Below are 55,687 nucleotides of genomic sequence, written 5' to 3' on the forward strand. Positions count from 1 at the left end.
CTGAGCGCCTATCTGCCGGGTCAGGCCTACAGTTCAGCCAGCAACCAGCTCTATTGGAAGGCAGGCTCGCTGCAGACCAAGACCACGGGGACGCTCGACAGCAGCGTCAATGGCCAGCCGACGCTCTGTACCAGCTGCTGCAAGGATCACTTCGATGGCAGTGGCTCCAGCTTCACCAACTTCTATGCTCCGCTCAACACCAGCCGGGTACGCTACAGCAGCAGCCTCAGCACGGCGAACAGCGGCAAGTACGTGGATGCCTGCCGTTTTGTCCGGCTGGATGGCTATTATCGCCCCCTGCCTGACTGGAACCTGGTCAAGGTAGTGGTAACCACGGCCGATTTCCTGGCCAAACCAGCGAACCAGGCCAGTTATCAGAAATACATCAAGTATGTGGTCAAGACCTACATCGACTGGCAGAAGTCGACCCTGAACTGGACCCAGGGGGCCTCCGCCACCTTGCCGACCATCACCGATTTTTCAGCCTGGTTGGCTACCAACGCGGAAGCCGGGGGCGATACCACGACCGGGATCACCGTCAATACGGGTACGGCGCAGCTCATCGCCCGCGGCATCTATGTGGATGTGCTCGACCCTGTCTATCTGGTGGGGATTGATACCAGTGCAGTGGACTATCTGACCAAGGTACCGTTTCAGGACATCAACCTGACCATGCTGGCGGAGTGGGCCATGGCCCCGCAGAACTTGCTGACGGGCAATGCCACCGACTATGCCGCTGTCACCAACGAGACGGTCAAGACGGTGGTGGATCTCAACAACTACTATTTCGGCAGTTACAGCCGCGGCTACATGACGGCGAAGAAATCGACCAAGGACAGCAACCAGGTGCTGCAGAGCGTCACCGTGCGTGTCACTGCCTATCAGGGGAATTCCGGCATCACGGCTTCGCTCATCTCGCCACGGGACCAGTCGCTGGCGCAGACGGCGGATATGCTGGTCAAGGTGGATACAGGATCGCAGACGGTACCGACCGTCAGTGTCAGTGGCTGGATCCAGTGTCTGACCCGAGGGACGGGTGGCAAGAATCCCCCACCGGTAGCGTGTAGCAAGAATACGTTCAACAGGCTGAGCATCACGACTCCCAACTCCGGGGCGACCTGCCGCATCGACTATCCGCAGGCCAACAACCAGCCCGCAGCTTATCTGTGTACGGCCCCAGCGAACTCGACGCTGGCTATCAACCTCGCCTATTCCAACCAGGGCAGCACCACCTATATGTTGCAGCCAGCCTCCTTCAGCGTGCAGATGACGCAACAGTCCAACAATCAGGTGTTGAGCGGCCCCTGTTCACTGCTGGTGGACAATGGAGTGACCAACGCGACTAGCCTGACTTGCACCCCTTGAGCCTTGGGCGCTGGCACAGCCAGCGCCTTTTCTTTATCATTCCCCATCATTTTCGAATTCAAGATGCATCGCCATGGCAAAAGCCCTCTCTCTGATGCTTGCCCAGTTGAATCTGACGGTAGGCGCCATCGAAGATAACTGTGACAAGGTACTGGCGGCAGCCGCCGAGGCCGATCGGCAAGGTGCCGATCTGCTGGTCTGCTCCGAACTGGCCCTGACCGGCTATCCGCCGGAAGATCTGCTGCTGCGCGCCGATCTGATGATCCGGGTGGAGGCTGCCCTGGCCCGCATCGCGGCATGGCAGGGGGCTTGCGCCATTCTGGTGGGTCACCCCTGGCGCGACGAGGAGGCACTCTACAACGCCGCCTCCCTCTACGAGCAAGGCAAGCTGGTCGCACGCTACTTCAAGCAGGATCTGCCCAACTACGGGGTATTCGACGAGAAGCGCTACTTCACTGCGGCAACCGAGACCTGCGTGGTCCCCTTCCGTGGTCATCAGCTGGGGTTGCTCATCTGTGAAGACCTCTGGCAGCCGGGTCCGGCGCTGGCAGCCAAGGCGGCGGGAGCCGAGCTGCTGCTCACCATCAATGCTTCGCCCTATGATCAGGAAAAACCATGGATCCGCCGCGAGCTGATGGCCGAGCGCTGCGATCAGACCGGTCTGCCGTTGGTCTACCTCAATCAGGTATGTGGTCAGGACGAGCTGATCTTCGACGGTTGCTCCAAGGTGTTCAACAGCCAGGGCGAGCTGACCCACAAGCTGGCCCCCTTTGCCGAAGAGCTGGCGCTGGTGCGCTTTGCCGATGGGCAGCCGGTGAAAGAGCGGGAACCCGCAGCGCCACTGGAGCCTTTGGCTGAGATCTATCAGGCGCTGGTGTTGGCGGTGCGCGACTATGTCACCAAGAACGGCTTCCACGGCGCCGTGCTGGGCCTCTCCGGCGGCATCGACTCGGCACTGACCCTGGCCATCGCGGCCGATGCCATCGGCGCCGACAAGGTGCAGGCGGTGATGATGCCGTTCCGCTACACCGCCCAGATGAGTGTGGAAGATGCCAAGGAGCAGGCCGAGCGGATGGGGGTAGAGTTCAATATCATCTCCATCGAGCCGATGTTCGAGGGCTTTATGGCCCAGCTGGCACCGCTGTTTGAAGGGACAGCCCGCGACACCACCGAAGAGAACCTGCAGGCGCGCTGCCGCGGTGTGCTGTTGATGGCGCTCTCCAACAAGCGTCGTCGCATCGTGCTGACCACCGGCAACAAGAGTGAGATGGCGGTCGGGTATGCCACTCTGTACGGCGACATGGCCGGCGGCTTCGACGTGCTGAAAGATGTCCCCAAGACACTGGTCTTCAAATTGTGCGAATACCGCAATTCCGTCGATTATGTGATCCCGCAGCGGGTCATCGACCGCCCGCCTTCGGCAGAATTGGCACCGGACCAGGTGGATCAAGACAGTCTGCCCCCCTACGACATCCTGGATGCCATCCTCAAGCGCTACGTGGAAGAAGATGCCTCCGTGGCTGACATGGTGGCGGAGGGCTTCGAAGAGGCGGTGGTGCGCAAGGTGATCCGGCTGGTGGATCTCAACGAATACAAGCGCCGTCAGGCGGCGGTCGGGCCCCGCATCACGGCCCGCAACTTTGGTAAGGATCGCCGTTACCCCATCACGTCCGGGTTTGGCAAACAGAACTGGTAAGGAGTCACCATGAAGAAGATTGAAGCCATCATCAAACCGTTCAAGCTGGACGATGTGCGCGAGGCCCTGGCCGAGATCGGCATCAACGGCATGACAGTGTCCGAGGTCAAGGGCTTCGGCCGTCAGAAAGGCCACACCGAGCTCTATCGCGGCGCCGAGTACATGGTCGACTTCCTGCCCAAGGTGAAGGTGGAACTGGTGGTGCAGGACGAGGATCTCGATGCCTGCCTGGAAGCGATCCAGAACACCGCCCGCACCGGCAAGATTGGTGACGGCAAGATCTTCGTCTGCGAGGTGGAGCGCGTCATTCGTATCCGTACCGGCGAAGAGAACGAAGACGCCATCTGATGAGATGGCCGTGCCTCGTGATGAGCCAACGAATGGAGACTCGATCCCGCTGATGTCTTGGATGCGTCTCGTTGCGGTGGCCGGCCTGCTGGCCGGTCTGACCGCCTGCAGTACCCGGCCGCCGGCCCAGCCGGAAAACCTGTGCCAGATCTTCCGCGAGAAACCGGAGTGGCACAAGGCGGCGCTCAAGATGAACGAGAAGTGGGGAACCCCGATCCAGGTGGTGATGGCCATGATGTATCAGGAGTCCTCCTTCGTGCACGACGCCCAGCCGCCGATGCAGTATTTCCTCTTCATCCCGACCGGGCGGGCCAGCTCCGCCTACGGCTATGCCCAGGTCAAAGATGAAACCTGGGCCGACTACCAGCGGGAAACCGGCAACGGCTGGAGCGATCGCGACGACTTTGCCGACGCCATCGACTTCATGGGCTGGTACACTCACAAGGCCCAGCGGCTGAACGGCACCTCCAAGTGGGATGCGTATGGCCAGTATCTCAACTATCACGAAGGGTGGGGTGGCTATCGGCGTGGCAGCTACCGCAGCAAGGGATGGCTGATGAAGACATCCCGCAAGGTGGAGGCCCGCGCCCAGCGCTACGGCGCCCAGTATCGACAATGCAAGGATCAGCTCTCCAGCGGGGGCTGGTTCTGGTAACCAAATCAGGAGTCAGAAATGCCGTTATTGGACAGTTTTACCGTTGACCACACCCGCATGGCTGCGCCGGCGGTGCGTGTGGCCAAGACCATGCAGACCCCGAACAAGGACACCATCACAGTGTTCGATCTGCGTTTCTGCGTGCCGAACCAGGAGATCCTCTCCGAGCGCGGCATCCACACCCTCGAGCACCTGTTTGCCGGCTTCATGCGTGATCACCTGAACGGTAACGGCGTGGAGATCATCGACATCTCCCCCATGGGCTGCCGGACCGGCTTCTACATGAGCCTGATCGGTGCGCCGGACGAAGCCCGGGTTGGTGCCGCCTGGCAGGCCGCCATGAGCGACGTGCTGACCGTGCAGGAGCAGGGCAAGATCCCCGAGCTGAACGAATACCAGTGCGGCACCTACAGCATGCACTCGCTGGAAGAGGCCCATGCCATCGCCCGCCACGTGCTGGAGCGCGGCATCGGCGTCAACCGCAATGACGAGCTGGCCCTGCCGGAAGAGAAGCTGCAAAGCCTCTGATTCCTGGGGTAGTAAACATGAAAAAGGCCGGTCATTGACCGGCCTTTTTGCGTGCTGGCAGAATCAGGATGGCAGCGGCATCACCCGGTTGCGGCCCAGCTCCTTGGCCTTATAGAGCAGCTTGTCGGTGCGTTCGACCAGGCTGTCGCCCGTCTCCTGACCGCTATATTCACCCACCCCGAACGAGGCGGTGATGTGGTCGATGCGCCGGCCCGATTTGCGATCCAGAATCGACATCTTCTCGATGGCCCGGCGCAGGCTCTCCGCCATCTGGCGGCTCAGCGCCAGACTGCGCATGGGAACCAGCAGGGCAAACTCCTCGCCGCCGAGGCGGTAGGCGGTGACGCCCTCCTTGCAGGTTTCCCGCAGCCGCTTGCTGAAGGCGCGCAGCACCTGATCCCCCAGCAGATGGCCATATTCGTCGTTGAAGTTCTTGAAGCGGTCTATGTCCGACAGGATCAGGGAGAAAGGCTGCTTGCTGCGGATCAGGCTCTCTATCTCCAGATCGAAGGCGCGCCGGTTGAGCAGGCTGGTGAGGGCATCCTCGTTGGCCAGCTTGCGAGTCTCGTTGAGCGCCTCGCGCAGCTCCTTGATCTCCTTCTCGGCGCTGCTGAGCTGGTTGCGAAAGTGCATGGTGGACATGCGCACATCCCGCGACTCGCGCACCAGATCCCGCAGGATCCCCATGGTGTCCTCCAGGCTTAGCCCCTCGTCGTCGATGAGGCTCAGCCGGTCGAAGCTCTTGTCGAGCATGTCCTGAAACATGCCAGTGTCGGAGAGGGCATCCTGCATGGTGTGACCAAGCTCGTTGGCCATAGCGGCCAGGTTGAGCTTCATGGTTTCCATCTGCTGCTCATCTTGCGCGGCGAGGTGCTGGTGATAGAGGCGTTCACAGGTGGTGAGAGAGCAGGTTCCCTGCAGCTTGATGGCCTGATCGATGGCCTGATTGAGCTCGGGCATGCTGGCCGCCACGTAGTTATACCAAAGGGTGTAATTATCCGGCGTGGTGGGGATTTGATACTTTATCATCAGGGGAACCGCCTGCTTGAGATAGGCGGCGGATTGGGCGAACGAGTCCTTGCTCATGAGTTCCATGTCTCATCATGCCTGCAAACTGTGCATAGTATGACAGAGAGATTGGCCAAAAGGCAGTCGATGGATGCCATTCGCCCCCCCCTCCGATATAATGGCACCGTTACCACCTACCCTAAGGCCTGCTTATGTCTCAAAAAGATCCTTTCCTCGAACGCGAGGCCGAAAAATACGAGAACCCCATCGCCAGTCGCGAGATGATCCTCGACCTCATCAAGGGCCATGAAAAGCCCATGTCCCGTGAAGAGCTGGCAAAGGTCCTCAAGCTGACCGAAGAAGAGCCGCTGGAAGCCCTGCGCCGTCGTCTGCGCGCCATGGAGCGTGATGGTCAGCTGGTATTCACTCGCAACCAGTGTTACGCCCTGCCGGATCGTCTGAATCTGGTGAAAGGCTATGTGCTCGGCCACAAAGATGGCTTCGGTTTTCTGCGCCCCGAGGGTGGTGGCCCGGATCTGTTCCTGAACAACCGCGAGATGCAGCGCCTGATGCACGGCGATTACGCCCTGGTGCAGCCTACCGAGATCGACCGCAAGGGGCGCCAGGAGGCACGTCTGGTACGTCTGCTCAAATCCCGTGAAGCGGACATCGTCGGCCGCTACTTCGTCGAGAACGGCGTCGGCTTCGTGGTGCCGGATGACAGCCGCATCGGCCAAGACATCATCATCCCGGAAGGGGAGAACAAGGGGGCTCGCCAGAGCCAGGTCGTGGTCGTGCGCATCAATCAGCGTGCCACCGCCCGTTTCAATGCGGTCGGTACCGTGCTGGAAGTGCTGGGTGAAAACATGGCGCCCGGCATGGAGATCGAGATCGCCCTGCGTACCCACGGCATTCCGCACACTTGGCCGGAAGAGGTGACCAAGGAGGTTGCTGGTCTCGGCGAACAGGTGCCGGAGAAGGCCAAAGAGGGTCGTATCGACCTGCGCGCCCTGCCGCTGGTCACCATCGACGGGGAAGATGCCCGTGACTTCGATGACGCCGTCTTCTGTGAAGCCAAGCGCGGTGGCGGCTGGCGCCTGTGGGTCGCCATTGCCGACGTCTCCGCCTACGTGAAGCCGGGCACCGCCCTCGATACCGAAGCCTACCAGCGCGGCAACTCGGTCTACTTCCCTGAGTTCGTGGTACCCATGCTGCCTGAGGTGCTCTCCAACGGCCTTTGCTCGCTCAATCCGCAGGTTGACCGCCTCTGCATGGTGTGCGAGATGACCATCTCCGCCGCTGGCCGCATGTCCGGCTACAAGTTCTACGAAGCGGTGATGAACTCCCATGCCCGAATGACCTACACCAAGGTGGCGGCCATTCTGGAAGGGGATCCCAAGCTGCGCCAGCAGTACGAGCCACTGGTGGGTCACATCGAAGAGCTCAACAACCTCTACAAGGCGCTCAAGCATGCCCGCCATCAGCGCGGTGCTGTGGAGTTCGAGAGCGAAGAGACCCGCTTCATCTTCAACGCCCAGCGCAAGATCGACCGCATTGTGCCGCTGGTGCGCAACGACGCCCACAAGATCATCGAAGAGTGCATGATCCAGGCGAACGTGGCCGCGGCCCGCTACATCGAGAAGAACGAGGCAGCCGCCCTGTTCCGGGTGCACGACCGTCCGGGCGAAGAGCGTCTGACCGGCTTCCGTGACTTCTTGGCCGAGCTGGGCCTGGAGCTCAAGGGGGGCCTGGAGCCCGAGCCGAAAGATTTCGCCGACCTGGCCGCCAAGTTCGAAGGGCGCCCGGATGCGGAGCTGCTCTCCACCATGCTGTTGCGCTCCATGCGTCAGGCCATCTATCAGGCTGACAATATCGGTCACTTCGGTCTGGCCCTGAAGTCCTACGCGCACTTCACCTCGCCGATCCGTCGCTACCCCGACCTCATCCTGCACCGGGCGATCAAGTATCAGACCGCCAAGGAGCAGCAGGCCAACCTGCGCCACAAGTGGACCCCGAGCGGTGGTTACCACTACCAGCTGGAAGAAGTGGACCCGATGGGCGAGCACTGTTCCATGACCGAGCGCCGTGCCGATGACGCCACTCGCGACGTGGCTGACTGGCTCAAGTGCGAGTACATGCTGGATCACGTGGGTGACGAGTTTGACGGCGTCATCGCCAGCGTTACCGGCTTTGGCTTCTTCGTGCGTCTGGCCGAGATCCACATCGACGGTCTGGTGCACGTCAGCACCCTCACCAACGACTACTACCAGTTTGACCCGCTGCACCAGCAACTGATCGGCGAGAACTTCCGCCGCCGCTACCGTCTGGGTGACAAGGTGCGGGTCAAGGTGATGGGCGTGAATCTGGACGATCGCAAGATCGACTTCGTGATGGTGGAAGAGCCGCTCAAGGCAACCGGCAAGAACGCCAAAGAGATGGCGCGCAAGCAGGCCGAGATCAAGAAAGAGAAGGCCAAAAGCGCCGAACGCCACGAAAAACGCAAAGAGAAAGAGGGCAAGGACCACGGCAAATCTGCCAAGGGCGGCCGTGCCAAACCCAGCAACAGACGACCGAGCAAAAAAGCTCGCGACAAGGCCAAGAGCACTAAATGAGTACTGAACTGATCTACGGCATTCACGCTGTATCCGCGCTGCTGGAGCGCACCCCGGAGCGTTTCATCGAAGTGTGGGCCCTCAAGGGGCGCGATGACGACCGGCTGCAACCCCTGCTGGCTGAGCTGGATGCGCTCGGCCTCAAGGTGCAGAGCGTGAACCGCAAGACGCTCGACGACAAGGCGGAGGGTAACAATCACCAGGGCATCATGGCCCGGGTGAAAGAGGCGCCGAAGCTGGCCGAGCACGACCTGGCCAGCCTGCTGGACAAGTTGGCCGAGCAACAGACTCAGCCCTTCCTGTTGGTGCTGGACGGGGTGACCGATCCGCACAACCTCGGCGCCTGCCTGCGCAGCGCCGATGCGGCCGGGGTGCATGCGGTGATCGTGCCGCGCGACAAGGCCACCGGCCTGACCCCGATTGTGCGCAAGGTCGCCTGTGGCGCCGCCGAAGTGGTGCCGCTCATTCAGGTCACCAACCTGGCCCGCAGCCTGCGCGAGCTGCAGGAGCGTGGCGTCTGGCTGGTCGGCACTGCCGGTGAGGCGGATCACGACGTGTTCCAGGCCAAGCTGACCGGCCCGATGGCGCTGGTGATGGGCGCAGAGGGCAAGGGGATGCGGCGCCTCACCCGCGAGCACTGCGACGAGCTGGTGAGCATCCCGATGGCGGGGGCGGTATCCAGCCTCAACGTCTCGGTAGCGACCGGTGTCTGCCTGTTCGAAGCCGTGCGCCAGCGTCGTGCCTGAGGCGAGCTGAATGGACAGACCCCCGTTTTGCCGGAATCGGGTCACAGATGAGCAGGAGGCCGCGCGCCTCCTCTCTTTTGCCCGGCCGCTGACCCTGAGCCCCCGTGCCTGCCTCTGGCATGCTGGCGATCGACCCGATCTGCTGGTGATGGTGGAGCAGGGGCTGCTGCGGGCCAAGGTGGTGCTGGCGGATGGCCGCGAGTACATCAAGGAGTTCTACTGGGAGGGGGACGAGTTCCTCGACTTCCACCACCTGCTCAGTGGCAAGCCGGCCCGCTACAGCGTGGAGGCGCTGGAGCCCTGTCGGCTCTTGTTGTTCAATCTGGCCGACCTGCGCACGCTCTCCTGCTGGCCCGCCTGGTATCAGCATCTGCTGGCGGTGCAACTGCGCATCAAGGAGGAGAAAGAGCTGCTGCTGCTGACCGAAAGCCCGCAGGCCCGTTATCAACACTTTTTGCGCAGTTTTCCCGCGCTGGAGGCCAGGGTGCCCGATCACCAGATCGCCGCTTATCTGGGCATCACCCCCATCAGCCTGAGCCGCATTCGCAAACGGCTGAAGGATCTTAACAAAGGTTAATGCCGGCTCGCGTGCGGCTGGCTATGCTGCCCTTCTCATCATGAGCAAGGAACCCCCATGAACTGGTCTCTCAAGTCTTTTGAACAACTCGATGTCAACGAACTCTATGAACTGCTCACCCTGAGATCCCGGGTCTTCGTGGTGGAGCAGACCTGCGTCTTTCTCGATCTGGACGGGGTCGACAAGCGCCCCGACGTGCTGCACCTGCTCGGCTGGCAGGATGGGGCACTGGTGGCCTATGCCAGGCTGATGGCGCCCGGCGTGGCCAAGGCGCAGCAGGTGGTGATCGGTCGGGTAGTGACGGCGCCCGAGGCGAGAGGTGATGGGCTTGGTCATCGGCTGATGCAGCAGGCGTTGCAGGAGTGTGCCCGGCTGTGGCCAGGGGTCAGCATCTACCTCGGGGCCCAGGCACACCTGCAAGGTTTCTACGGTCGTCACGGCTTCACCGCCGTGGGTGAACCCTATCTGGAAGATGACATTCCCCACATCGGCATGAGCTCCTCTTAATACCTTTTAAGCATAACAATGAAATTATTATGTCTTGAGGTAGTAAAGAAAACGGGTGCTCGGCGCCATGTTAGTGGGTACCCTCTGAGTGATTAATCGGCAACAATCGATGGATAGGTTTTAAAAATGGTCTTTTACCCCATTAATTCAGAACAAGATTCAGCGATTGAGCCGTTGAGCCATTTTATTAGCGTTCGCCACTCGAGTGGCTGTCGCTGATGGAGTTGTTGCGCAAGCGGTTCGCACTGGACCTGCAAACCTTCGCCATCATCACCCTGGTGCTGGGCAATCTGGCCCAGGCCTTCTCCGACGTGCTGGTCAAGCTGATCGGCCCAGGCTTCAGCCCCTTCCAATACATGTTCCTGCGCCAGCTGCTGACCCTGCTGGTGCTGCTGCCCTTCATGCTGCGGGTTCCGCGCTCAGCCTGGGGGCTGGGTGCCTGGAAGTGGCACCTGCTGCGCGGCCACCTCTGCCTGCTCGGCGGGGGCGGCATGATGCTGGCCCTGACCCAGCTGCCGCTGGCCACGGCCAACGCCATCTTCTACGTCTCCCCGTTGCTGACGCTGCCGCTGGCGGCCTGGCTGCTCAAGGAGAAGATCAATTCCCGCGTCTGGCTGCTGGGAGGCATGGGGCTGCTCGGCGTGGTGTTCGTGCTGCGGCCGGGGGATTTTCATCTGGCCGGGCTGGGCGCCCTGGTGACCGCCTTCACTCTGGCGCTGTTCAACATCACGGGGCGCAAGTTGCCAGCCGGGATCTCGGTGGTAGCGACCCTGTTCTGGGCCAATCTGCTGGCTCTGCCGTTGACCGCCGGGCTGGCGGTACATCAATGGCAGCCGGTGGACTGGCGACTGCTGGTGCTGATCGGCGGCAGTGGCATCATGCAGCTGCTCTATCACGCCAGCTGCTTCTACGCCTATCGCCAGGTTGAAGCCAACCGCATCGCGGCGACCGAGTACTCGGGCCTGATGTTCGTGGTGCTGCTGGGGGTCTGGCTGTTTGGCGAGATCCCGGCGTGGAACCTCTGGGTCGGGGTGAGCTTCATCCTGCTGGCCATTCACTGGCAGCGCCGATTGCGCTGAGGCCAGGCCCATCGGCAGCAGGCCGATGGGTGAGAAAAACAGGCATCTTATGAGGCCGCTCTCTGTCATCGCCGGGCAAACCGGCTATGCTGGGCGGCCTGTTGCTATCGGAACCCTGTCGTGACCCCTACCATCTTTGCTGCCATCCTGTTGGCCGCCCTGCTGCATGCACTCTGGAATGCGCTGGCCAAGCGCCAGGCCGAGGGGCGCGTCAGCGTCTTGCTGGTCTCCCTCTGCTCCGGCCTGTTTGCCGCCCCCTTGCTGCCCTTGGTGGGCTGGCCGGTGGCGGCCGAATATCCCTGGCTGGCGCTCTCCATCCTGCTGCACTGCGGCTACTGTCTTTTTCTCGGTCGGGCCTATCGGCTAGGTGAGTTCGGCCAGATCTATCCGCTGGCCCGAGGCAGTGCCCCGCTGGTGACCCTGCTGTTCGGGGCCCTGCTGCTGGGTGAAGTGCCGGGAATGGTGGCGGTGACGGGAGCCGTGGTGCTGGTGAGTGGCGTGCTGCTGATGGCGTGGCGAGGTGGTCTGCGGCTGGCGCCGGCCGCGCTGCAGGCGGTGCTCATCACGGCGCTGTTTACCGCCTCCTACACCCTGTCCGATGGGGCGGGAGCCCGCTCGGCCGGTGAGCCGATACGTTACACCCTCTGGTTGTTCGCCCTCACCGCGCTGATGATGCCGCTGCTGATGCGCTGGCAGAGTCGCACCGCCTGGCGCGAGCTGGGGCCTGCGGCGTGGCGCAGCGGAGCCATCGGGGGCGCCCTGTCGCTGTTGGCCTACGGGATCGTCATCTGGGCCATGACCAAGGCGCCCATCGGCTTGGTGGCGGCCCTGCGCGAGAGCAGCGTGCTGTTTGCGGTGCTGCTCTCCTGGGGTTGGCTGGGGGAGACGCTGGGGCGGGTCCGGTTGCTGGCCGCCCTGGTGATCCTGGGCGGCATCCTGCTGATCCGCCTCGGCTAGGGGGAGGCGGCTTAAGGCATCCGGGCCGGCCGGTCAGGGAGTGACCCGGGTCGTGAGGGTGAACCCCTCCTCACAGGAGGCCAGTTGTACCTGGACCTGCCCCAGTTCGGCCAGGCTACCCACGTGGGTGCCGCCACAGGGGATGGTGACCTCCCGGCCTTCCAGCGAGCAGTGCCAGTAACGGGAGTCGATGATCGCCTCGCCGGCCCGGCTGCGGCGGATCTCGCCACCGGCCGCCAGCCAGTCTGCCAACTGCTGGTTGATCCTCTCTTCTATCTGCGGCAGGTCTGCCAGCAGCGCCTCGCTGTTGACTCCCTTCTTGCGCAGGCTCTTGCCGATCCGGTACTGCTCGCGCGAGCCCATGGGCTCGACCCGCGAGGTCTGGATGGCGAGGCGATCGAAGTCCGGTTGGTCCAGCGCGTCCCGCTCGCTGACCTCCTTGCGCCAGTAAGGCATCAGCGCCCGGTTGAGCGCCAGTGCCGCCAGATGACAGCCGCTGTGGCCCAGGCTCAGGGCGTGGCGGGCCTCGGCATCCACCCGCAGTGTCACCTGGCTGCCGACTGGCAGCGCACAGTGACCAGCCAGCGGGTGCACCACTACGAAGTGCCACCCTTCTGCGCCCCGCTTGACCGGGATCGCCTGGTCGACGAACAGCTCCCCATCCGGGCTGATGGCCCCCATGCGGCAGGGGCCGACGACCGCTTCGCCACCCTCCCAATGCACGGTACCCACGTCACCCGGCTGATCGGGCCAGAGGTGGCTCTGGGGATGAAAGGGGGTGAGGTCGGTGACCAGCAGGCTGGTGTCGCCGCTCTGGCAGCAGATGACGCTGGCCTGCTCCTGATGGTGGCCCAGCACGAAGCTGGCTCGGGTATGTGGCATGGATGGCTCCCGTAAATCGAAGAGGAAGAGAGCCGCCAGCATACGCCAAAGCGCAGGCCGGCTCATTAACCTCGGTTAACGAACCGGCCTGAGGAGGGGGGGAGGGCTAGATCATGGCGACCAGCAGGTAGGCGTTGAGCCCGATCACCAGGGCGACGATAAGGCGGCCGACCGCCTGTGTCACCGGGTGGTTGCGATACTCCCCCATCAGGGCGCGATCGCCGGTCAGCATCAGCAGCGGAATGAGCGCCAGCGCGATGCCGAAGCTCAGCACCACCTGGCTCAGCACCAGGATATCGGTGGTGTTGAGGCCCATGGCGATCACCACGAAGGCGGGGGCCATGGTGATGGCGCGGCGCAGCCAGAGCGGGATGGTGAAGCGCACGAAGCCCTGCATCACCACTTGGCCGGCCAGCGTGCCCACCACGGTAGAGCTGATGCCGGAGGCGACCAGCGAGAGGCCGAACAGGGTGGCGGCCGCCTGGCCCAGCAGCGGGGTCAGGGTCTGGTAGGCCGACTCCAGCTCGGCTACCTGCTGGTTGCCGGAGCTGTGGAAGGCGGCTGCCGCCATGGCCATCATGGCCAGGTTGACGAAGCCGGCGATGGTCATGGCGATGGCCACGTCGACCCGGGTGGTGTGCAGCCGCTGGGGGATCGAGCCCTGATCCTGGGTGTGCTGGGTCAGTGCCGAGTGCAGGTAGATGACATGGGGCATCACGGTGGCACCGAGCACGCCGGCCGCCAGATAGACGGCGTCGCTGTTGGGCAGGCCGGGGAAGAGGGCGCCCTCCAGCAGGCTCGGCAGGTGGGGACGGGAGAACACCAGCTCGACGATGTAGGCCGCCGCCACGAACAGCAGCAGGCCGCCCACCACGAACTCCAGCGGTTTCTGGCCGCGGGACTGCAGCATCAGAATGCCCCAGGTGACCACGGCGGTGATGCCGGCTCCTTCCAGCAGGGTGACCCCGAGCAGCAGCTTGAAGCCCACGGCCGCACCGATGAATTCGGCCAGATCGGTGGCCATGGCGATGATCTCCGCCTGTACCCAGTAGGCCCAGACCGCCGGCTTGGGCAGCCGGTCGCGAATGTGCTCCGCCAGGTTCTTGCCGGTGACGATGCCGAGTTTGGCCGAGAGGGTCTGCACCAGCATGGCCATCAGGTTAGCCCATACCACTACCCACAGCAGCTGGTAGCCGAAGGTGGAACCGGCCTGAATGTTGGTGGCGAAGTTGCCCGGATCTATGTAGCCGATGGCGGCAATAAAGGCCGGCCCGAGCAGGGTCAGTTTGAATTTGCGGGCCGGGATGGCCGTGGTCAGCGCGGGTTGCATGGTATCAGCCTCCATAAGTGCATGGAGATAGAATAGATCTAAATGATAATTATTATCAATTGAAGTTTTGTATTGTTCTCATAGATAAAAACATCGGTGGCGGCTGGTTGCAGTGGGGGATGGGATTTTGTACAATACGCCGCCCTAGAAAAGCAGCGTCTAAACACCATTATGTTCCTTGCCTCCGAGGTCTGGCTGCACCTGGGCGGAGGCTGAATTAATCCGTAAGGAGCTAAAATGCGTCATTACGAAATCGTCTTCATGGTTCATCCGGACCAGAGCGAGCAAGTACCTGGCATGATCGAGCGTTACACCGGCGCCATCACCACCTCCGGTGGTACCATTCATCGCCTGGAAGATTGGGGCCGTCGTCAGCTGGCTTACCCGATCGACAAACTGCACAAAGCCCACTACGTTCTGATGAACGTAGAAGCAGAGCAAGCCGTTATCGATGAGCTGGAAACCAACTTCCGCTTCAACGATGCCGTTATCCGCAACATGATCATGCGCACCAAGCACGCCGTGACTGAAGTTTCTCCGATGGCCAAGGCCAAGGAAGAGCGCTTCACCCGTCGTGACGACGAGCGCCGCGAAGAAGCTACTGAAGCTGCTTCCGAAGAGTAATTCTGGATCACTGACTAGAGGATAAAGGCCATGGCACGTTATTTCCGTCGTCGTAAGTTCTGCCGCTTCACCGCCGAGAACGTTACCGAGATCGACTACAAAGATATCGTTACTCTGAAAAACTACATCACTGAATCTGGCAAGATCGTACCGAGCCGTATCACCGGTACCCGCGCCAAGTATCAGCGTCAGCTGGCACGCGCCATCAAGCGTGCTCGTTACCTGGCTCTGCTGCCGTACACCGATCTGCACAACAAGTAAGAATCGGTCCGGCGCTTAAGCCTAACTCAACGAAATTTATAGAGGAAAGGTAATGCAAGTTATCCTGCTCGACAAAATCGCCAAACTGGGCGGTCTGGGTGACCAAGTTTCCGTGAAAGCTGGTTATGCCCGTAACTACCTGATCCCGCAAGGCAAAGCTGTTATGGCTACCAAGGCCAACATCGAGACCTTCGATGCTCGCCGTGCTGAACTGGAAGCCAAACTGGCTGCCGGTAAAGCTGCCGCTGAAGAGCGCGCTGCCAAGCTGGGTGAACTGGCTGCCGTTGTTATCGCCTCCAAGTCTGGCGACGAAGGCAAGCTGTTCGGTTCCATCGGTACCCGTGACGTGGCTGAAGCCATCACTGCTGCCGGCGTAGCCGTTGCCAAGAGCGAAGTCCGCATGGGCAACGTTCTGCGTAACACCGGTGACTACGAAGTTGTTGTTCAGCTGCACGCTGACGTCAAAGCAACCGTACAGATCCAGGTTGTTGCCCTGTAATAGCGATTCGCTTTTGCAGAAAAAACCCGCGCACTTGCGCGGGTTTTTTATTTTCAGGCCCAGGGTTAGAGTAAGGATCCGTTCTTCTGGAGGAGATCCCTATGGCCTGGGTCGAAGGTCGCGTCCTTGAGCGTATCGAGTGGACGCCCACCCTGTTCTCCCTGCGTGTGGCGGCCGAGCTGGCCCCCTACAAGGCGGGGCAATTCACCAAACTGGCCCTCGAGCAGGGCGATCGCCGCGTCCAGCGGGCCTACTCCTTCGTCAATCCCCCGTCTGCCCCCTATCACGAGTTCTATTTCGTCGAAATCCCCGATGGGGAACTGACTCCGTCCCTCGGTTCACTGCAAGCGGGCGACAGCCTGCTGGTGCAGTCCCTGGCGACCGGTTTTCTGACCCTGGACGAGATACCGGCCGGGCGCGATCTCTGGCTGCTCTCCACCGGCACCGCCATCGGCCCCTTCCTCTCCATGCTGGCCGACGGGGAAGCCTTCGCCCGTTTCGAGAATCTGGTGCTGGTGCACGGGGTGCGCAAGGGGGAAGAGCTGAGCTATCGGGAGCTTATCGCGGGTTTTGCCGCCCGCCACGGCGAGCGTTTTCGCTATGTGCCCTTCGTCAGCCGGGAGGAATGGCCCGAGGCGATGGCAGGGCGGATCCCGGCCGCCATCGCCGACGGTCGGTTGCAGGCGCGGGTCGGGCTGGAATTTGCTCCCGAGCTGAGTCAGGTGCTGATCTGCGGCAACCCGGCCATGGTGAAGGAGACCCAGCAGACCCTGCTGTCATTGGGGCTGGCCAAGAACCTGCGGCGGGCGCCCGGCAACATCAGTGCGGAGAACTACTGGTAGAGAAATGGACACAGGGGCCTCGGCCCCTGTGTCAGGGTAACGGGGATGACGATCAATTCTTCTTGCCGTTGCCGTTGCCGTTGCCGTTGCCGTTGCCTTTTTGCTTGTTGTGGCCCTGGCCCGGGTTGTTGCCGCTGTGGATGCTGCGGTTGTAGTGGTCCCGGTATTTGCCGTCCATCTTGTCGCAGTTGAGCTGGATGCGGCTGTCGCCGATGCCGAGATCCAGGCAGTTATTTTGCCACCAGTCGTACTCTTTCTGATCCCAGTTGATGTCCAGCTTGATGTCGTCGGTGGAGAGTTTGACGCCATCGTTGTTCTTGGAGGGGGGCGCCGCCACGGCCACGCCTTGGACGAGCAGCAGGGAGAGCAGCAGTATGGATTTGTGCATGATGACCTCGAGTGCGGAAGGATTGGTCTCAGTGTAGAAGCTGGCGCCTTAACCGGGCCGGAACCAGGCACGACATCAGTTGGCGGGCATGTCATGCCGGCTTGCCGCGGGTGGGCAGGAGATCAGGCTAGCGGGGGTTGCCGCGGCAGACAACGGGGAGGCGTCGACAATTTGCCCAATCTGGTCGCAGCCTGTCCGTTTGTGAAGGTATCTGAGTCAATTCAAGTGATTAGCCTTCATTCTGTGGCTCGGCTGACTATAATCGGCAGCCAACTTTTCCTGCATATCGCACCCCCTTCATCATGACTACACAGACTTCTACCGTGCTGCGCTACCCCAAGGGGTGGTTCGCATTGACCACGGTGTACAGTTTTACCGGGCTGGCCATTCTGGCCTCCATCGTCTTCTCCCTGCTGCTGTTTCTCTCCATCGACGAGAACCCCCTGATGAAGTGGCTGTTCGGCGGCCTGGCCATCATCTTCGAGCTGGGCAAGTTCTACGTCTGGTACGAGTATGGTGAGTGCAAGGCGCGGCGGGAGCTGAGCGGGGCCTTCTGGTCGCTGCTGTTCTACAGCGTGCTGGCCGCCATTTCCATCGGTGGCAGCATCGGCGGCATCAACAGCGCCACCAACACCATCCTCAACCAGCAGGCGCGCCATGAGCGGGAGATCGCCCGCTTCGACGAGCAGATCGCCAGCATAGAGCGGCAGATCCAGCTCAACGAGGAGGCGGCCCGCAAGTACATCGAGATGGCGCGTATCTCCAGCGGCGTCAGCGGGTTGCAGCAGGCCAACACCAAGCTCAGGCTGCGTCAGGACGAGCTGCGCCAGGAGCGGGACGCCAAGCCGGTCAACGAGCAGTCCTCCATGCTGGGGCTGATGAGCAGTCTGGCGGACGGGGTGGGCATGAGCATCAGCCAGGTGCAGTTTCTGCTGGTCTGCTTCCTCTCCGTGCTGCTCGACGTGTTTGGCGCCTTCTTCGTCAGCCTGATCGGCGAGGAGAACCGCTTTCGTCGCAGCTGGCTGTGGCAGCAGGCCAGGGAGCAGACCCTGGCCCGCCAGGCTGAGGCGGCGGCCATGGTGCCCGCCGTGATGGCCAGACCGGAGCCCGAGCCGGAGGTGGTGGCTCAGGTGCGCAGCGCGCTGGAGAGCGGCGAGCTCAAGTGCAGCAAGCGGCGGGTCGCAGAGGCGCTGTCGCTGTCGCTGGAGGAGGTGGACCGGGTGTTCCAGCATCTGCTGGCCCAGGGGGTGCTGGGGCAGGGCAGCAACCGCCACTACCATCTCAGCTCGCAGGGGAGTTGATCATCAGGCCACCACAGGGTGGCCTTTTTATTGCCGCACGGGGGCTGTGCTAGTGGGTCAGCACCATCATCAGGCTGAGGAAAGCGGCCAGCCCGCCGCCGATGCCGATGATCCAGTAAAAGCCCTTGGCCCCCTGTTTGAGCGGGATGCGGAAGTAGAGCAGAAACGCCCACCACCCGAGGGCCAGCAACAGAGGAATAAGAAACATTCGAGCCATGGTGTCCTCGCTGTTATTCTGTTGACCCTTGATCAATCAACAGGATGGATTGTGCAATGACGCAGCTACAGATTACCGCATTCGGCGACCCCTCGGTACTTCGGCTCAACCCTTCCCTGGACAAGGTGCCAGCCGACGGCGAAGTGCGGGTGCGCATCTGCTTTGCGGGGGTCAACCCCATCGATGCCAAGACCCGGGCCGGCCTCGGCTGGGCGGCGGCCCAGAACAAGGACAAGCTGCCCTGGACGCCGGGCTATGACGTGGCCGGGGTGGTGGAGAAGATAGGCCCCGGCGTCACCGCGCTGGCCGAGGGGGATCGAGTGTGCGGCATGGTGGGCTTTCCCCTCGCGGCCGGCGGTTACGGCGAGTCCGTGGTGGCGCGTGAGGAGGAGCTGGTCAGGCTGGAGAATATTGGCCTCAGACAGGGGGCGGCGCTGCCGCTGGCGGGCCTCACCGCCTGGCAGGGGCTGTTTGAACACGGCGCCCTCAAGGCAGGGCAACGGGTGCTGATCCTGGCCGGTGCCGGCGGTGTCGGCCACCTGGCGGTGCAGTTTGCCAGCGCTTATGGCGCCGAGGTAGTGGCGACGGCGAGTCGCGCCAACCACAGCTTCCTGCACGGGCTGGGGGCCAGTGGGATGGTGGATTACCATGACGCAGACTGGGTAGCCCAAGTGGTGGCCGGCGGTCAGGTCGATCTGGTGCTGGATCTGGTAGGTGGCGAGAGCGGCAAGGCGGCGCTGGCCTGCGTCAAGCCGGGTGGCCGGCTGGTGACGGTGCCCACCATCACCGCCCAGCAGATCAAGGATGCCGCGGCCGGCAGCGCCATCGAGGTGCTCGGCATGCTGGTACACCCCGACCGCCAGCAGCTGAGCCAGATGCTGACCCTGCTGCGTCAGGGCGAGGTTCAGGTCATGGTCGCCGGCGAGTATGCCCTGGCCGAGGGGGCGCTGGCCCATCAGGCCATCGAGCAGGGCCACGTGCGTGGCAAGCTGTTGCTGCGCATGCCCGCCGCGGACGCTCTGGCCGGATGAACGGCATCACCGAGCTGGGGCTCGGCTGGCTGTTTCTGAGCTCCTTCACCTCCGCCACCCTGCTGCCCGGCAGCTCGGAAGTGCTGCTGGGGGCCATGGCGACCAAGGGGGAATGGAGCATGGCCAGCCTGCTGCTGTGGGCGACGCTGGGCAACACCCTCGGCTCCATGACCACCTGGTGGCTCGGCTGGCTCGCCACCTTCAAGAAAAAATCGGAAGATTTTCAAGGCCGTGGGGAACAAAAAGCCCTCGGCTGGCTCAAACAACATGGCCACTGGTGTCTGCTGCTGGCCTGGACGCCGGTGATCGGCGATGGTCTCTGTCTGCTGGCCGGCTGGCTGCGCCTCTCCTTCTGGCGCTCTCTCATTCTCATCGGGCTCGGCAAATTGTTGCGTTATGCCCTGGTCTTTCTGCTGGCCAGGCAGATCTTCTAGCTTCACTCACGAGGTAACCGTGAACAAACTCATTCCATTAAGCATGCTTCTGGGCTTCTCCCTGCCCGTGCTGGCGGCACCCACCCTGGTGTCGGAACAGGTCAAGGAAGAGGGCAAGCTCGGCATTCCCTACCAGATGTACAAGCTGGACAACGGCCTGACCGTCATTCTGGCGCCCGACAAATCCGATCCCCTGGTGCACCTGGACGTCACCTACCACGTGGGCTCGGCCCGCGAGCAGGTGGGCAAGTCCGGTTTCGCCCACTTCTTCGAGCACATGATGTTCCAGGGCTCCAAGCATGTGGGGGATCAGGAGCACATGCGGATCATCAACGAAGCTGGCGGTGACATGAACGGCACCACCAACAAGGACCGCACCAACTACTACGAGACCGTGCCGGCCAACCAGCTGGAGAAGGTGCTGTGGCTGGAGGCCGACCGCATGGGCTTTTTGCTCGATGCGGTGAGCCAGAAGAAGTTCGAGATCCAGCGCGCTACCGTCAAGAACGAGCGGGCCCAGCGCATCGACAACCAGCCTTACGGTCTGGTGAGCGAGAAGGTGGGGGAGGCGCTCTACCCGCGCACCCACCCTTACTCCTGGCAGCCCATCGGCTACGTGGAGGATCTCGACCGGGTCGACGTCAACGACCTCAAGCAGTTTTTCCTGCGCTGGTACGGCCCCAACAACGCCACCCTGACCCTGGGCGGCGACTTCGACACCAAGCAGGCGCTGGCCTGGATTGAGCAGTATTTCGGCTCCATCCCGCGCGGCCCGGATGTGGCCGAGCCGACCCCTGCGCCCGTCACCCTGCCCGAGACCCGTTACGTGACGCTTGAGGACAAGGTGCACCTGCCGCTGCTCTACATCAGTTACCCGACCGTGTCGCTCGGCGATCCGCAGGAGCCGGCGCTCGACATGTTTGCCGACGTGCTGGGCGGCAGCGCCAGCTCCATGCTTTACCAGTCGCTGGTCAAGAGCGGCAAGGCGATTGATGCGGGCGCCTCCCACTACTGCGAGGAGTTGGCCTGCACCCTGACCGTCTACGCCTATCCCAACCCGGCGGTGGACGGCAGCCTGAAGACCCTCAAGAGCGAGGTGGACAAGGTGATCGGCGAGTTCGCCGGTCGCGGCCTCAAGCCGGAGGATCTGGAGAAGGCGATCAACAGCTATCGCGCCTCGGCCATCTGGGGTCTGGACAGCGTCTCCGGCAAGGTGAGCCAACTCGCCATGGGTCAGGTGTTCGCCCAGGATCCCAACTATGTGTTCAAGAGCCTGGATGCCATCGGCAAGGTGACCCCGGAGCAGGTCAAGACCGCCTACGACAAGTTCATCCTGAACAAGCCGGCGGTGGTGCTGAGCGTGGTGCCCAAGGGCAAGAGCGACTGGCAGGCAGCCAAGCCCAACTTCACCCCGGCCAAGCGCGAGCTGCCGGATTACAGCAAGCATGACAAGGTGCTGGCCGAGCGACCGGTGAAAGACGACTTCGATCGCAGCGTGCAGCCCAAGGCGGCCGATGCGGTGAGCGTCAAGGTGCCGGCCATCTGGCACGGCAAGCTCGACAAGGGGATCGAGATCATCGGCACCCAGAGCGACGAAATCCCCGCCGTCTCCATCATGGTCGCCCTGCCGGGCGGCATGCGGGCCGAGGGCAAGGGCGAGCTGGGGCTGGCCAGCCTCACCGCCAGCATGATGGGGCAGGGCTCGGTGCGCCTGACCGAGGCCCAGCTCAGCGACGAGCTGCAAAAGCTCGGCTCCAGCGTCAGCGTCTCCAGCGCCCAGTACAACAACCTGGTCACCATCAGCAGCCTGACCGACAAGCTGCCGCAGACCCTGGCGCTGGTGCGCGAGGTGTTTGAGCGGCCCGGCATGCGCGAAGCCGACTTCGAGCGGGTCAAGGCGCAGATGCTGCAAGGGATGAAGCAGAGCGAGCAACAGCCGGAGTGGCTGGCCGGTCAGGCATTCCGCGAGCTGGTCTACGGCAAGCAGAACCGCCTCGGTCAACCGGGTGACGGTGTGCTGGCCGACGTCGAGAAGCTGACCCTGGCGGACGTGAAGCGCTTCTACCAGAACTACTACAACCCGACCAACGCCAAGGTGGTGGTGGTGGGTGACGTGACCCAGGCCCAGGTGGAGGATCAACTCGCCTTCCTGACCCAGTGGAAGGGGGCCGAGCCCTCTCTGGGCAGCCTCAAGCCGGCGGGCGAGCAGGCCAAGCCGGGCATCTATCTGGTGGACAAGCCGGGGGCGCCCCAGTCGGTGATCCGCATCGGTCGCCGCGCCATGCCGTTCGATACCACGGGTAACTACTTCACCGCCGGGCTGATGAACTTCAACCTGGGTGGCAACTTCAACAGCCGCATCAACCTCAACCTGCGCGAAGACAAGGGCTACACCTATGGTGCCAGCTCGGGCTTCTCCGCCAACCGGGAGGCGGGTACCTTCGCCACCGGTGCCAACGTGCGGGCCGATGCGACCGTGGATGCCATCCGCCAGTTCCTCAAGGAGATGGACAACTACCGCAAGAACGGGCCGACTCCGGTGGAGCTCGCCTACATGCGCAGCGCCGTCTCCCAGCAGGATGCGCTCTCCTACGAGACCCTGGGCCAGAAGGCGGGCTTCCTGCTGCAGATGATCATGTACGACCTGAAGCCGGACTATGTGCAGGCCCAGAACAACCTGATCAAGACGGTGTCGGCCGAAACGCTCAAGGCCAGTGCGGCACGCTGGCTTGACCCGGCCGAGATGGTGATTGTGGTGGTGGGGGACAAGCAAAAGCTTGAAAAACCCTTGAAGGAGCTTCATCTTCCCATCTATCCGCTGCAGCTGCCCTGAGGGCGCTACATAATAAAGAGCGCCGCCCCCCTGTGGGGCGGCCACACATGAGCCGTGAATATGACTACGACAAGCTTGTCACTCACCGAGTTGTTGACCGCCCTGGGTTCGCCGGAACGGCTGACCGCCCTCAAGGGGATCCGGCGCGGGATCGAACGTGAATGTCTGCGCATCACCCCACAGGGAACCCTGGCCCAGACCGATCACCCCCGCAGTCTGGGCTCGGCGCTGACCCATGCCAACATCACCACCGACTACTCGGAGAGCCTGCTGGAGTTCATCACGCCGGCCACCGACTCCATCGACAGCCTGATGGAACAGCTTGGCGACATCCACCGTCACACCATCCACCATCTCGGTGATGAGCGGATCTGGCCACTCTCCATGCCCTGCTTCGTCGGCGACGAGGAGAACATCCGGCTGGCCCAGTACGGCAGCTCCAACATCGGCCGGATGAAGACCCTCTACCGGCAGGGGTTGAAGAACCGCTACGGCAGCCTGATGCAGGTGATCGCCGGGGTGCACTTCAACTTCTCCATGCCGGACAGCTTCTGGTGCGAGTGGCAGGAGCTGGTGTGCGAGGGGTGCTGCAGCCAGCGCTTCATCTCCGACAAGTACATGGGGCTGATCCGCAACGTCTACCGCTTCGGCTGGCTGGTGCCCTATCTGTTCGGCGCCTCGCCGGCCATCTGCGACTCCTTCCTGAAGGGGCGCAAGAGCAATCTGCCGTTCCAGAAGACCGGCAAGGGCACCCTCTACCTGCCTTATGCCACCGCGCTGCGGCTGTCCGATCTGGGCTACACCAACAGCGCCCAGGCGGGGCTCAAGATCAGCCACGACAGCCTGCCGGCCTATGTCAGCAGCCTGCGTCGCGCCATCAACACCCATGATCCCGACTTCGCCAAGATCGGCGTCAAGGTGAACGGCGAATACCGCCAGCTCAACGACAACGTGCTGCAGCTGGAGAACGAGCTGTACGCCCCGATCCGGCCCAAGCGTACCCCGCGCAGCGGCGAGAAGCCGTCGGATGCGCTGGAGCAGCGCGGTATCGAGTACATCGAACTGCGCACCGTGGACGTGAACCCCTTCACCCCGTACGGCATCGAGGTGGATCAGATCCGCTTCTTCGACCTGTTCCTGGTGTGGTGCCTGCTGCGCCCGTCCCCGGTGCTGGGCGACGAGGAGATTGCCCGCAATCGCCGCAACCAGACCAAGGTGGTGCTGGAGGGGCGTCGTCCCGGCCTCGAGCTGGAAGACGAGCAGGGTCATGCCATCGGCCTGAAGGAGTACGGCCTCAAGCTGTTCGACGAGCTGGCCGAGGTCGCCGCGCTGCTGGATCGCTGCTGCGGTCGCAATCGCTACCGCGAGACCCTGGCAATGCATCGCGAGAAGCTGCTCAACCCCGAGCTTACCTACTCCGCCCGCCTGCTCAAGCAGTTGCTGGAGAGCGGCCAGGACAACGGCTGCTTCGGCGACGAGCTGGCCAACCGCTACCGGGAAGAGATGCTGGCCGGTGAGCTGCAGTACTGGGACGAGGCCTACTTTGCCGGCGAGGCACGCGACTCGCTGGCCAAGCAGCGGGAACGCGAGCGCAGCGACAGCCTGTCGTTCGACGACTTCCTGGCCGACTACTTCGGGACCAGCAAGACCCCGGCCTGACGGGATCCACTTCTGCTGCAAGCCGCTCTTCGGAGCGGCTTTTTTATGGGCGCTCTCCAGTGGGCGGTTGGCCGTCACGGGCCCGAAAATAACTGTGAGTCAGCCTTCACTTCAGCAGCGCAATGGGCGGTTTTATTGTCAATCGGCTCACATTTTCCTCTTTTGCAGCTTGAGTCTGATGGGCTTGCCGCCTAATTTCTCGATCACTGAAACGATTCAGCTTTCACAAAAACAAGAGACACGAGGATAAATCCATGTTGAAGAGACTTTCCATTGCGGTACTGTTCGCGCTGGGCGCCAGCTCGGGCCAGGCTGCCGAATTCCTGCTGACCGACTCCCAGCAGGGGCTGGATGTGGGGGACTGGAAGATCACCAGCGACAAGCTGGGGATCAAGAGTCCGGCACCGTTCAGCATCGAGAAGAAACGGCTGCATGGCGGGCGTCAGGAAGGGGTGGACCTGCTGATTGTCGACAACGGGGTGATGAAGATAACCCTGATCCCGACCCGCGGCATGGGGATCAAGGAGGTCAGAGCCGCCGATCTGCGTCTCGGCTGGGATTCACCGGTCAAGGAGGTGGTCAATCCGGCCTTCATCGATCTGGAGAGCCGCGCCGGGCTCGGCTGGCTCGATGGCTTCAACGAGATGCTGGTGCGCTGCGGCTACGAGTGGACCGGTCACCCGGGAGTGGATGACGACGGCCGCCTCAAGAGTCTGCATGGCCGGGTGCAGAACATCCCGGCCTCCGTGGTCAGCGTGACCATAGACGAGGAGCCGCCCTACGCCATTCACGTACTGGGCCGGGTGGACGAGCGCACCTTCAAGATGAGCGAGCTGGTCACCTGGACCCAGCTCAGCGTCGTGCCCGGTCAGGCGGAGTTTGCCCTGCAGGACAAGCTGACCAACCACGCCGACTACGAGAACGAGTACCAGATCATCTACCACGGCAACTTCGGGGCCCCCATCCTGGAGGAGGGCGCGCGCGTCAGCACCCCGGTGAAGCAGATCTCCCCGTTCAACGACTACGCCAAGGGGGGGCTGAAGAGCTGGCAAACCTATCTGGGGCCGACCAAGGGCTTCGACGAGATGGTGTTCAACCTGGTGCCCTACAGCGACGCCGAGGGCAACACCCTGGCGGTGCTGAACAACCGGGCAGGCAGTGCCGGGGTGGCGGTGGGCTACAACACCAGGCAGTTGCCGGTGCTGACCCTGTGGAAGAACACCGACACCCGGGCTCAGGGCTATGTGACCGGTATCGAACCCGGCACCAGCTATGCCTACAGCACCAAGTACCAGCGCCCGCTGGGGCTGGTCCCCAAAATCCAGCCGGGGGAGACCAAGACCTTCGATCTGACCTACCGCCTGCTGCAGAGCGCCGACGAGGTGAAGCAGGCTCTGGCCAGCGTGGAACAGATCCAGGCCGGTCGGCCTACCGAGCTGCGTGATCAGCCGCTGGTCAAGCTGCCGTAAGTGACTGACAAACAGCAAAAAGCCGCTCTTGAAGCGGCTTTTTTATTTCCCTGAACCCGAGCGGTCTCAGACGTGGTTGTACTCAGACATGGTTATACATGGCCTCGATCTCGCTCTGGTACTTGGATTCGATGATCTTGCGGCGCAGCTTCATGGTGGGGGTCAGCTCCCCCAGCTCCATGGAGAAGGCGCTCGGCAGCAGGGTGAACTTCTTCACCTGCTCGAACTTGGCCAGCTCTTTTTGCAGATCCTGGATGCGTGCCTCGAAGAACTCCACCACCTTGGAGTGGCGCAGCAGCTCGGTCTTGCACTGGTACTGCAGGTTGATGGAGCGGGCGTACTCTTCCAGCGACTCGAAGCAGGGCACGATCAGCGCCGACACGAAGTGGCGGGCATCGGCGACGATGGCGATCTGCTCAATGAAGCGATCCTTGCCGATGGTGCCTTCCACCAGTTGCGGGGCCACGTACTTGCCGTTGGAAGTCTTCATCAGCTCCTTGAGGCGTTCGGTGAAATAGATGTTGCCTTCGCTGTCGAGCTCACCCGCATCGCCGGTACGCAGGAAACCATCCTCGGTCATCACCTCGGCGGTCGCTTCCGGCTTGTTGTAGTAGCCGCGCATCACGGTCGGGGAGCGCACCAGCAGCTCGTTGTTCTCACCCAGTTTTACCTCGATGCCGCAGAGCGCCGTGCCGATGGAGCCGAGCTTGAACTGGCTGTCTTCGTAGCAGCAGACGGTGGCGGTGGTCTCGGTCATGCCGTAGCCGTACTTGAGGTTGAGCCCCATGGCCTGGAAGAAGAAGTTCACCTCGTCGGCGAGGCGGGCGCCAGCTACCGGCAGGAAGCGGGTGCGGCCGCCAAAGCGAGCGCGCAGCTTGCGAAACACCAGTCGCTCGGCGAGCCAGAGCTGGCCGTAGAGCAGGGGGGAGGCGGTCTTGCCCGCCTGGCGGGTGGCGACCATCTGCTTGCCCACTTTGGTGGCCCAGCCGAACAGGGCCTGGCGCAGGCGCGGGGCCTGGGCCACCCTGGCCTGGATCATGGCGTAGGCCTTCTCGTAGAGGCGCGGCACGGCGCACATCACGGTCGGTTGCACCTCGCCGATGACATCCATCACCTTCTGCGGATCGCGGATGTAGACGTTCTCGGCACCGCAATAGAGCACGTAGTAGCTCCAGGCCCGCTCGAACACGTGGCTGAGCGGCAGCATGCAGAGCGACACATCCTGCTCGTTCAGATCGAGACGGCTGTTGTGCATCTCGAAGCAGGCGGCGATGTTGGCGAAATCGAGCATGACCCCCTTGGGCTCACCCGTGGTGCCCGAGGTGTAGATCAGGGTCAGCAGGTCGTCCATCCGGTACTGGCTCTCGCGCTCGCGCAGTATCTGTTCGCTGGGCTGGTGATTGCCGGAGACCAGAAACGTCTGGAAGTGGCTCGCCTGCGGGCAGCCGCGCAGGTTGACGCTGCCGTCGAGGGCGACCAGCTGGCGGATCTCGCCGCTTTCAACGAGTTGCAGCGCCTGGTCGAACTGAGGCTGTTCGCCGACGAACAGCACCTTGATGCCGGCATCTTTGACGATGTAGCGCAGCTGATCGAGCGTGCTGGTGGGGTAGATGGGGACACTGACGCCGCGGGCGGCCAGGATGCCGAGATCGGCCTGGGTCCACTCCGGCATGTTGCGGGCATAGATGCCGACCATCTCGGTGGGCTGGTGGCCGGCGCGGATCAGCGCCTGGGCACAGTAGTCCATGGCCTGTCCCAGAGTACGCCAGCCGATGGCACGCCACTGGCCATCCTGTTGTACGCGCAGGGCGGCCTTGTTGCCAAGCCGGGCGATACGCTCCCGCATCAGTCGAACCAGGTGGTGTTTCGGCATCAGTCAGACATCCTCAAGTAACAGTTGTACGCCCTAAGGGGCACTGAAAAATCGCGCTGGAGTTTAAACTCTAAGATTACAGCTTACAAGTGTTCGCCATTTGTCTTGGATCACAAAGTCGTCAATTAGGGTGAGCTTGAGGCATGATGGGGGCTGACATGCGGAGCCATTCAGGGAGGGTGAACAATGAGTGTCGGCATCAAGGGGGTGGTGACCGGGGTATTGCTGTTATTGGCGGGGGCCGGAGGGCTCTGGTTTACGCTGGGAGGCACGGGGAGCGAGGAGGACAACCCCTGGCTGAGCGGCGCCGAGGGCTATGCGCAGGCGCAGCAGCTGGCCCTGCACAAGGGCTATCCGCTGCTCTACGTGATCGAGCGCGCCAAGTGCCGGCGCTGCAAGCTGCTGGATACCACCCTGTGGCAGTCGGAGGAGATGGCGCCGGTGCTGGCCCGGCTGGTCAAGGTGCGCCTCAATCCGGATGCGGGGGATGGCAGCGAGCACATACTGCGCCGCTTCCCGCAGGTGGCGACGCCGCCCGGCATCTATGTGCAGCAGCCGGGCGAGCCGCTCAAGCCCATCAAGATAGTGGTGGATATCCAGCAGATCTGGATGCCCGGGGTGACCTGGCAGCGCGGCTTCTTCATGCCGCTCTCCGCCGCCGGGTTCGAGGCGGTGCTGCACACCACTCAGAGCCTGCAGGATCCGGCCCTCGACAACGCGCCGTTGCTGTAGTGCTGCAGATGTAGTGCCGCAGATGTAGCGCGGCGGTTTAGCCGAAGTCGAACAGGCGGGACATCAGCACGGCATCTTCCCGATCCTGGCCGGTGCCATAGTAGTCGGCACGCCGGCAGTACTCGGCAAACCCTTCGCTCTCGTAGAGGCTGATGGCGGTGCTGTTGCCGGCCCGCACCTCGAGGAACCAGGCCTCGGCCTTGTTGGCCTTGCTGCGGGTGAGGTACTCCTTGAGCAGCGCCCGCCCCAGCCCCTTGCCCTGAAAGTCGGGGTGCACGCAGATGTTCATCAGCGAGCTGTCACCCGCCACCAGATCCGAGATGTAGAAACCGGCCGGTTGGCCGTCGACCAGCAGCAGGCCGTTGAGGTAGCGCGGCCCGAAGCAGGAGAGCAGGTTGGCCTGGGTCCAGGGCTCCTTGTGGGCAGCCTGTTCGATGGGATAGATGAGCTCGAAGTCGGTCTCGAGCAGGGGACGAAATTGCACCATGGTGGCTCCGGGTCGGGGCGGCTAAGCGAAGAGAAGGTGGGGCCCGGCGCTCAGCCGAGGCGCCCCTTGAGCTGCTGCCACAGCGCCCGTTTCTGGGCGGGGGTGGGCGCGAGCGGGCAGATCAGGGCCTCTGGCCAGGCGGGATCGGCCGCCTCCAGCCAGAGCAGGGGTGGGGTGTGGCCAACGGGCAAACTGCTTAGCAGGCTGACCTCGTCGCTGCCGATGCCGAGCAGCTGGCAGAGATCCGCCAGCAGGCCGGGGGCCGGCAGCCGGCTCGCCAGGATCCAGAGCTTGCCGCTTGGCGGCTCGCTCGGCACGGCCGAGGCGGGGGCAGCCGCCTGCTCGCTTGCCGGGATCTCATTGGCCGGCGCGGGCGCAACCTGATGGCCTGCCAGCAGGGCTGGCCGGCGCAGTTGCCAGCTCGGGATGCCCATCCGGGCCAGCAGGTGTTGCCGCAGGCGACCGGATGCCTGGTCAGGTTGCGCGGGGGCGGGCTCCCGCGCCGTGGTCAGCTGCACTGGATCTTGCATGGACGATGACTCAGTCTTGATCTGCATTGATGAAAAAAGCTCTGCGCAGGGTACACTCGAACGCGTTTTGCTGCATCTTTTGCGGTATGTTTTAGCCAGGTGAGGCGGCCCGGCGCTCGGCAACCGGCCGGAGCGAGCCACAGGCGGCCTCCCGACAATCCAACAAGCAGGACAGGGAACCTTCGATCGCGTCGCGGGTGTGCCGGTTCCAGACAACCCCAGTATCGGAAGTGTGCCTATGCCACCTTTAGCATCACAGAATCTTCGTCTCGCCCCCATTCACGAGCGCCTGCCACGCCTGCTGTCGGCCCTCGGCGAGGGGCTCTACGAGCGCCAGGATGCCCTGCGGCTCGGCCTGCTGGCGGCCCTGTGCGGCGAGAGCGTGTTTCTGCTGGGCCCGCCCGGCATCGCCAAGAGCCTGATCGCGCGGCGCCTCAAGCTGGCCTTCTTCGATGCCCGCCACTTTGAATACCTGATGACCCGTTTCAGCACACCGGAGGAGGTGTTCGGCCCCCTTTCCATTCAGGCGCTGAAGGAGGATGGCAAGTATCTGCGGCTCACCGCCGGCTACCTGCCGGAGGCCGAGGTGGTATTCCTCGACGAGATCTGGAAGGCGGGCCCCGCCATCCTCAACACCCTGCTCACCGCCATCAACGAGCGGCAGTTTCGCAACGGCGACAGCCAGCACCCCATCCCCATGCGGCTGCTGGTGACCGCTTCCAACGAGCTGCCGGCCCCCGACAGCGGGCTGGAGGCGCTCTACGACCGGATGCTGGTGCGGATCTGGATGGACCGGGTGCAGGAGAAGGCCAACTTCCAGGCCATGCTGGCCAGCGACGGCCAATCCCACCAGAATCTGCCGCCCTCGGTGCAGATCCACGGCGAGGAGTACCTGGAGTGGCAGGAGCAGATCGATCGGATCCGGTTGCCGGACGACTGCTTCGAGCTCATCTATCAGCTGCGTCAGCAGCTCGACAGCCAGCTGGCCCACAGCTGCTACGTGTCGGATCGGCGCTGGAAGAAGGCCGTCAGGCTCATCAAGGCGAGCGCCTTTTTCAACGGCCGCGACGAGGTAGCCCCGCTCGATCTGCTGCTGTTCAAGGATTGCCTCTGGCATGACGAGGCCTCGCGCACCGCTCTGCTGGAGATGATGACCGAGTTCTCCCGCCTCTACGGCTATCAGCAGCTGGCCATGACCCGTCAGCTGATGGGGCTGCGGGAGCAGTTCAAGCAGCTCAAACAGAGCGTGGCCCAGCGCCTGTGCTGCAAGGCCAGAAAGCGCCAGCAGTGGTTCGGGCGCCGCGCCCGCGGCATCCAGATCCCGCTGGCCAACGCCCGCCCGTTCGGCAAACTGGCGCATTTCCACCTGCTCACCCCGGCGGCGCTGGATGGCGACGATCCGGAGCGGCTGGTGGAAACGCTGGTGTTCGACCGCACCCTGCTCTCCCACTGGCATCCCACCGGCGAGGCGCTGGTGGGCTGGCCGCTCGGCAACCCCAAGGAGGGCCACTACGAGCTGGTGCTGGACGACGAGCTGCGCCTGCACGTGCTGGACTTGCAGCGCCAGCAAATTCCCCTGGTGCTGGTGGAGCGCAATCCCATCCCCGAGGTGGTGATCGCCCCCTGGCAGGCCGCCCTGACCGGACTATTGGCAGAGGCCGGCGTGTTGGCGCAGGAGCTCAAGCGCCAGCGCAACCTGTTCGAGCGCCATCAGCAGCACCTCTTCATCGGCCGCCACTGGCTGCAGCAGGTGGAGGACAGCTTCTTCGTGCTGAACCGGGATCTGGACCAGCTGCGCACCGACCTCATCCACTGGCACGACCGGCTGCCGCAGTTGGACGCCTGAACCATGGCGAGCGCGAAAGGAACTGTGGTGAGCCTGGTCGGCGGAGGTCGCCATGCTTGAGATCGGCATGATGGATCTGGGGCTGCTCATTGGCGAGGGGGAGCTGGCGGGCGAGATGGCGCTCTTGCTGGCCTCCACCCCCAAGATCTCCGAATTCATCAAGCGCTCCCCGCTGCAGGGCAGATTGTTGCAAAAGCGGATCCGCCGCTGGAGCGAACAGCTGGGGGAAGAGATGCGCCACAAACCGGTGCCGGTGGCGCTGGAGCAGGAGTATCGCCTCTATCAGGCCCACAAGGGGTTGCCGCTGGCCGAACTGATGGGGTGCCTGCCGGCCCTGCTGGACGGGCTGGAGCAGTACAGTCCCTTCGCCGGCGAGGCGCGCAGCCTGGTGCGCCAGCTGATGGCCCACCCCACCGACAGCCAGCGCCAGCTGCTGATCGAGAAGTGGCGCACCAGCCTGGTGGGCAGCCTGCTGCAGCTGCAGCAGCAGATCGCCGAGGCGGAGCGGGAGAAGCAGCGCCAGGAGATTGAAGATCAGTTGCTGGCGAGCCGTACCCTGGCCGATGCGCTCGATCCCAACCAGATCTCCGCCGGCGGGCTGTGGGACTTGGCGCAGGGCAGCTGGCACAAGCGCAGCCTGGTGCTGGTCAAGCAGTATGCCCGCATGCTGCAGCGCGAGCCGCTGCTGGCGGAGATCGCCAACCTGCTGGGGCGCAGCCAGCAGGACAACCGGGCCAACGACTCGCCGGTGCCGCCGGTGCAGGTGCACGAGCTGGAGGAGGTGCAGACCGACGACGTGCCGGATGATCTGGTAGGCATTCATCCGGCCAGCGATCTGATGCGACTGTTGCCGAGCGAGGCGGTGATGCTGGCGCTGCCGGAGCTGGAGCTGGAGTTCTACCGCCGCTATCTGGAGCGGCGCCTGCTCAGCTACCAGTCGCGTGGCACCCTGCCACGCCAGCGCATCATGCTGCGCACCCCGGAACTCGGCGGGCGGCAACTGCAGCAGCGGGGGCCCTTCATCGTCTGCATCGATACTTCGGGCTCCATGGGGGGATACCCGGAGGAGTGTGCCAAGGCGCTGTTTCTGGCGCTGCTCAAGGTGGCGATGGACGAGAAGCGGGGCTGCTACCTGATGCTCTTCTCCACCGAGGTGGCGACCCTGGAGATCACCGCCGACACCGGGCTCGACAAGGCGGAGCGCTTCCTCTCCATGAGTTTTCACGGCGGCACCGATCTGGTGCCCTGCCTCGAGAAGGCCCTGATCAAGCTGGATGACCCCGCCTTTGCCAAGGCGGACGTGCTGGTGGTCTCCGACTTCATCGCCCAGAGCCTGCCCCACAGCCTGCTGGAGCGGATGAACCGCCAGCGCAAGCAGCAGACCCGCTTTCACGCGGTGGCCATGTCCCGCCACGCAAAACCGGCGCTGCTGCGGGTGTTCGACAACAGCTGGCTGCTCGATTGCGGCCTGCGCGGGCGTCTGCTGCGGCGCTGGCAGCGCAGCTGAGACAGGCCGTCAGCAGCGAGGCTGGTGGCCGAGCCCCCGTTCGTTGACCTGCTCCTGATCCAGCAGCGGCTGGCCGCTCGGCTGGGAGACGTAAAAACCCCGCTTGCCGCTGCGCTTGACCCGATACATGGCCTGGTCGGCGCGGGCCAGCGCCGTGCTGAAATCATCCTGCGGCCGGATCGCCGCAATCCCCATGCTCAATCCTACCGAGGCGTCGCCGTTGGGCAGCTCGAACGGGGTGGAGATGGCGTTGATGCACTGGCGGGCCAGGTGGCTGGTGCGGGGATCGTCGCTGGTCCAGGGCAGCAGCAGCACGAATTCGTCGCCGCCGAGCCGGCCTATCTTCACCCCCTCCTCGCAGCAGTCGCGCAGCCGGCGGGTGAGGGCGATCAGCAGCTCGTCGCCGGCGCGATGGCCCAGGTTGTCGTTGACCTGCTTGAAGTCGTCGAGATCGATGAAGCAGATTGCCTGGTACTCCTGCGGGAACTGGCGCTGCAGCGCGGTGCGGTTGAGCAGGCCGGTGAGGGGATCCCGGTGGGCGAGCTGGGCCAGCTGCTGCTCGTACTCCTTCTCGTGGGTGATGTCGATGTGGGTGCCCATCACCCGGATGGGATTGCCCTGTGCGTCCCGCTCCACCACCCGCCCCCGGTCCAGCACCCAGGTGGTCTTGCCGTCCTTGGCGATCATCCGGTGCATCACCTGATAAAACGGGCTCTTGCCGCTCAGGTGATCGAAGAAGGCCTGCAGCACCCGCTCCCTGTCTTCCGGGTGCAGGTGCTCGCGCCAGACGTCGAAGTGGGCCGACAGCTCCTTGGGCTGGTAGCCGAGCATGGCGCCCCAGCGGCGGTTGAAGATGATGAGCTTGCCGGTGGGCACATGGTTCTGCCAGATGCACAGGCCGGTGCCGTCCATGGCGGCTTCCAGCTTCTCCCGCGCATCCTCGGCGACCCGCTTGAGCCGTTCGTTCTCCTGCAGCAGCTTGTCGTAGGCCGCCTGCAGCTCCTGGTATGTCATCAACCCGCGCTTCCCTGTAGTGGATGGCGCCTATAGTCGATGCTGATTTTCCATCTGTAAAGAGGCACGAGGGGTCAGTGTGAGAGCCCGCCAGATCTGGCTGATTTTCTCTCTTTCTCCCTGGTGGCTGTGTGCTTGAACAAGGCAGGATATGATGGTCATAGTGAACACACCTGCCTAGCTGCACCACCAGAGGGGAAACCGAACCGGCATGAAACGCATCATGACCCTGATCCTGCTGACGGGATTGTGCACGCCCCTCGCCTGGGCGGCTCGGGCGCCGCTGACCGAACCTCAGCTCTCCCGCGAGCTGCAACTGCTGGAAGAGGGCTTCCAGCCCGACCGCATATTCCGGCTGCGCATCGCCGCGCTGGTGGCGAGCAAGGATGCCTATCCAGCCGACGTGCAGGGACGCATCGTGCGGCTGCAGTGCTGGGCCATGCCCGCCGAGTGGGACAGCGAGTATCGCGCCGTGGTGGCCTTTGCCGCTCAAGAGCTGGCCATCGCCCGGGCCCGCAAGGACAGGATCACCGAGACCGGCCTGCTCACCTGTCGCGGTTTTCACCAGCAGCAGCTCGGCAACATGGACCAGGCCAAGGCCGACTATCAGCAGGCGCTGGTACTGGCCCGCCGGCTCGGCGATCGGCTGCAGGAGGCCGACATCCTCAGCTTTCGCGGCGACATGTACGCCTATCAGGGGGAGCTGGCGGAGGGGCTGATGGAGCTTATCGAGGCGCACAAGCGCTTCGAGTCGCTGGGGCAGGATGGCAAGGCGCGGGAGGTGCTGGCCCAGATCGCCAACGCCTACCGGCGGATGGGGCTCTACGAGCGGGCCGAGGGCTACTTCAAGGAACTGGAGCACGACTACGGCACCCTGGGGGATCAGGAGCGGCTGGTGGACATCCGCTCCCAGCAGGGGCTGCTCTATGCCGAGATGGGGGAGTATGAGCGGGCCCTGCCGCTGATGATCCAGGCCGAACAGCTCTACCGCTCCCAGCAGAAGGAGGGGCTGCTGGCCTGGATCCAGATCGAGATCGCCACCATCCGTCTCAACCAGAACAAGGTGGCCGAGGCGGTGAGCAAGTTGCGCCAGGCGGATGCCATCCTGCGCAGTGGCGAGAGCTCCGACAGCGTGACCCTGGGCCACTGGCAACTGGTGATGGGCATGGCGGAGGCGGCGCAGCACAATCCGACCAAGGCGCTCTACTACCTGGCGCAGGCCGAACCCATCTTCGTCAAGGAGAAAAACCAGCGCTTCCTGGCGCGGGTCTACGAGGTGCGGGCCCGGATCCTGGAGCAGCAGGGCCAGATCAACGGGGCGCTGGCCAGTCTCAAGCAGTACGTCGAGACCAAGCACTCCCTGGAGCGGGTGCTCAGGGAGCAGCGCTCGTTGCAGATGCGCTTCGAGTTCGATCTGGCCCGCAAGGAGCTGGAGAACCAGGCCCTCAAGACCAAGCAGTTGCTGCAGGAGGCCAAGCTCAAGCAGCTGCAGGAGCGGCGCCACTGGCAGTACGCTGTGGTCATTCTGTTGCTGCTGGTGATGGGCATGCTGGCGCTGCATCAGTTCAATCGCTCCCGCAAGATGCGCCGGCTCGCCATGACCGACGACCTGACCGGGTTGCACAATCGCCGCCAGATCCAGGCCAAGGGGCAGGCCTGGTTCAAGCAGGCACGAGAGCATGGCCGGGCCTTGTCGGTGCTGCAGCTCGACATCGATCACTTCAAGCAGGTCAACGACACCCTGGGCCATCACATGGGGGACAAGGTGCTGGCCGAGGTGGCCAGTTGCGTCGCCGCCCAGCTGCGTTCCCTCGATCGGGTGGGGCGCAACGGTGGCGAGGAGTTTCTGGTGCTGCTGCCCGACACCAGCCTCGACGAGGCGGTCGAGGTGGCGGAGCGGATCCGCCATCGGGTCGCCCAGCTGCGCATCGACGGGATGCCGGAGGGGCAGCCGGTGCACGTCAGCATCGGCTGTGCCCAATACAGCCCCCTCGACGAGAGCTTCGGCGATCTGGTGCAGCGGGCCGACGAGGCCATGTACCGGGCCAAGCAGGCGGGCCGCAACCAGGTGATGCGGGCCGAGTAGGGGGCGCAGGCCGCCCTGCTCGTCTGCAAAGCCGGGCTGGGTATTTTTCACTCGCGCGGGTATAATGTCGCGCAATTTTGCTTTGGCTCAGGTGAGAAGACCCATGTAACGCAACCCTCTTCCTCTCTCCACCGGTTGGTGTGATGCCAGCTTGGTGTGGCTCGTTGCGTATCCATGCCGGACCGTGAGTCAATGCGGCACTCCGGAATTATCCCACGGTGGCTTAAGGCCGCCGCCCAATAGAAGAACGTTGAATTATGTCAGCTGAATTTCTGAGTGAAGTCTCCAAGAGACGCACTTTTGCGATCATCTCGCACCCGGATGCGGGTAAAACCACCATCACCGAAAAAGTCCTGCTGTTCGGACAGGCCATTCAGCGCGCCGGTACCGTCAAGGGCCGTGGCTCAGGCCAGCACGCCAAATCCGACTGGATGGAGATGGAGAAGCAGCGTGGTATCTCCATCACTACCTCGGTGATGCAGTTCCCCTATGCCGATTGTCTGGTCAACCTGCTCGATACCCCGGGTCACGAGGACTTCTCCGAAGATACCTACCGTACCCTGACGGCGGTCGACTGCTGCCTGATGGTCATCGACGCCGCCAAGGGTGTTGAAGACCGGACCCGCAAGCTGATGGAAGTGACCCGACTGCGCGACACCCCCATCCTCACCTTCATGAACAAGCTGGACCGTGAAGTGCGCGATCCGATGGAGGTCATGGACGAGGTGGAGCGCGAGCTCAACATCATGTGTGCCCCCATCACCTGGCCCATCGGCTGTGGCAAATCCTTCAAGGGGGTCTACCACCTCTACAAGGACGAGACCTATCTGTATCAGAGCGGTCAGGGCCACACCATCCAGGAGAAGCGGGTGGTCAAGGGGTTGAACAACCCCGAGCTGGATGCCGCCATCGGCGAAGATCTGGCTGCCCAGCTGCGTGGCGAGCTGGAGCTGGTGCAGGGCGCCTCTCCCGAGTTCGATCACGATGCCTTCATCGCTGGCGAGATGACCCCGGTCTTCTTCGGTACCGCACTGGGTAACTTCGGTGTCGACCACATGCTGGACGGCCTGACCGACTGGGCACCGTCGCCCATGCCGCGCAAGGCCGAGAGCCGTGAAGTGGCCGCCACCGAGGAGAAGTTCTCCGGCTTCGTGTTCAAGATCCAGGCGAACATGGACCCGAAACACCGCGACCGTATCGCCTTTATGCGCATCGTGTCAGGTACCTACTCCAAGGGCATGAAGATGCGCCACGTGCGTATCGGCAAGGACGTGAACATCTCCGACGCAGTGACCTTCATGGCCGGTGACCGCGAGCAGGCGGAAGACGCCTTCGCCGGCGACATCATCGGTCTGCACAACCACGGCACCATCCAGATCGGCGACACCTTCACCCAGGGTGAGGATCTCAAGTTCACCGGCATCCCGAACTTCGCGCCTGAACTGTTCCGCCGCATCCGCCTGCGCGATCCGCTCAAGCAGAAACAGCTGCTCAAGGGGCTGGTGCAGCTCTCCGAAGAGGGCGCGGTGCAGGTGTTCCGTCCGCTCATCAGCAACGATCTGATCGTTGGTGCGGTCGGTGTGCTGCAGTTCGACGTGGTGGTGTCGCGCCTGAAGAGCGAATACAACGTCGAGGCGCTGTACGAGGCGGTCAACGTCTCCACCGCCCGCTGGGTGGAAGGGACCGACGTCAAGAAGTTCGAAGAGTTCAAGCGCAAGAACGAGGTCAACCTGGCCCTCGATGGCGGTGACAACCTCACCTACATCGCGCCGACCATGGTCAACCTGCGCCTGGCCCAGGAGCGTCACCCGGACGTCCAGTTCCGCCAGACCCGCGAGCACTGACAAGCGCTTGCCCACTAGGCAGACAAGATAAAAAAAGACCCCGCTCAGGCGGGGTCTTTTTTTGCATGGCGATCAAGGCGCAGATGGGAGCTGAGCTGCCGTCATCCGTCGACAAGGGGGGCAATGCCCCCTATAAAGGAGGCTGTTACATGATTCAGGGAGTGATGCATGTCGGTCGAACTGCCCGTCGAGGCACAATTTAACGCTTACAACGCCCATGATCTCGAGGCCTTCCTGGCCTGCTTCTGCGAGGCGTTCAAGGGATACCGGATGCCGACGGAGAGCCCGAGCACTGTGGGCAAGGGGGCGCTCAGAGCCTTCTATGCCGAGCATCGCTTCAACAACCCGGCCCTGCGGGCAGAGCTGTTGTCGAGAACCGTCATCGGCAACAAGGTGTTTGATCACGAGTTGATCTATGGCCTCTCCCCCGAGCCGCTGGAGAGCATGGCCGTCTTCGAAGTGGAGGCGGGCCTGATCAAGACGGCCTGGTTCTACTTCCCCACCTGAAAGGCGCCCTGCGCCCCTGTCTGCCTTGGCCTGACTGCAAACACCGTCCGCTAACACCGGCTGGCGTCAGGCCTCGCCCTCCATGCCGCTGGCGAGGCTTGCCAGCCAGCGTTTGACCAGTAGCAACTCCTCCTCGGCCAGCGGGGCGGCCAGCTCCAGCTCCAGCCGGGCGACCCTGGCCTTGGCCTCGGCCAGCAGCGTGGCACCCGCCGGGCTCAGGCTGAGCTGCTGGATGCGGCCATGCTGGAGGTGAGGGGTGCGGGCCAGCAGGCCGCTGCGTTCCAGGTTGGTCACCATGGGGCTCACCGTCTGGGGGGTGAGCAGGGTGAGCCGGGCGAGCTCGGCGTTGGAGCTGCCGGGATAGGCATCCAGCATGGTGAGCAGGGCAAACTGGGGCGCCGTGATGGGCAGGTCCGCCAGCGCCCGCTCCATGCGCAGGCGCTGGGCGGCCGCGGCCTGGCGCAGCAGATAGCCGAGGTGACCCGCTTCGCCGCGCTTGCCCTCGCCGGGGGCGGGCAGGGGGATGGACAGCTCTGTACTCAAGGGGGGCTTGTTTATCATGTCAGGGTGCTGATATGTTGTTCGTGCCCTGATATTAAATCATGCCCAAGGAGAACACCAGAATGAGCACCCGCATCGATTACCCCGACTTTCGCCAGCTGCTGCCGGCGGCTCACGACGCCCTGATCGCCGCCGGCAAGGCGGTGGACGAGGCTGGCCTCGACAAGAGCCTGAGCGAGCTGGTGAAGCTGCGCGCCTCCCAGCTCAATGGCTGCAGCTTCTGCCTGCAGTATCACTTGAACATCGCCCGTCGCAGCGGGGTGGGGCAGGCCAAGCTGGATCAGCTGGCGGCCTGGCGCGATGCCACCGTGTTCAGCGCCCCGGAGCGAGCGGCCCTGGCCTGGACCGAGAGTCTGACCCGGCTGCCGCCGGACGGTGTGCCCGACGCCCTCTATGGCGAGCTGCGCGAGCACTTCAGCGAGGCCCAGATAGTGCAGCTGTCGGTGACGGTGGCCACCATCAACAGCTGGAACCGGCTCGGGGTGGCGCTGCGTTTCGTGCCGCCTGCCGCCCAGCTCTGAGCGGCAGCCAAACAAAAGGGCGGCATCGCTGCCGCCCTTTTTCATCCTGAGTTGATCACTCAGGCCGGTCGCTGGCCATCGTCGGCGCCAAGCGTCAGCACCATGCAGATCTCGCAGGCATCGTGCCCGGTGCTGCCGAGCGGGCCCGGCAGGTGCTCGAAGCCCAGGGATTCGTAGAGCGCGGTGGCCTCGCGCAGCACGGCGGTAGTCTCCAGGTAGCAGCGCTGATACCCGAGTGCGCGCGCCTCGTCCAGCGCCTGCAGTACCAGCCGGCGTCCCAACCCCAGCCCGCGCAGGGAGGGCATGAAGTACATCTTCTGCAGCTCGCAGACTTGCCCCTCTTCCCCCGCCAGCGGCGCTATGCCGCCCCCGCCTAGAATGGTGCCGTTCGGTCCCTCGATCACCCAGTAGCGGCTCTGCGCGCCCTGATAGGTTTCATGCAGCCGATCCAGATTGGGGTCGGCCACCCCGTAGCCCTTGTCGGCGGTGAGCCCGTATTCGGCGGAGACGGCACGGATCACGGCGGCGATATGGGGGTTGTCGGCGGCTGTGATGGGGCGGATGCGGTAGCCCTGCTGGCGGCGGGCACGGGAGAGGGCGCTGCGATAGAGGCGCAGGCCGGTCCACAGCTGCTCACGCTCGGCGAGGGTGAGCTGGGCCAGGGTCTCCTCCATGGCGCTGTCCATCTCCTGATGCAGATCCAGCAGCTGGGCCTGGCCGGCGATGGTGAGGCGCGCCTCCTTGCTGCGGCCATCGGACGGATGGGGGTGCCAGCTGATGAGCTCGCGCTCGGCCAGGCGGGCCAGCGGGCGGCTGGCGTTGGACTTGTCGATGCGCAGCCGTTCGGCCAGTTGCTGGTTGGTGGCGGGGCCGCTCTCCAGCTCGATCAGCAGATGGGCTTCGAGTGGGCTGAGCGCCAGTTCGCCGCACTGCTGGGAGAGCATGCCGAGTTCGCGTACCAGATCGCGCGACAGGGCGCGCAGGGGGCGGGGATCCATATCAGGGCTTCCTATTTGGTTGTCATCAACAACCAATATAGCCAACTAGTTGTTACTAGCAACTTTTTTATTGCGCTGGCGAGGGTCGTGAAACGGCGGGCATGACGAGCGGGCACAAAAAAGGGCCCGGGAGGGGGCCCAAATATTGGAAACCCGCGCGAGGGCGCGGATCCCATCCTTGGTCAGGCAAGGTGCCGGCGAGGGTTAGACCAGCTCGGCCAGCATGGTGTCGGCATAGGGAACCAGGGCGTCGCCCTGCTTCACTTTGGCGAGGTAGTCCGGGTTGGCGATGAGCGGGCGACCGATGGCGACGAGGTCGAAGCGGTCGGCCTTGATGGCCTCGGCGGCGGTCTCGGCGCTGTAGTTGCCCACCCCCACCAGATGACCGTGGTAGCGGGCGCGCAGGTAGTCGGAGGCGCGGCCGTCCAGGTAGTCGAAGGTGAGGCTGTCATCGAAGATGCCCAGATGCACATAGGCCAGGTTGCGCTGGTTCAGCTCGGCCAGCAGGTGGTCGAACACGGCGCGATCCCGCGCATCCCCTTCGAGGTGCACGTAGGCGCCGGGGGAGAGGCGCAGGCCCACCCGATCCCCGCCGATGCGGGCATTGATGGCATCCACCACCTCCAGCGCGAAGCGGCTCATGTTCTCGGGGCTGCCGCCGTAGTTGTCGGTGCGCAGGTTGCTGGCGTGGTGCAGGAATTGATCGATGAGGTAGCCGTTGGCACCGTGGATCTCCACCCCGTCAAAGCCCGCTTCGATGGCGTTGGCGGCGGCCTGGGCGTAATCCTCGACCAGCTGGGCGATTTCGCTCTCGGTCAGGGCGCGCGGCACCTGATAGACCAGCTCGCGCATGCGGGGCACCGTGCCCTCATGAGCGACGGCAGAGGGGGCCAGCACTTCGGCGTGGTGGAAGAAGGGGTGGGAGAGACGACCCACGTGCCACAGCTGGGCGAAGATCTGGCCGCCGTTGGCATGCACGGCGCCGGTCACTTGCTTCCAGCCGGCGATCTGCTCGGCGCTGTAGAGTCCCGGGGTATTGGGGTAGCCCTGACCGTCCGGCCGGATGATGGTGGCTTCGGAGATGATGAGGCCGATGTCGGCGCGGCGCGCGTAATAGGCGGCCATCTGCTCGGTCGGCACCAGGCCCGGGCCTGCCATGCAGCGGGTGAGGGGAGCCATCATGAAACGGTTGGCCAGGGTGAGGGTGTCGTTGAGGCGATAGGGCTGAAACAGGGTATTCATGATCGTCTGTCCTGAGGGAGTGATTCTTGAACGTGCATTCAAGACGTTTTTTGTTTTGTGTGCAAGTCTTTTTTGAACGAGCATTCAACATGGGTTGGTGTTGCGGTCCTGCTGGGGTAAACTTGCCGCCCTCTTATTTCCCCTCGCCGGCCCCTGGCCGGTGAATCCGCTTTTTCAACGGAGAAACCATGCGCAGCGCCGAGTTCAACCGGGACGACGTCTTGCGAAATGCCATGGAGGCATTTCGGGCCAAGGGTTACGCCAAGACCACCATGCAGGAGCTGGTGGTGGCGACCGGGTTGCATCCGGGCAGCCTCTACGCGGCGTTTGGCAACAAGCGCGGCCTGCTGCTGGCGGCGGTCGACCACTATGTGCAGGAGAAGAGCGCCCTGCGGCGCAGCTTCTTCGCCGCCGCGAGCCCGCTGGCGGGGGTGCAGGCCTACCTCGAGCAGGTGGTGAACGACGCCCTCTGTGGAACCTGTCTGGTGACCCGCACCCTGATGGAGCTGGCGGAGCAGGACGAAGAGCTGCACCTGAAGCTCAAGGTCATCTATGGCGAGCTGGATGCCGATCTGGCGGCGGTGCTGAGCCTGGCCCTCGAGCGTGGTGAACTGGCGGCCGGGCGCGATATCCCGACCCTGACCGCCTTTTTGCTCATCAACATCCAGGGCCTGGTCACCTTCGCCCAGTGCCGCCCCGATCCCGCCCTGCTGGGCGGCGTGGTCACCCAGCTGATGACGGCCCTGCGGGCGTAATGCGCCGCCCAGAAACAACCATGGCTCCCGCGGGAGCCATGGTTGTTTCTGGGGATGTCACACGCCGCCAAGTTGTTTGCTCCCTTCTCCCCTTGCGGGAGCCATGGTTGTTTCTGGGGATGCCACACGCCGCCGGGTGGTTTGCTCCCTTCTCCCCTTGCGGGAGAAGGGTTGGGTATGAGGGGGAGGGCTCTGCTCAGCGCAATGAGAGCAAAAGAAGTTCCAGTACGGCCTCCATCCGGTTCAACACATCGTTATTCCACACCCTGATCACCCGAAAGCCCTGCTGATTGAGGTAGGCCGTTCTTGCGCCATCATATTGCCGCCCTGCCGGTTCGTTGTGCTGTGACCCGTCTACCTCGATGATCAGCCTCTGCTCAAGAGAGATGAAATCGACAATGTAGGGCCCGATGGGCATCTGGCGACGGAATTTCACCCCGGCCAGACGGCGGTTGCGTAATTGCTGCCACAGCTTCTGTTCGGCAAGGGTGGCTTCTCGCCTCATTCGCTTGGCAAACGGATGGGTTCTCATGGTGCCTATCCAGAGCTATTCGACCCTATTAGATATAGCCATTCCCCGGTCTGGTGACTGAGTGGGTTGCTTCCCCTCACCCTGGCCCTCTCCCAGAGGGAGAGGGGACAGATCGAGTAACAGTTGTCATCTTGTTGGTCATCTCGGGGCCATCGTGGTGTGGTGTGACAATGAGCTGATGAGCTGATGAGCTGATGAATCGATAGGTCGATGTGCTGGTGGGATGTATTTCGCCCCGGCAGACAGGTTGTCAGCCATGCTGCCAGTGGCGCAGGATCAGCTCCCTTCTCCCCTTGCGGGAGAAGGGTTGGGGATGAGGGGGCACACGTTGCCGGGTTAATCCGGATTAACCAGCTCTTTCATCAGATTCTTGAGCCACACCAGGGCCGGTTGCTGCGCGTGAACGGGGTGCCAGACACAGTTGAGGTGATAATCCGGCACATCCTCGGGCAGCGGCAGGCTTTTCAGCGGCCAGTGGCTGGCGAGCAGCTCGGCCACCATGCTGGGCAGCACCAGCAGGTGATCGCTCTGGCTGACGATGGCGGCGGCAGACATATAGCTCTGGCTGTTGACCGAGATGGTACGACTGAAGCCCAGCGTCTTCAGATAGCGATCCAGGCTCGCCTCCGAGGTGCCAAGGGGGGAGTGGAACACATGGGGCATCTCGATCAGTTGCGACAAGCTGATGCGCTCGGCCAGCAGCGCAGGGTCATTTCCACTCTCGGCGAGCGCCGGGGCTGCCATCGGCAGATCGGCGCGCACCAGCCCGGCCAGCGGCTCGGTGAGCCAGGTCTCCTTGCCGAGATACCCCGGCACCTGCATGTACTCGTCAAAGCCGAGCACCAGGTCTATCTCGCCGCTCGCCAGCTCGGCTTCGGGCAGGGTGTCGCGCAGGATGCGGATCTCGATGGTGACCCCGGGTGCCAGCCGTTTGAGGCGCTGGATAAGCGGCGGGATCAGCACGCACTCCACGTAATCCGTGGTGCAGAGCACGAAGCGGCGCTTCGACTGGCTTGGCTCGAACACCTCCTCGTCGCTGAGCTGCTGCTCCAGCAGCCGCAGCGCCTGCTGCACACCAAGATGCAGCCGCTGGGCGCGCGGGGTCGGCAGCATTCCTTGCGGGGTGCGCACCAGCAGCGGATCGCCAAAGAAGGTGCGCAGCCGGTTGAGCGCATGGCTCATGGCGGGCTGGCTGATAAAGAGCGTTTCGGCAGCGCGGGTGACGCTGCCCTGGGTCATCAGGGCGTCAAAGGCGAGCAGCAGGTTGAGGTCGAGCTGGTGCAGTTTCATCAAGATTATTTGCCAGGCTTATGGGACAATCCATCCTATTCATTTGATGGATGTGAGCGCAACTTCTTACACTGCGACCACTGTTATTTTTCCAGGATCCCCGCGCCGCGTTTCGGTGCCAACGGGGGTCTCAATCCATGCAAGGAGCCTTGCGATGAGCATCAAGACCATGAACACCACGCCGGCCGCTGACGGCTTCACCATGCCCGCCGAGTGGGCACACCAGCAGGCCGTCTGGATGATCTGGCCGTTTCGCCCGGACAACTGGCGTGAGGCCGGTCGCTTCGCGCAAGCCACCTTTGCCAAGGTGGCGGATGCCATTGGGCAAGCCACCCCGGTCTTGATGGGGGTGCCGGCCCAGTTTATGGCGCAGGCCCGCGCCATCATGCCCAGCCATGTCACCCTGGTCGAGATGAACAGCGATGACTGCTGGGCCCGCGACAGCGGCCCCACCATCGTCACCAACGCGGCTGGCGAGTGCCGTGGGGTGGATTGGGGCTTCAACGCCTGGGGCGGCCACAAGGGCGGTCTCTACTACCCGTGGGATCAAGACGAGCAAGTGGCGGCCCAGATGCTGGAGCAGCACGGCATGGATCGTTACGATGCGCCGCTGATTCTGGAAGGGGGCTCCATCCACGTCGACGGCGAAGGCACCTGCCTGACCACCGCCGAGTGCCTGCTCAACGAAAACCGCAACCCGCACCTGAGCAAAGAGCAGATCGAAGCTCACCTGCGCGACTATCTGGGCGTGAAGAGCTTTATCTGGCTGGACGAAGGCGTCTACATGGACGAGACCGACGGCCACATCGACAACATGTGCTGCTTCGTGCGTCCGGGTGAAGTGGCCCTGCACTGGACTGACGACCAGAACGATCCCCAGTACGCCCGCTCCCTGGCCGCTCTCAAGGTGCTGGAAGCGGCGGTCGACGCCAAGGGTCGCAAGCTGAAAGTGTGGAAGCTGCCCCAGCCGGGCCCGCTCTACTGCACCCAGGAAGAGTCTGCCGGTGTCGAGAGCGGTACCGGTGTGCCGCGCGAGGCAGAAGGCCGTCTGGCCGGCTCCTACGTGAACTTCCTCATCACCAACGATCGCATCGTCTACCCGCTGCTGGATGCCGCCACCGACGGCGAAGCCCAGCGCATTCTGGAAGAGATCTTCCCGGAGCATAAGGTCGTCGGCGTGCCGGCCCGCGAGATCCTGCTGGGCGGTGGCAATATCCACTGCATCACCCAGCAGATCCCCTCCGGCAAATAAGAACCGGATGACGATCCTGCTGCGAGACCGTGATCAAGGTTCATGTGCTGCTCGGAAGCCTCACGTATGTTTATACGCTCCGGTTCCTGCGCTGCTCTTCACCTTGCTGACGGCCTCTCGCGACGGGTCGTAAACCGGTTCTAGTTAGTATTCAAAACCCCACGCCGTGGGGTTTTATCTCTTGATGGTGTGATGGCCGCCGGCGCTGATGCGGCGATCATCATGACAAACAGTCACCCTTTACAGGAGATCAAAATGATCGAAGTGACCGAGGTTTCCATTGCCGAGCTGCGCGGTGCGCTCGAAGCAGGCCGCACCACAGCGGTCGAACTGGTCAAGGCCTATCTGGCCCGGATCAAAGCCTACAACGGCCCCGAGACACAAACCCGCCTCAACGCCCTGGTGGTGCCCAACCCCGATGCGCTGAAAGAGGCCGAGGCTTCCGATGCGCGCCGCGCCCGTGGCGAAACCCTGGGGCCGCTCGACGGCATCCCCTACACCGCCAAAGACAGCTATCTGGTCAAGGGGCTCACTGCCGCCTCCGGCAGCCCGGCTTTCAAGGATCTGGTGGCCCAGCGCGATGCCTTTACCGTCGAGCGGCTGCGCGCCGCCGGTGCCATCTGCCTTGGCAAAACCAATATGCCGCCGATGGCCAATGGTGGCATGCAGCGCGGCGTCTATGGCCGTGCCGAGAGCCCCTACAACGCCGATTACCTGACCGCGCCGTTTGCTTCCGGCTCCTCCAACGGGGCCGGTACCGCCACCGCCGCCAGCTTCTCCGCCTTTGGTCTGGCGGAAGAGACCTGGTCGAGCGGCCGTGGCCCTGCCTCCAACAACGGTCTGTGCGCCTACACCCCGTCCCGTGGCGTGATTTCGGTGCGCGGCAACTGGCCGCTGACCCCGACCATGGATGTGGTGGTGCCCTATGCCCGCACCATGAATGATCTGCTGGAAGTGCTCGACGTAGTGGTCGCCGACGATAGCGATCCCCGTGGCGATTTGTGGCGCATGCAGCCCTGGGTGAAGCTGCCCAAGGCCTCCGAAGTGCGTCCGGCTTCCTATCTGGAGCTGGCTGCCAAGGCCGATGCCCTCAAGGGCAAGCGCCTCGGCGTGCCGCGCATGTTTATCAACAAGGATGAACTGGCCGGCACCAGCGAAAACCCCGGTATCGGCGGCCCGACCGGTCAGCGCATCCATACCCGCGATTCGGTGATTGCGCTCTGGGAGCAGGCCCGTCAGGCACTGGAAGCCGCGGGCGCCGAAGTTATCGAGGTGGACTTCCCGCTGGTTTCCAATTGCGAAGGGGACAGACCCGGCGCGCCGACCGTGTTCAATCGCGGCATCGTGAGCCCTGAGTTTCTCAACGACGAGCTGTGGGAGCTCTCCGGCTGGGCGTTCGACGACTTCCTGCGCGCCAACGGCGATCCCAAACTCAACAAGCTGGCCGATGTGGATGGCCCCCAGATCTTCCCCCACGATCCGGGCACCTTGCCGAACCGCGAGGGTGATCTGGCGGCGGGCATGGACGAGTACGTCAAGATGGCCAAGCGCGGTCTCAAGCGCTTTGACGAGATTGCCTCGGTGCCGGACGGTCTGCGCGGTCTGGAAAAGACCCGCAAGCTGGATCTGGAAGACTGGATGGACGGGCTCAAGCTCGACGCCGTGCTGTTCCCCACCGTCGCTGACGTCGCCCCGGCTGACGCTGACGTGAATCCGGCCTCCGCCGATATCGCCTGGAGCAATGGCATCTGGGTTGCCAACGGCAACCTCGCCATTCGCCATCTCGGCGTGCCGACCGTTACCGTCCCCATGGGGGTGATGGCCGATATCGGTATGCCGGTAGGCCTGACCTTCGCCGGTCGCGCCTATGACGACAACAACCTGCTGCGCTTCGCCTCGGCCTTCGAGTCCACCGGCAGCAAGCGGATGGTGCCGCCACGCACGCCGCCGTTGGTTTGATCGCCACAGCTGGCCTGATTGTTGTTAGGTCAGGCACCAAGAGAGAGGGAGGCATCATGCCTCCCTCTTTTTTTGTCCATGTTCTGGCTTTGGCTGTCACACCCGGATGTTCTGGCCCGCCCCCATCTCGCTCTTTGTCGCATGCGGGGTCTGCTCCTCTTGGGACAAGCTGGCCTCCCACTCGTGGGCCTTCTCCAGCAGATCGGCGAGGCTCTCCCTGACCTGTTGCGGGCGATAGTTCCCCAGCGCGATCTTGGAGAAAAACGATATCCGCTCGGTGCCGGGATAGATGCCGACCCCGTAGCCATGGCGAAGGGGGGCGAGGGCATGCTCGCCAAAACGCAGGAACAACTCGCGGGATAGACGTTCTGGGAGATCGCTCGCCGTGGTCACCGAGAGCACCAGCGCCATCTCGTCGGGTTGAGCCACGATATTGACCACAAAGGGGGCGGTCGATTCCTCTGCTGCTCGCTGGATCTCGAATGTGCAGACGCCGTTTTCATCAAAGGCCAGCGGTTCGACCGACAGCTCGGCCAGGATTTTCTGATAGATATCCAACACAACACTCCAGTCGGGTTGCCCGGTCGTCTTCGAAGGGGCAGGGCAAGATCACAAAGAGACGGCCCCGCCACCGAGCGGGCAGGGCCGTCATCCATATTCACGGCAAGGGCTACACCTTGATATTGAGTGCTCGGCCCTCTTCCAGTTCGAACACCCGGACATCGCTCACCGGATTGTCGTTAAAGCGCACGCTTTTCTTCATCTTGGTGGGGGCGTTCTCCCCGTCCGATGAGCCAGTATTTTCATCGATCGCCGGTGAGGTCTCGTTGGTGCGGGTGTTTGTCGCGGTCAGGGCATCCAGCTCGGCGCTGGCTCTTTGCTCAAACAGCTGGCCGAAGCTGCGATTGAACTCGGCATTGACCTTGGTGTTGAACACCTCCGACTCCTGACTCTGCACCTTCAATGCCTCTTGCAATGCCTTGGGATCGTTGCTCAGCGAGGTGAACAGCGTATTGGTCTGCTCGATGGCACGGGAACTCAGCAGGCCGAAGATGGCGTCTCTCCCATTGATAAAACTGGAGAAGTGCTCCATGGCAAATGCCCGGGAGGAATCGCTCATGGCCTCAAGACCCAGCCGATTCTTGTTGGAGTCGGTAACATCCGCCAGGGTCGCGGTCTTGGGATCGCTGCCCGGCTTCAGATATTGGGCATCGTTTTTGAACTCGTTGATGGGCTGGTTAAAGGCTTGCTGCACAATCTTCTTGATTTGGCCAAGTTCAGTCAGCTGCCGCTGCACCTCGGACTGAATTTGAGTGGCCCGGGTGGTGAGCGCACTCTCCCCCTTGGTGGCGGCTCGGCTAAAGAAGTCGACCACCGCATTTTTGATGCGACCCAGTGTGCTTAAATGGGCCAGGTCCCGCTGTACAGAGACATCCCCACTTTTGCCTATGTGAATGGTGTACTCCTTGCCTTCACCCAGATGAAGGGCAAGCTTCTGATTGCTGCCGGGGTTGACGTTGGCGAGCTGCAGGCTGTCGATAGCCTTCAACATCACCGGGGTAGCTCCATGAATAGCCATGACCTTGATTCCTTATCTCACTAACAAGCGATACATCTGGCCTGCATCATACCTGTCAGTGAAAACGCCGTTTATTAGCCATGGTTGCACTATTTTAGTTTGGTGCTGACATGCGTCGGTCGCGCCTATGACGACAACAAGCTGCTGCGCTTTGCCTCGGCCTTCGAATCCACCGGCAGCAAGCGTATGATGCCGCCCCGCACGCCGCCGTTGGGGTGATTGCGGTTGAGGAACTAAATACTTCTGGTTAGTTTTTATTTAATGAGAGATAAAGCCCACCAACATCGCTGGTGGGCTTTATCTATTTTTTCTATGTGAAATCCGAGAAATCCAAACTGACTATTACTTTTTCCAAATTAATACTGTTTTTTTCTACAAAGTCCATAAACTCCCAAGTAAATTCATGGCTTTTGGCTTTCCTAACAGTATTAATGTACCATTCAGCACTTTTTTGACATTCGTCAGGCTCATGTAACACACATAAATCAGCGTTTACTAAAAGGCGAAGTTCACCTTCCATATCTGGGTATTTACAAATCCTCTGTAAGTAATCAGTGTTGATAAATCTCTTTGTGTCATCCCATTTTCCACGAGCAAGAAGGAAGGCATAGAACTGTCTGGTAATTCTTGGAAGATTTTTCAGCGTTATAATAAAAAATTGGAAATCCTCTGTAACATCTTGTTCACTGATACCGTATTCTTTACCTAAACCTATCGGTTCTTTTTGAAGATATTTATAATAGGTTTTAATTCCTTCGAACTTGGCACTAGGAATTTTCTCAACGAATTCTTCTATATTCGTTTGGAATATTCCGTTTTCGTCAGGGATTTCCAGCTCAATCTTGACTCTTGCAACTTCCTTACTTACAAGGAGATGCAAAGATTGAAGCTGTGCAATTGGAAGGGACAAGACCTTCTTAAAAACGTCACCAATATCTAGGATATGCTCGTCAGCGATGAAGCTAAATGGCTTTGCTAATTCAGTATCCAAGGTGTAGCTACCCTGTTTTTCTTGCAAGATCAATACATAAACTTTCTGGAATTTATCGACCTGTGTTGCCGCTTTTCTAAGAGTCTCATTGACCTTCTCTGAAGTCTTTGTGGAGGTCACCTGAAAGGCAACTTTGGCTTTTTCATCCCCCAAGTCCAAACCTGGATTGTTTGAGCGCTCTTCATTGAGATTGATTAGGTTGTAGCCATAGACAATATTGAGGACTTCTTTGAAGAAGTCCTCAAGGTAGCGATTCAGATCAAAAAGCTGAAGACCTGCTCGGTTTTTGACTTGTTGGGAAACTGCGGTTAGTTCATCAATGATCTGACCAATAAAATAACCTCTTGTAATCATTTTGTTTCTGTTTCCTTATATTAAATATTGAACATTCAAAGAGGTAAGTTTTTCATGTATATTAAATTCCTAGTTTCCTTGGAACTGATTTATATAAACATAATTTTCATGTAAAACTCAGTAGGTGGAGTTTGTCAGCAACATTTATGTTTGATTAATCGTGATCATATCAATACTCATATGAGTTTTATAGTTTTTTCATAAGGGCCGTAGATTAGAACAGGGCCGTAGCTTCGAATAGAGAAGAAAATTAAGGCGATCGAGGATAGGTCGTGACTGAGAAGCCGCTGAAATCCAGAGTTTCCTGCCGGTCTTGTAATGAACTCAGTGCGCGGCGGTAAACGGACGATTACGCTGCGCTAATCGACCCTACATGATGTGGCTTATTCCTACCTCCCCCTTATCCCCGGCCCTTCTCCCCTTGTTTGTGATCAAGAGTGGGAGAAGGGAGCAAATATGCGTCTCTGATTTGGTCTGGCAACCGGGCTTGGAATTGGCTCGGGCCATCCCCTCTCCCTCGGGAGAGGGTTAGGGTGAGGGGTCGCTATCTGTGTTGTAGGTTCGAATAGCGAAGCGTATTCGGACGTTCGCAAACAGGATGTCGCTGCCGATTTCTCCCGACTTCCCCCTGACTTCACCTTCTCTTCACACAAGCCCATTTTCCCTTCACAAATTCCCCGTATTTTCTGCCCACTGATAAATGGGCCCGGCTTGTCACTGGGGTGGCGAGGGGCCGGTTGGAGTGAGGGAGCAAGATGATGAAAGGTTGGATAAAGTGCGGGCTGGCCGGGGCCGTGGTGCTGATGGCGAGTTTCTGGGGAGGCAGCGTGCGGGCGGCGGGGATGTCGCTGACGCAGGTGAGCGGTCCTGTCTATGTTGTCGAAGATAACTACTACGTACAGGAAAATTCCATGGTCTATTTCGGGGCCAAGGGAGTGACTGTAGTGGGGGCGACCTGGACGCCGGATACCGCCCGCGAGCTGCACAAGCTGATCAAACGGGTCAGCCGCAAGCCGGTGCTGGAGGTGATCAACACCAACTACCACACCGACCGGGCGGGCGGTAACGCCTACTGGAAGTCCATCGGGGCCAAGGTGGTGGCGACGCGCCAGACCCGGGATCTGATGAAGAGCGACTGGGCCGAGATTGTCGCCTTTACCCGCAAGGGGTTGCCGGAGTACCCGGACTTGCCGCTGGTGCTGCCCAACGTGGTGCACGAGGGCGACTTCACCCTGCAAGAGGGCAAGCTGCGCGCCTTCTACGTGGGCCCGGCCCACACGCCGGACGGCATCTTTGTCTACTTCCCCGACGAGCAGGTGCTCTATGGCAACTGCATCCTCAAGGAGAAGCTGGGCAACCTGAGCTTTGCCGATGTGAAGGCGTATCCACAGACGCTTGAGCGGCTGAAAGCGATGAAGCTGCCGATCAAGACGGTGGTGGGTGGTCACGACTCGCCGCTGCACGGGCCTGAGCTTATCGATCACTACGAGGCGCTGATCAAGGCCTCGCCCCAGTCATAAGCCGCTGTGATGGCAGCCGGATGACGCGCTGGACACACTAAAGAAGGCGCCCCGGCCGGGCGTTTCTGGCTGGGGAGCGCCCTTGCCCCCTGTTTCGGGCTGTTCAAGGGCGGCCCCCTTTCATAAGATGGGCCTCTCTTCGCGCAGTTAGCGGGCCTTTCGTGATGCACGCAATTCAAGACGAACAACCCGATTCACTTGGCCGCCTCAAGCAGGCCTTCATCACCGGCATGTGGGCGTCCCTTGCCAGCATCATCATCGGCTTCGCCTTCAAGGTGTGGCTGGCGCAGTGGGTGGCCAAGGGGGATCTGGCGCTGTTCAACAGCGTGGTGGATTTGATCTCCCTCTCCTTGATCCTGATGACCGGCTTTCGCTCCTCCATGGTGGTGAGCTACTCCCAGACCAAAAACGATCGGGACATCATCAATATCTTCCGCTACTTCCTCATCGGCATGGTGCTGCTCACCTGGGGGCTGGTGATCCCCTACATCAAGCACGGGCTCCATATCCGGGCCGAATATCTGCAACTGGTGGGGGTCATCTTCGGGCTGGGGCTCAAGGTCTACTTCACCAATCTGGTGGCCATGTACCGGATGTACGGGATCTCCAACCGGGTCACCTGGCTGGAGCCGCTGGCCAACGGTTTGATGTTTATGGTCTGCTATTTCGCACTTGGCCTGGATGCGCTCTCTTCGCTCTTCTACGGGCTGACCTTTTCCTCGCTCGCCATCGCCGGTTACATGTATCTGCACCGGCGTCGGGCCATCGCCACCCGGCCGCTGGCCAGGGTCGAGCTTGGCCCCGAGATGCGCAGCTATGTGAAGAAGAGCTTTACCGCATCCCTCGAGGCGGGGGCCAGCATCCTGATGATCTACATCACGGTGCTGCTCACCATCCGCCACTTCAGCCTCGACGAGCTGGGGGATTTTCAGGTGGTGGTGCGCCCCATCTTCACCTATATGACCACCTTGTTCGTCTTCCCCATCTACCGCTTCGTGCTGCCGGAGCTGGCAGTCAATCTGCGCAGCGGCGATCACCGCCAGATCCGCCTGATCCGGCGCTGGATCTTCCGCCTCAGCGCCATCGTCAGCCTGGTCTTCTTCCTGGTGATGCTGCTGGCGGGCAAGCCGCTGGTGTCGCTGCTGTTCCCGGCCGACTACGTGGGGGCCGTGCCGGTGCTGCTGCACTTCTCCCTCTTCTTCATCTTCATGATGCTCAACGGCTATCAGCTCGCCTACATCAAGGCCCACGGCCACTTTACCCAGAGCCTGCTGATCCGTGCGGTGGGCATAGTGGCGCTGGTGGCGGCCTACTACCTGGTGGCCCGCTTCACCACTAACGTGGTGGCCATTATCGTGGCGCTGGGCCTTGGTTATCTGGTGATGTTCGTGCTCTCCACCCTGGCCGAGCAGCGGATCCTGCGGGCCCTGCCGCCCGTGCTGGTCACCGATTCATAGCGGCCAGCGGTTAGCCGAAAAATAAAAAACGCCCGGTCGGGCGTTTTTTTATTGGCGGTGCCGGGGCGGCTTAGCGCCGGCCCTTGCCACCCTTGTTGCCTGCAAGCGCCTGCTTTCTGGCACGCTGCTTCTGGGCTGCCTTGCTGCTGCGGCGCGGTTCGGGCTCGAAACGGGTCAAATCCGGTTCAAAACCCGGGAACCACTGCTGGGGCAAGCGGGTGTCGAGCACCGCCTCCACCTTCTCCAGCAGCGGCGCATCTTCCGGGCTGAACAAGGTGATGGCGAGACCCTTGTTGCCGGCGCGACCGGTGCGGCCGATGCGGTGCACGTAATCTTCAGCCACAAACGGGAATTCCATATTGATCACGTAGTTGAGTTCCGTGATATCGAGGCCGCGGGCCGCCACGTCGGTAGCAACCAGCGCCTGCAGGGTGCCGGCGCGAAACTCCAGCAGCACTTTCTCCCGCACGCCTTGTGACAGGTCACCGTGGAAGGCCAGTGCATTGATGCCGGCCTTGCCGAGCTGCTGGGTCAGCTGGTCGGCCCCCTGGCGGGTGCGGCTGAAGATCAGGGCTGGCGCCCAGCCCTTCACCTTGAGCATGTGTTCGACCAGCGCCAGCTTGCGATCGCTGTCCACCGTATAGACCCGCTGCTCCACCTCGGCCGCCGTGGTGTTGCGCGGTGCAACTTCGATAAGTGCCGGGTCACGCAGCAGCACCTTGCTCAAGGCAAACAGGTTGTCATCGCAGGTGGCCGAAAACAGCAGGGTCTGGCGATCCGCCGGGATCTGTTTGAGCAGCGCCTTGATCTCGTCCATAAAGCCCATGTCGAGCATCCGATCCGCCTCGTCAAACACCAGATGGCGCAGCGCCGCCAGATTCAGAGCCCCCTGCCGCAGATGGTCGAGCAGCCGGCCCGGGGTGGCGATCAGGATATCCACCCCGGCTTTCAGCGCCTCCACCTGCGCCGCGATACTCACCCCGCCGTAGACCAGCGTGCTGGTGAGGTCGGTGCCCTTGGCGTAGCGCGTGACGCTCTCATGCACCTGCACCGCCAGCTCGCGGGTCGGCACCAGCACCAGGGCGCGGATGGGGCGGGATTCCCCTTGCGGCTGCGCCAGCAACTGCTCCAGCAGCGGCAGCACGAAGGCGGCGGTCTTGCCGGTGCCGGTTTGGGCGCCCGCCATCAGATCGCGCCCCGCCAGAATGACCGGGATGGCGCTGGCCTGCACCGGGGTCGGTGCGGCGTAGCCAAGCTCGGTCAGGGTCTGCTGCAAGCGGGGGGAGAGTGCCAGGTCGGCGAAGGAGGCAATGGACATAAGGGTACCCGTCGGGATGAGCGCGGCCGCGCCGCGCTGGAAACAGTCTTGATGGCCAGCATGGTAACAGATAGAGGAAGGTCGGCAGAAGCTGGGTTGGGGGAGTGGGGCTATGAAGGGTAGAGTTCATCAGCAAGCAGTGACAGCCATCAATGATGGTGGCAACAAAAAAGAGGGCCTAAGCCCTCTTTGAACCAAGCAAGGTTATTTTTGATACTTGGGAGAATGAGGGCCGTAGAGGATGCCATTGGGCATATTGGCGCTCAGCAGCCGGAAGCTGGTGATCCCGGCAATCTCATGTCCCTTGTCGGTCATGGTGTTGGCAATTTGGTTGACGACAGCAACGACCAGCATACCGATCAAGCCACCACCAGAATTGCTCTGCTGTTCTGCGCTGCTGGCACTGGCTTTACCTTCCCACAACAGTTTGCCAGTTCGAAGATCGACCAGACGCGCACTGGCAGTGACTACGGTTTCACTGGACACAACCAGATAGCTGGTGCCGTAGTTCTGGATGTCCAGATACAGGGCGGTATCGGCACCATAAATCTCGTGCAGCTTCTTGATTGGCAACGCATGAATGTCAGCCGCTTCCGTCACGCCGTTTTGACGGAAAGTCTCATTGGTGACGGCGACAGGCAGCACATAGTAACCAGACTCAGCCAGCGGGAGCGTGATTTGAGATTGCAGGCTTGCCCCGGCTTTGACATCGGGTGAGTGGTTCAACGGGGGCAATACCAGAATGGAGGTCGGTTTGCTCTCTTTGAACGCCGTGTAATCGTAAGAGGGGCGCTGTGCACAACCAGCCAGCAGAAGAGTGGCGAACATCAGTGAGAAGAGGGCGGGCATCTTCATTGGGTAGCCCCTTTTTTGTTGGACATCAGGAAGTTCATGAAGGGAGCCGATTCCGGGAACAGACGTTTTTCTGTCTCAAAATGCTGCCGTGTTTCAGTATCTTTGCCCAGTTGTGCGTACAGCATGCCTAAATGGGCATGGAAACCGGGGGGAACGGCCTGTCCGTTGGCACTTGCCTCTTGCTGGTTCTTTTCAAGGACAGAGATTTGCTCCTCTACGCTGGTTTCGT

Annotated in this window: 53 protein-coding genes (2 of these 53 only partly in view); 33 read left to right on the plus strand and 20 right to left on the minus strand. The window is 62.2% G+C overall.

Going from position 1 to position 55,687, the window contains the following annotated elements; translation table 11 throughout:
* From R2E40_RS03465 to luxS, 5 genes are all read left to right on the plus strand, one after another.
* Positions 1–1,365, plus strand: the 3' portion of a protein-coding gene (locus R2E40_RS03465; RefSeq protein WP_318164773.1) for a prepilin-type N-terminal cleavage/methylation domain-containing protein. 735 nt of this gene lie to the left of the window's left edge; only the last 1,365 of its 2,100 coding nucleotides appear in the window; its start codon lies off the left edge, out of view; its stop codon occupies positions 1,363–1,365.
* 73 nt (positions 1,366–1,438) lie between these two features.
* Positions 1,439–3,061: an NAD+ synthase gene (locus R2E40_RS03470; protein ID WP_318164774.1), complete on the plus strand. Its 1,623-nt coding sequence runs from the start codon at positions 1,439–1,441 to the stop codon at positions 3,059–3,061.
* Positions 3,062–3,070: 9 nt separating this feature from the next.
* Complete coding sequence (gene glnB, locus R2E40_RS03475) at positions 3,071–3,409, plus strand: nitrogen regulatory protein P-II (RefSeq protein ID WP_005308848.1); 339 nt, start codon at positions 3,071–3,073, stop codon at positions 3,407–3,409.
* A 61-nt stretch (positions 3,410–3,470) separates the two neighbouring features.
* A complete protein-coding gene (locus R2E40_RS03480; RefSeq protein WP_272481394.1) occupies positions 3,471–4,064 on the plus strand; it encodes a transglycosylase SLT domain-containing protein in 594 nt (197 codons plus the stop codon).
* A gap of 18 nt (positions 4,065–4,082) precedes the next feature.
* Complete coding sequence (gene luxS / locus R2E40_RS03485; RefSeq protein ID WP_318164775.1) at positions 4,083–4,592, plus strand: S-ribosylhomocysteine lyase; 510 nt, start codon at positions 4,083–4,085, stop codon at positions 4,590–4,592.
* 63 nt (positions 4,593–4,655) lie between these two features.
* Here the strand turns inward: luxS and R2E40_RS03490 are convergent, their stop codons facing one another.
* Positions 4,656–5,678, minus strand: coding sequence for a GGDEF domain-containing protein (locus tag R2E40_RS03490; RefSeq protein WP_029304632.1), 1,023 nt, complete (start codon positions 5,676–5,678; stop codon positions 4,656–4,658).
* Between the two features lie 134 nt (positions 5,679–5,812).
* Here R2E40_RS03490 and rnr point away from each other — a divergent pair, with 134 nt between their 5' ends.
* From rnr to R2E40_RS03520, 6 genes are all read left to right on the plus strand, one after another.
* Positions 5,813–8,212, plus strand: coding sequence for a ribonuclease R (rnr, locus tag R2E40_RS03495; RefSeq protein ID WP_024944558.1), 2,400 nt, complete (start codon positions 5,813–5,815; stop codon positions 8,210–8,212).
* Positions 8,209–8,958, plus strand: a complete 750-nt coding sequence (rlmB, locus tag R2E40_RS03500) for a 23S rRNA (guanosine(2251)-2'-O)-methyltransferase RlmB (protein WP_241416781.1) — start codon at positions 8,209–8,211, stop codon at positions 8,956–8,958. The genes rnr and rlmB overlap by 4 nt, the downstream gene beginning before the upstream one ends.
* Positions 8,959–8,968: 10 nt before the next feature.
* Positions 8,969–9,535 carry a Crp/Fnr family transcriptional regulator gene (locus tag R2E40_RS03505; RefSeq protein ID WP_318164776.1) on the plus strand — a complete coding sequence of 189 codons (567 nt, stop codon included), beginning with the start codon at positions 8,969–8,971 and terminating at the stop codon, positions 9,533–9,535.
* Between the two features lie 57 nt (positions 9,536–9,592).
* Positions 9,593–10,042, plus strand: a complete 450-nt coding sequence (locus R2E40_RS03510) for a GNAT family N-acetyltransferase (RefSeq protein WP_011704664.1) — start codon at positions 9,593–9,595, stop codon at positions 10,040–10,042.
* Between the two features lie 218 nt (positions 10,043–10,260).
* Positions 10,261–11,121 (plus strand): DMT family transporter, encoded by an 861-nt coding sequence (locus R2E40_RS03515; RefSeq protein ID WP_016349445.1) that lies wholly within the window; start codon positions 10,261–10,263, stop codon positions 11,119–11,121.
* 120 nt (positions 11,122–11,241) lie between these two features.
* Positions 11,242–12,078 carry a DMT family transporter gene (locus tag R2E40_RS03520; protein ID WP_029304635.1) on the plus strand — a complete coding sequence of 279 codons (837 nt, stop codon included), beginning with the start codon at positions 11,242–11,244 and terminating at the stop codon, positions 12,076–12,078.
* A gap of 33 nt (positions 12,079–12,111) precedes the next feature.
* Here R2E40_RS03520 and R2E40_RS03525 read toward each other — a convergent pair whose 3' ends face one another.
* Together R2E40_RS03525 and R2E40_RS03530 are read right to left on the minus strand one after the other, a co-directional pair.
* Complete coding sequence (locus tag R2E40_RS03525; protein ID WP_318164777.1) at positions 12,112–13,002, minus strand: hypothetical protein; 891 nt, start codon at positions 13,000–13,002, stop codon at positions 12,112–12,114.
* A gap of 64 nt (positions 13,003–13,066) precedes the next feature.
* Positions 13,067–14,290, minus strand: coding sequence for an Nramp family divalent metal transporter (locus tag R2E40_RS03530; RefSeq protein WP_318164778.1), 1,224 nt, complete (start codon positions 14,288–14,290; stop codon positions 13,067–13,069).
* A 237-nt stretch (positions 14,291–14,527) separates the two neighbouring features.
* On the opposite strand from R2E40_RS03530, the gene rpsF reads away from it, so the two are divergent.
* The 4 genes from rpsF to R2E40_RS03550 all read left to right on the plus strand — a co-directional run bounded on the left by rpsF (position 14,528) and on the right by R2E40_RS03550 (position 16,516).
* Positions 14,528–14,914 carry a 30S ribosomal protein S6 gene (gene rpsF / locus R2E40_RS03535; RefSeq protein WP_005308887.1) on the plus strand — a complete coding sequence of 129 codons (387 nt, stop codon included), beginning with the start codon at positions 14,528–14,530 and terminating at the stop codon, positions 14,912–14,914.
* Between the two features lie 30 nt (positions 14,915–14,944).
* Positions 14,945–15,175, plus strand: coding sequence for a 30S ribosomal protein S18 (gene rpsR, locus R2E40_RS03540; protein ID WP_005308890.1), 231 nt, complete (start codon positions 14,945–14,947; stop codon positions 15,173–15,175).
* Positions 15,176–15,227: 52 nt separating this feature from the next.
* The gene (gene rplI / locus R2E40_RS03545) at positions 15,228–15,674 is read left to right on the plus strand and encodes a 50S ribosomal protein L9 (RefSeq protein WP_011704669.1); all 447 of its coding nucleotides are present in this window, start codon (positions 15,228–15,230) and stop codon (positions 15,672–15,674) included.
* Positions 15,675–15,775: 101 nt separating this feature from the next.
* Complete coding sequence (locus R2E40_RS03550) at positions 15,776–16,516, plus strand: ferredoxin--NADP reductase (protein ID WP_049047995.1); 741 nt, start codon at positions 15,776–15,778, stop codon at positions 16,514–16,516.
* 52 nt (positions 16,517–16,568) lie between these two features.
* Here the strand turns inward: R2E40_RS03550 and R2E40_RS03555 are convergent, their stop codons facing one another.
* Entirely contained in the window at positions 16,569–16,904 is a 336-nt protein-coding gene (locus tag R2E40_RS03555; RefSeq protein WP_130633049.1) for a hypothetical protein, read from the minus strand.
* Positions 16,905–17,206: 302 nt separating this feature from the next.
* On the opposite strand from R2E40_RS03555, the gene R2E40_RS03560 reads away from it, so the two are divergent.
* Complete coding sequence (locus R2E40_RS03560) at positions 17,207–18,205, plus strand: Preprotein translocase subunit SecY (protein ID WP_201887031.1); 999 nt, start codon at positions 17,207–17,209, stop codon at positions 18,203–18,205.
* Positions 18,206–18,254: 49 nt separating this feature from the next.
* Here R2E40_RS03560 and R2E40_RS03565 read toward each other — a convergent pair whose 3' ends face one another.
* Positions 18,255–18,422 (minus strand): hypothetical protein, encoded by a 168-nt coding sequence (locus tag R2E40_RS03565; protein WP_005308905.1) that lies wholly within the window; start codon positions 18,420–18,422, stop codon positions 18,255–18,257.
* 56 nt (positions 18,423–18,478) lie between these two features.
* Here R2E40_RS03565 and R2E40_RS03570 point away from each other — a divergent pair, with 56 nt between their 5' ends.
* The 5 genes from R2E40_RS03570 (at position 18,479) to R2E40_RS03590 (ending at position 25,848) form a co-directional block, all read left to right on the plus strand.
* The gene (locus tag R2E40_RS03570; RefSeq protein ID WP_318164779.1) at positions 18,479–19,453 is read left to right on the plus strand and encodes an NADP-dependent oxidoreductase; all 975 of its coding nucleotides are present in this window, start codon (positions 18,479–18,481) and stop codon (positions 19,451–19,453) included.
* Positions 19,450–19,887, plus strand: coding sequence for a YqaA family protein (locus R2E40_RS03575; RefSeq protein WP_318164780.1), 438 nt, complete (start codon positions 19,450–19,452; stop codon positions 19,885–19,887). The genes R2E40_RS03570 and R2E40_RS03575 overlap by 4 nt, the downstream gene beginning before the upstream one ends.
* A 19-nt stretch (positions 19,888–19,906) precedes the next feature.
* Positions 19,907–22,720: a pitrilysin family protein gene (locus R2E40_RS03580; RefSeq protein ID WP_318164781.1), complete on the plus strand. Its 2,814-nt coding sequence runs from the start codon at positions 19,907–19,909 to the stop codon at positions 22,718–22,720.
* Between the two features lie 60 nt (positions 22,721–22,780).
* The gene (gene gshA / locus R2E40_RS03585) at positions 22,781–24,379 is read left to right on the plus strand and encodes a glutamate--cysteine ligase (protein ID WP_139703266.1); all 1,599 of its coding nucleotides are present in this window, start codon (positions 22,781–22,783) and stop codon (positions 24,377–24,379) included.
* 254 nt (positions 24,380–24,633) lie between these two features.
* Positions 24,634–25,848 carry an aldose 1-epimerase family protein gene (locus R2E40_RS03590; protein WP_043166210.1) on the plus strand — a complete coding sequence of 405 codons (1,215 nt, stop codon included), beginning with the start codon at positions 24,634–24,636 and terminating at the stop codon, positions 25,846–25,848.
* Between the two features lie 82 nt (positions 25,849–25,930).
* On the opposite strand, the gene R2E40_RS03595 is transcribed toward R2E40_RS03590, so the two are convergent.
* Positions 25,931–27,721: a long-chain fatty acid--CoA ligase gene (locus R2E40_RS03595; protein WP_318164782.1), complete on the minus strand. Its 1,791-nt coding sequence runs from the start codon at positions 27,719–27,721 to the stop codon at positions 25,931–25,933.
* A 186-nt stretch (positions 27,722–27,907) separates the two neighbouring features.
* Between R2E40_RS03595 and R2E40_RS03600 the strand changes: the two genes are divergently transcribed.
* Positions 27,908–28,453, plus strand: a complete 546-nt coding sequence (locus tag R2E40_RS03600; protein ID WP_106553377.1) for a hypothetical protein — start codon at positions 27,908–27,910, stop codon at positions 28,451–28,453.
* Between the two features lie 37 nt (positions 28,454–28,490).
* Here the strand turns inward: R2E40_RS03600 and rimI are convergent, their stop codons facing one another.
* Both rimI and R2E40_RS03610 read right to left on the minus strand, forming a co-directional pair.
* Positions 28,491–28,940: a ribosomal protein S18-alanine N-acetyltransferase gene (rimI, locus tag R2E40_RS03605; protein WP_318164783.1), complete on the minus strand. Its 450-nt coding sequence runs from the start codon at positions 28,938–28,940 to the stop codon at positions 28,491–28,493.
* Between the two features lie 50 nt (positions 28,941–28,990).
* Entirely contained in the window at positions 28,991–29,470 is a 480-nt protein-coding gene (locus R2E40_RS03610) for a DNA polymerase III subunit psi (protein WP_318164784.1), read from the minus strand.
* Between the two features lie 238 nt (positions 29,471–29,708).
* On the opposite strand from R2E40_RS03610, the gene R2E40_RS03615 reads away from it, so the two are divergent.
* Positions 29,709–31,316, plus strand: a complete 1,608-nt coding sequence (locus tag R2E40_RS03615; RefSeq protein ID WP_318164785.1) for an ATPase RavA domain-containing protein — start codon at positions 29,709–29,711, stop codon at positions 31,314–31,316.
* 52 nt (positions 31,317–31,368) lie between these two features.
* A complete protein-coding gene (viaA, locus tag R2E40_RS03620) occupies positions 31,369–32,823 on the plus strand; it encodes an ATPase RavA stimulator ViaA (protein ID WP_318164786.1) in 1,455 nt (484 codons plus the stop codon).
* Positions 32,824–32,832: 9 nt separating this feature from the next.
* Here viaA and R2E40_RS03625 read toward each other — a convergent pair whose 3' ends face one another.
* A complete protein-coding gene (locus tag R2E40_RS03625) occupies positions 32,833–33,837 on the minus strand; it encodes a sensor domain-containing diguanylate cyclase (RefSeq protein ID WP_043127922.1) in 1,005 nt (334 codons plus the stop codon).
* A gap of 223 nt (positions 33,838–34,060) precedes the next feature.
* On the opposite strand from R2E40_RS03625, the gene R2E40_RS03630 reads away from it, so the two are divergent.
* From R2E40_RS03630 to R2E40_RS03640, 3 genes are all read left to right on the plus strand, one after another.
* Positions 34,061–35,923: a diguanylate cyclase gene (locus R2E40_RS03630; RefSeq protein ID WP_318165534.1), complete on the plus strand. Its 1,863-nt coding sequence runs from the start codon at positions 34,061–34,063 to the stop codon at positions 35,921–35,923.
* Positions 35,924–36,177: 254 nt separating this feature from the next.
* Positions 36,178–37,767, plus strand: a complete 1,590-nt coding sequence (prfC, locus tag R2E40_RS03635; RefSeq protein WP_085946238.1) for a peptide chain release factor 3 — start codon at positions 36,178–36,180, stop codon at positions 37,765–37,767.
* 168 nt (positions 37,768–37,935) lie between these two features.
* Positions 37,936–38,274 (plus strand): nuclear transport factor 2 family protein, encoded by a 339-nt coding sequence (locus R2E40_RS03640; protein WP_130633042.1) that lies wholly within the window; start codon positions 37,936–37,938, stop codon positions 38,272–38,274.
* 66 nt (positions 38,275–38,340) lie between these two features.
* Here the strand turns inward: R2E40_RS03640 and R2E40_RS03645 are convergent, their stop codons facing one another.
* Positions 38,341–38,817: a MarR family winged helix-turn-helix transcriptional regulator gene (locus tag R2E40_RS03645; RefSeq protein WP_318164787.1), complete on the minus strand. Its 477-nt coding sequence runs from the start codon at positions 38,815–38,817 to the stop codon at positions 38,341–38,343.
* Positions 38,818–38,897: 80 nt separating this feature from the next.
* On the opposite strand from R2E40_RS03645, the gene R2E40_RS03650 reads away from it, so the two are divergent.
* Positions 38,898–39,356, plus strand: a complete 459-nt coding sequence (locus tag R2E40_RS03650; RefSeq protein WP_011704690.1) for a carboxymuconolactone decarboxylase family protein — start codon at positions 38,898–38,900, stop codon at positions 39,354–39,356.
* Positions 39,357–39,415: 59 nt separating this feature from the next.
* Here the strand turns inward: R2E40_RS03650 and R2E40_RS03655 are convergent, their stop codons facing one another.
* Both R2E40_RS03655 and R2E40_RS03660 read right to left on the minus strand, forming a co-directional pair.
* The gene (locus R2E40_RS03655; protein WP_318164788.1) at positions 39,416–40,354 is read right to left on the minus strand and encodes a bifunctional helix-turn-helix transcriptional regulator/GNAT family N-acetyltransferase; all 939 of its coding nucleotides are present in this window, start codon (positions 40,352–40,354) and stop codon (positions 39,416–39,418) included.
* Between the two features lie 204 nt (positions 40,355–40,558).
* Positions 40,559–41,596, minus strand: a complete 1,038-nt coding sequence (locus R2E40_RS03660; RefSeq protein ID WP_318164789.1) for an alkene reductase — start codon at positions 41,594–41,596, stop codon at positions 40,559–40,561.
* 188 nt (positions 41,597–41,784) lie between these two features.
* On the opposite strand from R2E40_RS03660, the gene R2E40_RS03665 reads away from it, so the two are divergent.
* Positions 41,785–42,351: a TetR/AcrR family transcriptional regulator gene (locus R2E40_RS03665; protein WP_318164790.1), complete on the plus strand. Its 567-nt coding sequence runs from the start codon at positions 41,785–41,787 to the stop codon at positions 42,349–42,351.
* 196 nt (positions 42,352–42,547) lie between these two features.
* Here R2E40_RS03665 and R2E40_RS03670 read toward each other — a convergent pair whose 3' ends face one another.
* Together R2E40_RS03670 and R2E40_RS03675 are read right to left on the minus strand one after the other, a co-directional pair.
* Positions 42,548–42,883, minus strand: a complete 336-nt coding sequence (locus R2E40_RS03670) for an endonuclease domain-containing protein (protein ID WP_318164791.1) — start codon at positions 42,881–42,883, stop codon at positions 42,548–42,550.
* Between the two features lie 336 nt (positions 42,884–43,219).
* Positions 43,220–44,173, minus strand: a complete 954-nt coding sequence (locus R2E40_RS03675; protein ID WP_318165535.1) for a LysR family transcriptional regulator — start codon at positions 44,171–44,173, stop codon at positions 43,220–43,222.
* A gap of 154 nt (positions 44,174–44,327) precedes the next feature.
* On the opposite strand from R2E40_RS03675, the gene aguA reads away from it, so the two are divergent.
* Positions 44,328–45,425: an agmatine deiminase gene (gene aguA, locus R2E40_RS03680; RefSeq protein ID WP_318164792.1), complete on the plus strand. Its 1,098-nt coding sequence runs from the start codon at positions 44,328–44,330 to the stop codon at positions 45,423–45,425.
* Positions 45,426–45,680: 255 nt separating this feature from the next.
* Positions 45,681–47,384: an amidase gene (locus R2E40_RS03685; RefSeq protein WP_318164793.1), complete on the plus strand. Its 1,704-nt coding sequence runs from the start codon at positions 45,681–45,683 to the stop codon at positions 47,382–47,384.
* A 96-nt stretch (positions 47,385–47,480) separates the two neighbouring features.
* On the opposite strand, the gene R2E40_RS03690 is transcribed toward R2E40_RS03685, so the two are convergent.
* The 3 genes from R2E40_RS03690 to R2E40_RS03700 form a co-directional block, all read right to left on the minus strand.
* On the minus strand, positions 47,481–47,942 hold the full coding sequence (locus R2E40_RS03690) for a CesT family type III secretion system chaperone (protein WP_318164794.1): 462 nt from the start codon (positions 47,940–47,942) through the stop codon (positions 47,481–47,483).
* Positions 47,943–48,054: 112 nt separating this feature from the next.
* Positions 48,055–48,963, minus strand: coding sequence for a hypothetical protein (locus R2E40_RS03695; RefSeq protein WP_318164795.1), 909 nt, complete (start codon positions 48,961–48,963; stop codon positions 48,055–48,057).
* 310 nt (positions 48,964–49,273) lie between these two features.
* Entirely contained in the window at positions 49,274–50,308 is a 1,035-nt protein-coding gene (locus tag R2E40_RS03700) for an SMEK domain-containing protein (protein WP_318164796.1), read from the minus strand.
* A gap of 758 nt (positions 50,309–51,066) precedes the next feature.
* Between R2E40_RS03700 and R2E40_RS03705 the strand changes: the two genes are divergently transcribed.
* Both R2E40_RS03705 and R2E40_RS03710 read left to right on the plus strand, forming a co-directional pair.
* Entirely contained in the window at positions 51,067–51,828 is a 762-nt protein-coding gene (locus R2E40_RS03705) for a CphA family subclass B2 metallo-beta-lactamase (protein WP_318164797.1), read from the plus strand.
* 164 nt (positions 51,829–51,992) lie between these two features.
* On the plus strand, positions 51,993–53,285 hold the full coding sequence (locus tag R2E40_RS03710) for a hypothetical protein (RefSeq protein WP_318164798.1): 1,293 nt from the start codon (positions 51,993–51,995) through the stop codon (positions 53,283–53,285).
* A gap of 70 nt (positions 53,286–53,355) precedes the next feature.
* On the opposite strand, the gene R2E40_RS03715 is transcribed toward R2E40_RS03710, so the two are convergent.
* The 3 genes from R2E40_RS03715 to R2E40_RS03725 all read right to left on the minus strand — a co-directional run.
* Positions 53,356–54,603, minus strand: coding sequence for a DEAD/DEAH box helicase (locus R2E40_RS03715; protein ID WP_318164799.1), 1,248 nt, complete (start codon positions 54,601–54,603; stop codon positions 53,356–53,358).
* Positions 54,604–54,807: 204 nt separating this feature from the next.
* Complete coding sequence (locus R2E40_RS03720; protein WP_318164800.1) at positions 54,808–55,458, minus strand: DUF799 domain-containing protein; 651 nt, start codon at positions 55,456–55,458, stop codon at positions 54,808–54,810.
* A protein-coding gene (locus tag R2E40_RS03725; protein WP_318164801.1) for a DUF4810 domain-containing protein crosses the window boundary here: on the minus strand, positions 55,455–55,687 show its 3' portion. 127 nt of this gene lie beyond the right edge of the window; the window shows 233 of its 360 coding nt (coding positions 128–360); the start codon falls outside the window, past its right edge; it ends in the stop codon at positions 55,455–55,457. The genes R2E40_RS03720 and R2E40_RS03725 overlap by 4 nt, the downstream gene beginning before the upstream one ends.

Source organism: Aeromonas sp. CD, from assembly GCF_033349375.1.
Classification (GTDB): Bacteria; Pseudomonadota; Gammaproteobacteria; order Enterobacterales; family Aeromonadaceae; genus Aeromonas; species Aeromonas hydrophila.

Excerpts from the sequence above, each read along its gene's own strand:
- R2E40_RS03610 (WP_318164784.1), bottom strand. The coding sequence starts at position 29,470 with ATGCAAGATCCAGTGCAGCTGACCACGGCGCGGGAGCCCGCCCCCGCG.
- R2E40_RS03655 (WP_318164788.1), bottom strand. The coding sequence starts at position 40,354 with ATGGATCCCCGCCCCCTGCGCGCCCTGTCGCGCGATCTGGTACGCGAA.
- R2E40_RS03665 (WP_318164790.1), top strand. The coding sequence starts at position 41,785 with ATGCGCAGCGCCGAGTTCAACCGGGACGACGTCTTGCGAAATGCCATG.
- gshA (WP_139703266.1), top strand. The coding sequence starts at position 22,781 with ATGACTACGACAAGCTTGTCACTCACCGAGTTGTTGACCGCCCTGGGT.
- R2E40_RS03470 (WP_318164774.1), top strand. The coding sequence starts at position 1,439 with ATGGCAAAAGCCCTCTCTCTGATGCTTGCCCAGTTGAATCTGACGGTA.
- R2E40_RS03600 (WP_106553377.1), top strand. The coding sequence starts at position 27,908 with ATGAGTGTCGGCATCAAGGGGGTGGTGACCGGGGTATTGCTGTTATTG.
- R2E40_RS03505 (WP_318164776.1), top strand. The coding sequence starts at position 8,969 with ATGGACAGACCCCCGTTTTGCCGGAATCGGGTCACAGATGAGCAGGAG.
- R2E40_RS03615 (WP_318164785.1), top strand. The coding sequence starts at position 29,709 with ATGCCACCTTTAGCATCACAGAATCTTCGTCTCGCCCCCATTCACGAG.
- rlmB (WP_241416781.1), top strand. The coding sequence starts at position 8,209 with ATGAGTACTGAACTGATCTACGGCATTCACGCTGTATCCGCGCTGCTG.
- R2E40_RS03550 (WP_049047995.1), top strand. The coding sequence starts at position 15,776 with ATGGCCTGGGTCGAAGGTCGCGTCCTTGAGCGTATCGAGTGGACGCCC.
- rpsR (WP_005308890.1), top strand. The coding sequence starts at position 14,945 with ATGGCACGTTATTTCCGTCGTCGTAAGTTCTGCCGCTTCACCGCCGAG.
- R2E40_RS03525 (WP_318164777.1), bottom strand. The coding sequence starts at position 13,002 with ATGCTGGCGGCTCTCTTCCTCTTCGATTTACGGGAGCCATCCATGCCA.
- R2E40_RS03570 (WP_318164779.1), top strand. The coding sequence starts at position 18,479 with ATGACGCAGCTACAGATTACCGCATTCGGCGACCCCTCGGTACTTCGG.
- R2E40_RS03595 (WP_318164782.1), bottom strand. The coding sequence starts at position 27,721 with ATGCCGAAACACCACCTGGTTCGACTGATGCGGGAGCGTATCGCCCGG.
- R2E40_RS03650 (WP_011704690.1), top strand. The coding sequence starts at position 38,898 with ATGAGCACCCGCATCGATTACCCCGACTTTCGCCAGCTGCTGCCGGCG.
- R2E40_RS03510 (WP_011704664.1), top strand. The coding sequence starts at position 9,593 with ATGAACTGGTCTCTCAAGTCTTTTGAACAACTCGATGTCAACGAACTC.
- R2E40_RS03715 (WP_318164799.1), bottom strand. The coding sequence starts at position 54,603 with ATGTCCATTGCCTCCTTCGCCGACCTGGCACTCTCCCCCCGCTTGCAG.
- R2E40_RS03490 (WP_029304632.1), bottom strand. The coding sequence starts at position 5,678 with ATGAGCAAGGACTCGTTCGCCCAATCCGCCGCCTATCTCAAGCAGGCG.
- R2E40_RS03640 (WP_130633042.1), top strand. The coding sequence starts at position 37,936 with ATGTCGGTCGAACTGCCCGTCGAGGCACAATTTAACGCTTACAACGCC.
- R2E40_RS03560 (WP_201887031.1), top strand. The coding sequence starts at position 17,207 with ATGACTACACAGACTTCTACCGTGCTGCGCTACCCCAAGGGGTGGTTC.
- R2E40_RS03515 (WP_016349445.1), top strand. The coding sequence starts at position 10,261 with ATGGAGTTGTTGCGCAAGCGGTTCGCACTGGACCTGCAAACCTTCGCC.
- R2E40_RS03555 (WP_130633049.1), bottom strand. The coding sequence starts at position 16,904 with ATGCACAAATCCATACTGCTGCTCTCCCTGCTGCTCGTCCAAGGCGTG.
- R2E40_RS03625 (WP_043127922.1), bottom strand. The coding sequence starts at position 33,837 with ATGACATACCAGGAGCTGCAGGCGGCCTACGACAAGCTGCTGCAGGAG.
- R2E40_RS03630 (WP_318165534.1), top strand. The coding sequence starts at position 34,061 with ATGACCCTGATCCTGCTGACGGGATTGTGCACGCCCCTCGCCTGGGCG.
- rpsF (WP_005308887.1), top strand. The coding sequence starts at position 14,528 with ATGCGTCATTACGAAATCGTCTTCATGGTTCATCCGGACCAGAGCGAG.
- R2E40_RS03685 (WP_318164793.1), top strand. The coding sequence starts at position 45,681 with ATGATCGAAGTGACCGAGGTTTCCATTGCCGAGCTGCGCGGTGCGCTC.
- R2E40_RS03695 (WP_318164795.1), bottom strand. The coding sequence starts at position 48,963 with ATGGCTATTCATGGAGCTACCCCGGTGATGTTGAAGGCTATCGACAGC.
- R2E40_RS03705 (WP_318164797.1), top strand. The coding sequence starts at position 51,067 with ATGAAAGGTTGGATAAAGTGCGGGCTGGCCGGGGCCGTGGTGCTGATG.
- aguA (WP_318164792.1), top strand. The coding sequence starts at position 44,328 with ATGAGCATCAAGACCATGAACACCACGCCGGCCGCTGACGGCTTCACC.
- R2E40_RS03565 (WP_005308905.1), bottom strand. The coding sequence starts at position 18,422 with ATGGCTCGAATGTTTCTTATTCCTCTGTTGCTGGCCCTCGGGTGGTGG.
- R2E40_RS03480 (WP_272481394.1), top strand. The coding sequence starts at position 3,471 with ATGCGTCTCGTTGCGGTGGCCGGCCTGCTGGCCGGTCTGACCGCCTGC.
- R2E40_RS03710 (WP_318164798.1), top strand. The coding sequence starts at position 51,993 with ATGCACGCAATTCAAGACGAACAACCCGATTCACTTGGCCGCCTCAAG.
- R2E40_RS03670 (WP_318164791.1), bottom strand. The coding sequence starts at position 42,883 with ATGAGAACCCATCCGTTTGCCAAGCGAATGAGGCGAGAAGCCACCCTT.
- R2E40_RS03700 (WP_318164796.1), bottom strand. The coding sequence starts at position 50,308 with ATGATTACAAGAGGTTATTTTATTGGTCAGATCATTGATGAACTAACC.
- R2E40_RS03660 (WP_318164789.1), bottom strand. The coding sequence starts at position 41,596 with ATGAATACCCTGTTTCAGCCCTATCGCCTCAACGACACCCTCACCCTG.
- glnB (WP_005308848.1), top strand. The coding sequence starts at position 3,071 with ATGAAGAAGATTGAAGCCATCATCAAACCGTTCAAGCTGGACGATGTG.
- rplI (WP_011704669.1), top strand. The coding sequence starts at position 15,228 with ATGCAAGTTATCCTGCTCGACAAAATCGCCAAACTGGGCGGTCTGGGT.
- rimI (WP_318164783.1), bottom strand. The coding sequence starts at position 28,940 with ATGGTGCAATTTCGTCCCCTGCTCGAGACCGACTTCGAGCTCATCTAT.
- viaA (WP_318164786.1), top strand. The coding sequence starts at position 31,369 with ATGCTTGAGATCGGCATGATGGATCTGGGGCTGCTCATTGGCGAGGGG.
- R2E40_RS03530 (WP_318164778.1), bottom strand. The coding sequence starts at position 14,290 with ATGCAACCCGCGCTGACCACGGCCATCCCGGCCCGCAAATTCAAACTG.
- rnr (WP_024944558.1), top strand. The coding sequence starts at position 5,813 with ATGTCTCAAAAAGATCCTTTCCTCGAACGCGAGGCCGAAAAATACGAG.
- R2E40_RS03590 (WP_043166210.1), top strand. The coding sequence starts at position 24,634 with ATGTTGAAGAGACTTTCCATTGCGGTACTGTTCGCGCTGGGCGCCAGC.
- R2E40_RS03675 (WP_318165535.1), bottom strand. The coding sequence starts at position 44,173 with ATGAAACTGCACCAGCTCGACCTCAACCTGCTGCTCGCCTTTGACGCC.
- R2E40_RS03720 (WP_318164800.1), bottom strand. The coding sequence starts at position 55,458 with ATGAAGATGCCCGCCCTCTTCTCACTGATGTTCGCCACTCTTCTGCTG.
- R2E40_RS03575 (WP_318164780.1), top strand. The coding sequence starts at position 19,450 with ATGAACGGCATCACCGAGCTGGGGCTCGGCTGGCTGTTTCTGAGCTCC.
- luxS (WP_318164775.1), top strand. The coding sequence starts at position 4,083 with ATGCCGTTATTGGACAGTTTTACCGTTGACCACACCCGCATGGCTGCG.